The 57,357-nt window shown below is 72.1% G+C and carries 45 protein-coding genes, 1 tRNA gene and 2 pseudogenes (1 of these 48 only partly in view); 15 read left to right on the top strand and 33 right to left on the bottom strand.

Annotated features, from left to right (window positions below):
• The first annotated feature begins 877 nt into the window (after positions 1-877).
• Positions 878-1,990: a DUF262 domain-containing protein gene (locus ACFYMP_RS13185; protein ID WP_388855313.1), complete on the top strand. Its 1,113-nt coding sequence runs from the start codon at positions 878-880 to the stop codon at positions 1,988-1,990.
• The gene (locus ACFYMP_RS13190; protein WP_388855316.1) at positions 1,991-2,638 is read left to right on the top strand and encodes an MAE_28990/MAE_18760 family HEPN-like nuclease; all 648 of its coding nucleotides are present in this window, start codon (positions 1,991-1,993) and stop codon (positions 2,636-2,638) included.
• Between the two features lie 16 nt (positions 2,639-2,654).
• Here the strand turns inward: ACFYMP_RS13190 and ACFYMP_RS13195 are convergent.
• Both ACFYMP_RS13195 and ACFYMP_RS13200 read right to left on the bottom strand, forming a co-directional pair.
• Positions 2,655-3,311, bottom strand: a pseudogene (locus ACFYMP_RS13195) (YdcF family protein).
• Positions 3,308-3,803 (bottom strand): annotated as a pseudogene (locus tag ACFYMP_RS13200) (UTRA domain-containing protein); the annotation flags it as partial. The pseudogenes ACFYMP_RS13200 and ACFYMP_RS13195, both read right to left, overlap by 4 nt.
• A gap of 160 nt (positions 3,804-3,963) precedes the next feature.
• Here ACFYMP_RS13200 and ACFYMP_RS13205 point away from each other — a divergent pair.
• Positions 3,964-4,098, top strand: a complete 135-nt coding sequence (locus ACFYMP_RS13205; RefSeq protein ID WP_388855320.1) for a hypothetical protein — start codon at positions 3,964-3,966, stop codon at positions 4,096-4,098.
• Between the two features lie 186 nt (positions 4,099-4,284).
• Here the strand turns inward: ACFYMP_RS13205 and ACFYMP_RS13210 are convergent.
• A tRNA-Tyr gene (locus ACFYMP_RS13210) sits at positions 4,285-4,366 on the bottom strand.
• Positions 4,367-4,555: 189 nt separating this feature from the next.
• Here ACFYMP_RS13210 and ACFYMP_RS13215 point away from each other — a divergent pair.
• Positions 4,556-5,044 carry a YajQ family cyclic di-GMP-binding protein gene (locus tag ACFYMP_RS13215; protein ID WP_388855323.1) on the top strand — a complete coding sequence of 163 codons (489 nt, stop codon included), beginning with the start codon at positions 4,556-4,558 and terminating at the stop codon, positions 5,042-5,044.
• Between the two features lie 161 nt (positions 5,045-5,205).
• Here the strand turns inward: ACFYMP_RS13215 and ACFYMP_RS13220 are convergent, their stop codons facing one another.
• The 13 genes from ACFYMP_RS13220 to ACFYMP_RS13280 form a co-directional block, all read right to left on the bottom strand.
• Positions 5,206-5,472 (bottom strand): GlsB/YeaQ/YmgE family stress response membrane protein, encoded by a 267-nt coding sequence (locus ACFYMP_RS13220; RefSeq protein ID WP_388855326.1) that lies wholly within the window; start codon positions 5,470-5,472, stop codon positions 5,206-5,208.
• A gap of 251 nt (positions 5,473-5,723) precedes the next feature.
• Positions 5,724-6,125, bottom strand: coding sequence for a YccF domain-containing protein (locus tag ACFYMP_RS13225; RefSeq protein WP_388855329.1), 402 nt, complete (start codon positions 6,123-6,125; stop codon positions 5,724-5,726).
• On the bottom strand, positions 6,122-6,985 hold the full coding sequence (gene htpX / locus ACFYMP_RS13230) for a zinc metalloprotease HtpX (RefSeq protein ID WP_388855332.1): 864 nt from the start codon (positions 6,983-6,985) through the stop codon (positions 6,122-6,124). Before htpX ends, ACFYMP_RS13225 begins: the two co-directional genes overlap by 4 nt.
• Positions 6,986-7,263: 278 nt before the next feature.
• A complete protein-coding gene (locus ACFYMP_RS13235; RefSeq protein WP_388855335.1) occupies positions 7,264-8,832 on the bottom strand; it encodes an NADH-quinone oxidoreductase subunit N in 1,569 nt (522 codons plus the stop codon).
• A complete protein-coding gene (locus tag ACFYMP_RS13240; protein ID WP_388856004.1) occupies positions 8,829-10,538 on the bottom strand; it encodes a NuoM family protein in 1,710 nt (569 codons plus the stop codon). The genes ACFYMP_RS13235 and ACFYMP_RS13240 overlap by 4 nt, the downstream gene beginning before the upstream one ends.
• A gap of 36 nt (positions 10,539-10,574) precedes the next feature.
• The gene (locus tag ACFYMP_RS13245; protein WP_388855338.1) at positions 10,575-12,602 is read right to left on the bottom strand and encodes an NADH-quinone oxidoreductase subunit L; all 2,028 of its coding nucleotides are present in this window, start codon (positions 12,600-12,602) and stop codon (positions 10,575-10,577) included.
• Positions 12,599-13,039, bottom strand: a complete 441-nt coding sequence (nuoK, locus tag ACFYMP_RS13250) for an NADH-quinone oxidoreductase subunit NuoK (protein ID WP_388855341.1) — start codon at positions 13,037-13,039, stop codon at positions 12,599-12,601. The genes ACFYMP_RS13245 and nuoK (ACFYMP_RS13250) overlap by 4 nt, the downstream gene beginning before the upstream one ends.
• The gene (locus tag ACFYMP_RS13255; protein WP_388855344.1) at positions 13,039-13,803 is read right to left on the bottom strand and encodes an NADH-quinone oxidoreductase subunit J; all 765 of its coding nucleotides are present in this window, start codon (positions 13,801-13,803) and stop codon (positions 13,039-13,041) included. Before ACFYMP_RS13255 ends, nuoK (ACFYMP_RS13250) begins: the two co-directional genes overlap by 1 nt.
• The gene (locus ACFYMP_RS13260; protein ID WP_388855347.1) at positions 13,800-14,555 is read right to left on the bottom strand and encodes a NuoI/complex I 23 kDa subunit family protein; all 756 of its coding nucleotides are present in this window, start codon (positions 14,553-14,555) and stop codon (positions 13,800-13,802) included. The genes ACFYMP_RS13255 and ACFYMP_RS13260 overlap by 4 nt, the downstream gene beginning before the upstream one ends.
• On the bottom strand, positions 14,556-15,524 hold the full coding sequence (locus ACFYMP_RS13265) for an NADH-quinone oxidoreductase subunit H (RefSeq protein WP_388855350.1): 969 nt from the start codon (positions 15,522-15,524) through the stop codon (positions 14,556-14,558).
• Complete coding sequence (locus ACFYMP_RS13270) at positions 15,521-16,786, bottom strand: NADH-quinone oxidoreductase subunit C (RefSeq protein WP_388855353.1); 1,266 nt, start codon at positions 16,784-16,786, stop codon at positions 15,521-15,523. Before ACFYMP_RS13270 ends, ACFYMP_RS13265 begins: the two co-directional genes overlap by 4 nt.
• Positions 16,783-17,442 carry an NADH-quinone oxidoreductase subunit B gene (locus ACFYMP_RS13275; protein WP_388855356.1) on the bottom strand — a complete coding sequence of 220 codons (660 nt, stop codon included), beginning with the start codon at positions 17,440-17,442 and terminating at the stop codon, positions 16,783-16,785. Before ACFYMP_RS13275 ends, ACFYMP_RS13270 begins: the two co-directional genes overlap by 4 nt.
• Positions 17,433-17,867 (bottom strand): NADH-quinone oxidoreductase subunit A, encoded by a 435-nt coding sequence (locus tag ACFYMP_RS13280; protein ID WP_388856007.1) that lies wholly within the window; start codon positions 17,865-17,867, stop codon positions 17,433-17,435. The genes ACFYMP_RS13275 and ACFYMP_RS13280 overlap by 10 nt, the downstream gene beginning before the upstream one ends.
• 1,018 nt (positions 17,868-18,885) lie before the next feature.
• On the opposite strand from ACFYMP_RS13280, the gene ACFYMP_RS13285 reads away from it, so the two are divergent.
• The 5 genes from ACFYMP_RS13285 (at position 18,886) to ACFYMP_RS13305 (ending at position 26,453) form a co-directional block, all read left to right on the top strand.
• Positions 18,886-20,097 (top strand): sensor histidine kinase, encoded by a 1,212-nt coding sequence (locus ACFYMP_RS13285; protein ID WP_388855360.1) that lies wholly within the window; start codon positions 18,886-18,888, stop codon positions 20,095-20,097.
• Between the two features lie 223 nt (positions 20,098-20,320).
• A complete protein-coding gene (locus tag ACFYMP_RS13290; protein WP_388855363.1) occupies positions 20,321-21,754 on the top strand; it encodes a sensor histidine kinase in 1,434 nt (477 codons plus the stop codon).
• A gap of 392 nt (positions 21,755-22,146) precedes the next feature.
• Complete coding sequence (locus ACFYMP_RS13295; protein ID WP_388856010.1) at positions 22,147-22,806, top strand: LuxR C-terminal-related transcriptional regulator; 660 nt, start codon at positions 22,147-22,149, stop codon at positions 22,804-22,806.
• A 691-nt stretch (positions 22,807-23,497) separates the two neighbouring features.
• Entirely contained in the window at positions 23,498-25,411 is a 1,914-nt protein-coding gene (locus ACFYMP_RS13300) for a 2-oxoacid:acceptor oxidoreductase subunit alpha (RefSeq protein WP_388856013.1), read from the top strand.
• Positions 25,404-26,453: a 2-oxoacid:ferredoxin oxidoreductase subunit beta gene (locus tag ACFYMP_RS13305; RefSeq protein WP_388855366.1), complete on the top strand. Its 1,050-nt coding sequence runs from the start codon at positions 25,404-25,406 to the stop codon at positions 26,451-26,453. The genes ACFYMP_RS13300 and ACFYMP_RS13305 overlap by 8 nt, the downstream gene beginning before the upstream one ends.
• A 334-nt stretch (positions 26,454-26,787) precedes the next feature.
• Here the strand turns inward: ACFYMP_RS13305 and ACFYMP_RS13310 are convergent, their stop codons facing one another.
• Complete coding sequence (locus tag ACFYMP_RS13310; protein ID WP_388856016.1) at positions 26,788-27,132, bottom strand: winged helix-turn-helix transcriptional regulator; 345 nt, start codon at positions 27,130-27,132, stop codon at positions 26,788-26,790.
• Positions 27,133-27,415: 283 nt separating this feature from the next.
• Between ACFYMP_RS13310 and ACFYMP_RS13315 the strand changes: the two genes are divergently transcribed.
• From ACFYMP_RS13315 to ACFYMP_RS13325, 3 genes are all read left to right on the top strand, one after another.
• Complete coding sequence (locus ACFYMP_RS13315; protein WP_388855369.1) at positions 27,416-28,282, top strand: SDR family oxidoreductase; 867 nt, start codon at positions 27,416-27,418, stop codon at positions 28,280-28,282.
• A gap of 209 nt (positions 28,283-28,491) precedes the next feature.
• On the top strand, positions 28,492-29,577 hold the full coding sequence (gene rarD / locus ACFYMP_RS13320; protein WP_388855372.1) for an EamA family transporter RarD: 1,086 nt from the start codon (positions 28,492-28,494) through the stop codon (positions 29,575-29,577).
• Positions 29,578-29,718: 141 nt separating this feature from the next.
• Positions 29,719-30,216, top strand: coding sequence for a VOC family protein (locus ACFYMP_RS13325; protein ID WP_388855375.1), 498 nt, complete (start codon positions 29,719-29,721; stop codon positions 30,214-30,216).
• A 159-nt stretch (positions 30,217-30,375) separates the two neighbouring features.
• Here the strand turns inward: ACFYMP_RS13325 and ACFYMP_RS13330 are convergent, their stop codons facing one another.
• The 4 genes from ACFYMP_RS13330 to ACFYMP_RS13345 form a co-directional block, all read right to left on the bottom strand.
• Complete coding sequence (locus ACFYMP_RS13330) at positions 30,376-31,356, bottom strand: ABC transporter permease (protein WP_388855378.1); 981 nt, start codon at positions 31,354-31,356, stop codon at positions 30,376-30,378.
• The gene (locus tag ACFYMP_RS13335; RefSeq protein WP_388855381.1) at positions 31,343-32,407 is read right to left on the bottom strand and encodes an ATP-binding cassette domain-containing protein; all 1,065 of its coding nucleotides are present in this window, start codon (positions 32,405-32,407) and stop codon (positions 31,343-31,345) included. Before ACFYMP_RS13335 ends, ACFYMP_RS13330 begins: the two co-directional genes overlap by 14 nt.
• Before the next feature lie 137 nt (positions 32,408-32,544).
• Positions 32,545-33,828 carry an outer membrane lipoprotein carrier protein LolA gene (locus ACFYMP_RS13340; protein WP_388855385.1) on the bottom strand — a complete coding sequence of 428 codons (1,284 nt, stop codon included), beginning with the start codon at positions 33,826-33,828 and terminating at the stop codon, positions 32,545-32,547.
• Between the two features lie 238 nt (positions 33,829-34,066).
• Complete coding sequence (locus tag ACFYMP_RS13345; RefSeq protein ID WP_388855388.1) at positions 34,067-35,077, bottom strand: polyprenyl synthetase family protein; 1,011 nt, start codon at positions 35,075-35,077, stop codon at positions 34,067-34,069.
• A gap of 206 nt (positions 35,078-35,283) precedes the next feature.
• Between ACFYMP_RS13345 and ACFYMP_RS13350 the strand changes: the two genes are divergently transcribed.
• Together ACFYMP_RS13350 and ACFYMP_RS13355 are read left to right on the top strand one after the other, a co-directional pair.
• A complete protein-coding gene (locus tag ACFYMP_RS13350) occupies positions 35,284-36,801 on the top strand; it encodes a peptide MFS transporter (RefSeq protein WP_388855391.1) in 1,518 nt (505 codons plus the stop codon).
• Between the two features lie 88 nt (positions 36,802-36,889).
• The gene (locus ACFYMP_RS13355) at positions 36,890-38,893 is read left to right on the top strand and encodes a CocE/NonD family hydrolase (RefSeq protein ID WP_388855394.1); all 2,004 of its coding nucleotides are present in this window, start codon (positions 36,890-36,892) and stop codon (positions 38,891-38,893) included.
• A gap of 83 nt (positions 38,894-38,976) precedes the next feature.
• Here the strand turns inward: ACFYMP_RS13355 and ACFYMP_RS13360 are convergent, their stop codons facing one another.
• Entirely contained in the window at positions 38,977-39,786 is an 810-nt protein-coding gene (locus ACFYMP_RS13360; RefSeq protein ID WP_388855397.1) for an HAD family hydrolase, read from the bottom strand.
• A gap of 140 nt (positions 39,787-39,926) precedes the next feature.
• Here ACFYMP_RS13360 and ACFYMP_RS13365 point away from each other — a divergent pair, with 140 nt between their 5' ends.
• The gene (locus tag ACFYMP_RS13365; RefSeq protein ID WP_388855400.1) at positions 39,927-41,858 is read left to right on the top strand and encodes a hypothetical protein; all 1,932 of its coding nucleotides are present in this window, start codon (positions 39,927-39,929) and stop codon (positions 41,856-41,858) included.
• 202 nt (positions 41,859-42,060) lie between these two features.
• Here ACFYMP_RS13365 and ACFYMP_RS13370 read toward each other — a convergent pair whose 3' ends face one another.
• The 11 genes from ACFYMP_RS13370 to nuoF form a co-directional block, all read right to left on the bottom strand.
• Positions 42,061-42,528, bottom strand: coding sequence for a hypothetical protein (locus ACFYMP_RS13370; protein WP_388856019.1), 468 nt, complete (start codon positions 42,526-42,528; stop codon positions 42,061-42,063).
• Between the two features lie 114 nt (positions 42,529-42,642).
• Positions 42,643-44,757 (bottom strand): DNA helicase RecQ, encoded by a 2,115-nt coding sequence (recQ, locus tag ACFYMP_RS13375; protein WP_388855403.1) that lies wholly within the window; start codon positions 44,755-44,757, stop codon positions 42,643-42,645.
• Positions 44,758-44,941: 184 nt separating this feature from the next.
• A complete protein-coding gene (nuoN, locus tag ACFYMP_RS13380) occupies positions 44,942-46,591 on the bottom strand; it encodes an NADH-quinone oxidoreductase subunit NuoN (protein ID WP_388855406.1) in 1,650 nt (549 codons plus the stop codon).
• A complete protein-coding gene (locus tag ACFYMP_RS13385; RefSeq protein WP_388855410.1) occupies positions 46,588-48,159 on the bottom strand; it encodes an NADH-quinone oxidoreductase subunit M in 1,572 nt (523 codons plus the stop codon). Before ACFYMP_RS13385 ends, nuoN begins: the two co-directional genes overlap by 4 nt.
• Before the next feature lies 1 nt (position 48,160).
• Complete coding sequence (gene nuoL / locus ACFYMP_RS13390; RefSeq protein ID WP_388855413.1) at positions 48,161-50,056, bottom strand: NADH-quinone oxidoreductase subunit L; 1,896 nt, start codon at positions 50,054-50,056, stop codon at positions 48,161-48,163.
• A gap of 14 nt (positions 50,057-50,070) precedes the next feature.
• Complete coding sequence (gene nuoK / locus ACFYMP_RS13395; protein WP_388855416.1) at positions 50,071-50,370, bottom strand: NADH-quinone oxidoreductase subunit NuoK; 300 nt, start codon at positions 50,368-50,370, stop codon at positions 50,071-50,073.
• Complete coding sequence (locus ACFYMP_RS13400; protein ID WP_388855419.1) at positions 50,367-51,254, bottom strand: NADH-quinone oxidoreductase subunit J; 888 nt, start codon at positions 51,252-51,254, stop codon at positions 50,367-50,369. Before ACFYMP_RS13400 ends, nuoK (ACFYMP_RS13395) begins: the two co-directional genes overlap by 4 nt.
• Positions 51,251-51,943: an NADH-quinone oxidoreductase subunit NuoI gene (nuoI, locus tag ACFYMP_RS13405; protein WP_388855422.1), complete on the bottom strand. Its 693-nt coding sequence runs from the start codon at positions 51,941-51,943 to the stop codon at positions 51,251-51,253. Before nuoI ends, ACFYMP_RS13400 begins: the two co-directional genes overlap by 4 nt.
• Positions 51,936-53,336: an NADH-quinone oxidoreductase subunit NuoH gene (nuoH, locus tag ACFYMP_RS13410; protein ID WP_388855425.1), complete on the bottom strand. Its 1,401-nt coding sequence runs from the start codon at positions 53,334-53,336 to the stop codon at positions 51,936-51,938. Before nuoH ends, nuoI begins: the two co-directional genes overlap by 8 nt.
• Before the next feature lie 106 nt (positions 53,337-53,442).
• Positions 53,443-55,992 carry an NADH-quinone oxidoreductase subunit G gene (locus tag ACFYMP_RS13415; RefSeq protein WP_388855428.1) on the bottom strand — a complete coding sequence of 850 codons (2,550 nt, stop codon included), beginning with the start codon at positions 55,990-55,992 and terminating at the stop codon, positions 53,443-53,445.
• Positions 55,989-57,357: the 3' portion of an NADH-quinone oxidoreductase subunit NuoF gene (gene nuoF / locus ACFYMP_RS13420; RefSeq protein ID WP_388855431.1), read on the bottom strand. Its footprint extends 11 nt past the window's final position; the window shows 1,369 of its 1,380 coding nt (coding positions 12-1,380); its start codon lies beyond the right edge, outside the window; its stop codon occupies positions 55,989-55,991. Before nuoF ends, ACFYMP_RS13415 begins: the two co-directional genes overlap by 4 nt.

Here is a 57,357-nt window from a genome sequence, read left to right on the forward strand (position 1 = left end):
CCGGGCGGCCCCCCCCCCCGGGGGGGGCCGCCCCCCCCCCGGGGCGCCCCCCCGCGGGGGGCCCCCCCCCCCCCACCCCCCCCGCGTGGCGCCCACTCCGGCGCCTTGCGACGCACCACATCTGACGCCGCGCGCTGATCCACCAGGGATTACGGGACAGCCCTTAGCCGCGCCCGCACGCGCACCTCCTTGAGCCCGGAGCCCCGGCCCCGGCCCCGGCCCCGGAAGAACAGCACCGGCGATCAGCGACCGTCACGGCCAGGCCGTCGACGACCCCCTGCACGTCCCAGCCGCCCCCGCCGTCGGCCCGAACGAGGTGTGCACGCGATGCGGGAGGAAGCGAGACAGGGCGCTCGAACACGGGACAGCGTCGAGACAACACGCCACGCCGTACTGGCCGCACAAACGACGAGGGGCCCGGTCACCAGCCTTTACGGCTGATCACCGGGCCCCTCGTTCCCGTGTGGCGGCGCCAGGATTCGAACCTGGGAAGGCTGAGCCGGCAGATTACAGCGGGCTCCTCTCGACTACTCTCACCTGCAGTTTCTCCGACACTGGAGTCACCTGGGGCACACCTGGGAGAAGGTTGGAGGACACCGCACTGGGTTGGCGTCATCCTCGTCGCTGATGTCAGTTCCGGACAAAAGACGCCGCTCGTCCGCGGCAGACGTCGATAGATCGAAGGGTTGACGCCTTGCTCCGGCTCTCTACAGAAGAGACGGATTCCCCGGTGTCCACGACTTCACGAGCGAGCAAGCGATGGGGAGATCCGGCCCTCTCTCGACAACGGGTGGTCATACCTCCGTTCTACCCCCTGCAACGCCAAAGGGGGGTACCGTTACGACGCTGTACAAGCGCCGATGAGGGGTGGTTGCCAATGGGTATCCTTGAGGAAGTGGAAAGTAGTCGCCAGAACATTCGCTCGGACGGCTACACCATGTCGATTGGTGAAGTAATAAACCTTTACCGCGACAAAGAAATTCAAATTCGGCCAGAATACCAACGCCTCTTCCGTTGGCCCATCGAAAAGCAATCTCGCCTCATCGAGTCAATTTTGCTGGATATTCCACTCCCTACTATCTTCGTTGCGCAGCGCGAGGATGGCGTCTGGGAGGTGGTTGATGGCCTTCAGCGACTCTCAACGATCTTGTCTTTCATGGGGGAACTTCGCGACGAAAGTACTGGGGATGTCAAGCCCCCAAGTAAACTTACGAAAACCAAGTATTTGCCCTCTCTGGAGGGAATGAGTTATTCGACCGAGGCGCCGAACTTCTCCCCTCAGTTGAAAATTCATTTCAAGCGAGCGCGCCTCGACTTCAGGATTCTTTTGCGTGAATCTGATGATCGCGTGAAGTACGAACTCTTCGACAGACTGAACAGCGGGGGTGTCCCCACCTCACCTCAGGAAGTCAGGACAGCTCAGTTGCTCATGACCAATGCAAGTTTCTTCGTCTGGCTGGATCGCCTACGCACCGAAGGTCCTTTTGCGGATTGCGTACCATTGACCGGAAGGCAGATTTCCGAACAGTACGATTTGGAGCTTGCCACTCGATTCTTCGTTCTGCGAAACGCTTCGCAGGCAGAGTTGAAGGGGTTCGCCGACATGGATACCTTCTTGTCGGACCAGATTTTGGAGATGGCCACCTCTGGAGATTTCGACTGGGCAAAACAACAGCTTGTCTTCGAGGGCGTGTTCAACGTACTGTCGTCACTCGGCCCCGATATTTTTCGCCGGTACGACGTTCGCAAAGACCGTCCATCGGGAGCTTTTAGCGTCTCCGCCTTCGAGGCAGTAACACTCGGCGTGGCCCAACATCTCGGAAGCTGGAAATCTATGGACCAACGCGAGCAGGAATCTCAGCTCCGGGTGAAAGTTTCTGAGCTCTGGAACGATGACACGTTCCGCAAGTATTCGGGAGCAGGAGTGCGCGCTACGTCACGAGTCCCGATGATGGGTCCAGTAGGCGGTCGAATCTTCACGGCGGCCTAGGTGGCTGCGATTCGGACAATTGATCATCTTGAATCATCGCTGACTGAAGACCTGAAGTGGCGGACCCACGAAATGCAGCTTTGGGAGCAAGTCGCGGCGTCTTGTCGGACTCACGAAGTGGCTGGGATACTCCGCGGCGGTTTGGCTCTTGTCTACGCTCACTGGGAGGGTTACATAAAGGAGGGAGCACGAGCCTATCTGGAGTACATAAGTCGGAAGGGTCTCAAAGTAGGCGAATTGCGGTCCGAAATTGCAGCCGTTTCCCTTCGGTCAAAACTGGGGCAAGGGGAGACCTCGAAGCACTCTGCCTCACACACCGAGATAGTAGATTTACTGCGGGGCGCGGATAGTTTGCCAGCAGATCTTCCGTACACCTCGGCAACAATTCGAACTCGATCCAATCTGAAATTCGATGTTTTCGCGGACATCATGCACTCAATCGGCTGCGATGCAAGCCGGCATGAAATCTATCAGTCGACGATAGATAAGCGACTTCTGAAGTACCGAAACGACATCGCTCACGGGCGCGAGGAGTATGTGAGGCTCGCCGACTGGATCGACATTAGAGATCGTGTCCTCCTGATATTGAAAGACGTCCGAAATCAAATTTCTAACGCTGCGGCGAATGAAGATTATCGGCGAAGATAGCTAGGGACAGCTGGACTCAAAATTTCTTTTCTGCACCGCCCAGTGCGAGTCGACTCGTGAAACCTGCGTCGCACTGTTGCCCATACACTGCTGCCGCTTGTTCTGGCGCCGACTGGCTGATCATGAAGCCTTGAGCTGGATGTAGCAGGAGCCGCTACAGTGCACCAACAAGCATGTTGAGCACTACCTGAGCATCACTGATCGAGTCGCCCTCGAACGTCATAGACGTGGAAGCGCTTACGAGCTGTACCCCCGGCCACAGTTTGCGGGGTGTGGCGTAAGCGCACCGCTCCTCATACGGCTTGCTGACCAGCAGAACCGATGCAACGTCCATTCCCGCCCCGGCGAGCAGGGCGGTGCAAGCCGCATGTTCTCTCCGATGTTTCGCGCCTTGGGTTTTTATGAGCATGGCGGAATCGGGACTTCAAGCTCTAGTGCGCGCTCGCGGTAGTGCACCGCTCCTCCGCAGGGCATGTGTTCTCGCGTCGTCGCTCTCGTGGCCCCATGAAGACGACAAGGGAGCCATGCTGCTGTACAGGTCGGCCTCGGCGTTGGCCGTGCCCAAGTCGTGGCTGCCCAGGCCGATCGCCTACGAACACGGCCGCAGCTCATGGTGCATCTGGTGGTAGTCCCACAACACCCGGGCGTCGGCCCAGGACTGCTCCGAGATCACTGCTTCGCCTCTCCGTCCTGCGCCGAGTCAGGCGCCTTGGAGCGAGGCGGGAAGCCGCGTGGACGCCGACCGCGAACTCGACCACGGTGCCGTCCGCCGTGAACGTGGTGCGGTGCAGCTCGACTAACCATTCTCCGACAGGCAGCTACAGGAGCTTTTCTCGTCCGACGTAGGGACGCGCGCGAAGAGCTGCTCCTGCATGTGGTCGGTTTCGTACCCGCGTCGTACAGGACGCGGAAACCACCGCCGCGGCCTGCGGAGCCGGGTGTGGGGTCCACGATGCGCGTGCCCCTCGACGTGTTCGGGCCTGTAGTCGCTGGTCAAGGCGTGCGTGGGCTGGTGGTCCTCCTTCACCAACCGGGCTCGTACATAGACGTCTGGACCAACCGGCAGACCGTGTGCTTCCGCTGCGGCCGGCGGCACTTCGACTAGAGAGACCGTTTGCGTCTGATCTCCCCGGCGGTAGGCCCGGCCCGTGCCAACCCGGTCAGAGCCGCGACGGGCTACTCCACGAGACCGGGTACGGCGAGGTCTGGGATCGGGCGCGGAAGGAGGCTGTGAGCAAGCGCGAGCACGCGCGCTCCTCGCCCGCCACCCATACGACCTACGTTATGCCGGAGTTTCCTTCTGGCTCAGCTCCGGAGTGGACCCCATGGAATGCGCGCGGCGGGCCGGCCACACCATCGCGGGCCTCTTCCGCGTCTACGCGAAGGTGCTCGCACAGACCCAGCAGCGGGCCAACGACCGGATCGACGCGGCGCTGCGGGAGTGGAACGCGCCGGAGTGAGCCTGCCCCCCCCCCCCCCCCCCCCCGAGGGACGGCTGGGGGAGACACCCTGATCAGCGGTGGGATTCGGGTGAGACAACGTGGGATTCGGAGGCCGATCGGCGCCGTCCGCGGCCCCACTTGCACACACGAAGAAACCCCGTCCGACCTGCGGTTGAAGCAGGTCGGACGGGGTTTCCCGTCCTGTGGCGGCGCCAGGATTCGAACCTGGGAAGGCTGAGCCGGCAGATTTACAGTCTGCTCCCTTTGGCCGCTCGGGCACACCGCCTGGGATGCTGCTGGGGGACTCCGCCGGAGCGGGTGTTCCCTGGCAACGACGTAAACAATACCTGATCGGTGGGGGTGGTCCGCCACCCGATAGAGCGGCTCCCGGGGGCGGGGCGGTGGCTAGGCTTTGGGGGTGCGGCCCGTTGGGGGTCGCAGCCCCTACGCATCCCGATCCAAGGAGCCACAGCACATGGCCGACTCCAGTTTCGACATCGTCTCGAAGGTCGAGCGGCAGGAGGTCGACAACGCCCTCAACCAGGCCGCCAAGGAGATCTCGCAGCGCTACGACTTCAAGGGCGTCGGCGCTTCGATCGCGTGGTCCGGCGAGAAGATCCTCATGGAGGCGAACTCCGAGGAGCGCGTGAAGGCGATCCTCGACGTGTTCCAGTCCAAGCTCGTCAAGCGCGGGATCTCGCTGAAGTCCCTGGACGCGGGCGAGCCGCAGGTCTCCGGCAAGGAGTACAAGCTGTTCGCCTCCGTCGAGGAGGGCATCTCGCAGGAGAACGCCAAGAAGGTCGCCAAGATCATCCGCGACGAGGGCCCCAAGGGCGTCAAGGCCCAGGTCCAGGGCGACGAGCTGCGGGTGTCCTCGAAGAGCCGGGACGATCTGCAGCAGGTCATCGCCCTGCTCAAGGGGCGCGACTTCGACTTCGCGCTGCAGTTCGTGAACTACCGGTGATCCGGTCCCGGTAGAGCCTCGGTGGGCGGCGGGCACCGTCGCGGGGGCGCCGGGTGGAGCGGGCGGGGGCGGGCACTGGTCATCGGTGCCCGCCCCCGCCCGCTCCACGCCACGTCCGCTCCACGTCAATCCCGCTCCGCGTCACGAGCCACCCCAGCGCCTCAGTCGCGGGAGTTGCCGAAGACGAGGCGGTAGGCGATGAGCAGGACCAGGGAGCCGCCGATCGCGGCCGCCCAGGTGGCGCCGTCGTAGAAGTCCTTGCTGATGGGGTGGTCGAGGAAGCGGGCCGAGATCCAGCCGCCGAGGAAGGCGCCGAGCACGCCGATCAGTGTGGTGCCGACGAGCCCGCCCGGGTCCCTGCCCGGCAGCAGGATCTTGGCGACCACGCCGGCCAGCAGCCCGAGGATGATCCAGCTGACGATGCCCATGCCTGTGTCCTGCCCTTCGTGAGTACTCCGGTCCGTCCGCGCGGCCGCCGCACCCCGTGGGGCCGGTGCCGGCCCGCTCCGCGCGGCTCTGGGCGACCGCTACCCCGAAGGACGCCGAAGGTCACTTGCCGGGTTGCCCAGGGCGTGTCACAACCCCGTCACCGCAGTCACCCGCTGCCTTCCGGGCCGGAGCCCGTGGACCAGGCCCCAGGCCCCAGGCCCCAGGGCCCAGGGCCCGGGGTCCTCGGGGCTCACGTCCCGGGGGTCGCCGCGAACCGTTCCCCGGTACGGACGATCTCGCGGCCCAGGGGCATGAGCGAGACCGGGATGAGCTTGAAGTTGGCGATGCCCAGCGGGATGCCGATGATCGTGACGCACAGGGCGATGCCGGTGGCGATGTGCCCCAGGGCGAGCCACCAGCCCGCGAGGACGAGCCACAGCACGTTGCCCACGCAGGACGCGGGGCCCGCGTCGCGGCGTTCGACGGCGGAGTAGCCGAAAGGCCAGAGGGCGTACACGCCGATGCGGAACGACGCTATGCCGAAGGGGATGCCGATGATCGTGACGCAGAGGATCGCCCCGGCGAGCAGATAGGCCAAGAACAGCCAGAATCCGCTCAGCACGAGCCAGATGATGTTGAGGAGTGTCTTCACGGGCGGCGACCTGCCATCTGTTCGAGCCGGGCGATGCGCTCCGCCATGGGCGGATGCGTGGAGAACATTCTGGAGAGTCCCTGGCCGGGCCGGAAGGGGTTCGCGATCATCATGTGGCTCGCCGTCTCGATGCGCGGCTCGGGCGGCAGCGGGAGCTGCTTGGTGCCCGTCTCCAGCTTGCGCAGCGCCGAGGCGAGGGCCAGGGGGTCGCCGGTGAGCTGGGCGCCCGAGGCGTCGGCCTGGTACTCGCGGGAGCGGCTGATCGCGAGCTGGATCACGGAGGCCGCGATCGGGCCCAGCAGCATGACCAGGAGCATGCCGAGGATTCCGGGGCCCTCGTCGTCGTCGGAGCGGCCGACCGGGATCAGCCACGCGAAGTTGACCAGGAACATGATCACGGAGGCGAGGGCGCCCGCGACCGAGGAGATCAGGATGTCGCGGTTGTAGACGTGGCTGAGTTCGTGGCCGATGACGCCGCGCAGTTCGCGTTCGTCGAGCAGGCGCAGGATGCCGTCGGTGCAGCACACGGCGGCGTTGCGCGGGTTGCGGCCGGTCGCGAAGGCGTTGGGGGCCTCGGTCGGCGAGATGTAGAGGCGCGGCATGGGCTGGCGGGCCTCGGTGGAGAGCTCGCGGACCATGCGGTACAGGCCGGGGGCCTCGAACTCGCTCACGGGGCGGGCCCGCATCGCGCGCAGGGCCAGCTTGTCGCTGTTCCAGTAGGCGTAGGCGTTGGTGCCGAGGGCGATGACCAGCGCCACGACCAGGCCGGTGGTGCCGAAGAAGCTGCCGATGACGAGGATGAGGGCGGAGAGCCCTCCGAGGAGTACGGCGGTTTTCAAGCCATTGTGCCGGCGGTGCACGGTACGCCCTCCAAGTGGTGCGGCAGGGGGACCCTCTACTGCTGTCTCTGCGGGTGTTCCACGGTGTCGGTACCGCGGGGGTGCTGCTGTCACGCTGCTGTCTCTGCGGGTGCCTCGGAGCGGTGCCTTCACTCTCCAGTGGACCCTCCCGTACTGGTCAACGCCAGGCGGAGGGCTCAGGTTCCCCGGCGCGCGTCGGCTCCGGCCGTCGTCCGTACGAGTGACGACCGCCGGTGTTTGGGACGCGTTCCCGTCAGAAGAGGAGGGGCACGCCCTTCTCAGAAGAGGGCGGTCGTGGTGAAGCGGAGGATGAGCTGCGGGGCGCCCGAGAGGGCCAGGGCGAGGAGACCGGTCAGGGCCAGGGCGGCCGTGAGGGGGAACGGTACGGGGATCGTGGGGCCGCCGGACGCGAGCGCGGGGGCCGCCGTCGTCGGGTCGGCCGGGGGCCGCGCCGGGCCGGCGGCCGGGGTCGTCTGGGGTGCGGTGGCGGGACGGAAGAGTTCGGCGGTCCAGCGCAGGTAGTAGACGAGGGCGACGGCGACGTTGAGGGCCATGAGGACGGCGAGCCAGCCGAGGCCCGCGTCGACGGCCGCGGAGAACACGGTGACCTTGGCGAACAGGCCGACGAGGCCCGGCGGGAGTCCGGCCAGGCACAGCAGGAAGAAGGCGAGCAGGAGCGCGAGCGCGGGGCGCTCGGCGTACAGGCCCCGGTAGTCGCTCAGGCGGCCCCCGGGGCGTACGCGGGCGACGGCGGCGACGACCGCGAAGGCGCCCAGGTTCACGACGCCGTACATGAGGGCGTAGGCCACGGTCGAGCCGAGGGCGTGCTCGGGGTGGTCGGTGTACGCGGCGGCGGCGAGCGGTACGAGGAGGTAGCCGGCCTGGCCGACGGAGGACCACGCGAGGAGGCGTACCGCCGAGGTGAGGCGGTCGGCGCGCTGGCGCAGGGCCGCGGCGTTGCCCGCGGTCATGGTGAGGGCGGCGAGCACGGCGAGGGCGGGCCCCCACACGTCGGCGTAGGAGGGGAAGCCGAGGACGGTGATCAGGGCGAGGCCGGTGAAGCCGACGGCCTTGCCGACGACGGAGAGGTAGGCCGCGACGGGCAGGGGCGCGCCGGCGTAGGTGTCGGGGACCCAGAAGTGGAAGGGGACGGCGGCCGTCTTGAACGCGAAGCCGACGAGGGTGAGGGCGACTCCGGCGCGGGCGAGGGTCTGGAACTGGCCGTCGACGTGCTGGAGGCCCTCGGCGAGGTCGGTGAGGTGGAGGGTGCCGGTCGTCGCGTAGACGAAGCTCACGCCGAGGAGGGTGACGGCGGTCGCGGCGACGGAGGACAGGAAGAACTTGAGGGCGGCCTCGGAGGAGCGCCGGTCGCCGTGTCTGAGGCCGACGAGGGCGAAGCCGGGCAGGGAGGCGACCTCCAGGGCGACGACGAGGGTCGCGAGGTCGCGGGAGGCGGGCAGCAGGGCGGCGCCGGACGCGGAGGCGAGCAGCAGGAACCAGTACTCGCCGGCGGGCAGCGCGAGGTCCTCGACGGCTGTCAGGGACAGCAGGGTCGTGACGAGGGCGCCGCCGAGGACGAGCAGCTGGATGACGAGGGTGAAGTGGTCGGCGCTGTAGGCGCACGCGCGGGAGCCGTCGTTCAGGCAGAACGTGGTGCGGTCGCCGTCCAGGAGCGGCAGCAGGGACAGCAGGGCGAGGGTGAGTCCGGCGGCGGCGAGCCAGCCGAGGAGGCCCTTGCGGTGCTCGGGCAGGAAGAGGTCCGTGACCAGCAGCGCGAGGGCGGACAGCGCGGTGAGGACGGGGGGTGCGAGGGCGAGCCAGTCGACGGACTGCACGAGGGTGGTCATGCCGCGCCTCCCGCGAGGAGCTGGTGGACGGCCGGGTCGGTGAGGCCGAGCAGCAGCGCGGGCCAGAGTCCGGCGAGGACGGTGAGGGCGACCAGCGGCAGCCAGGTGGCCGCCTCGTGGCCGCGCAGGTCGGCGAAGGGCCGCTGGGCGGGTTCCGGCGAGGTGTAGGGCTCGTCGGGGGCGTCGAGCAGGAGGGGCGCGGGCGTGGCGCGCGGCGCGTCGAGCGAGGCCGGGGACGCCCCGTCGGGGGACGCCGGTACGGAAGCGGGGTGCTCGCTCGTACCGGTGGCCGGGGCGGGTTCGGACTGGAGCGGCAGGGGGCCCATGCAGACGCGCCGTACGACCATGAGGAGGTAGGCGGCGGTGAGCAGGGTGCCGAGTCCGGCGACGGCCATGTACGTGAGGAACGCGGGGCGGCTGAGTCCGGCGGCGGGGTCGAAGGCGCCGAACATGGTGAGCATCTCGCCCCAGAACCCGGCGAGTCCGGGCAGGCCGAGGGAGGCGACGGCGGTGAACGCGAGGAGGACGGCGAAGCGCGGGGCGCGGCCGTAGAGCGCGGCGCCGGCCGATCCGGCGAGGGTGTCGAGGTCGGCGGTGCCCGCGCGGTCCTTGAGGGCGCCGACGAGGAAGAAGAGCAGCCCGGTGACGAGTCCGTGGGCGATGTTGGCGAAGAGGGCGCCGTTGACGCCGGTGGGCGTCATGGAGGCGATGCCGAGCAGGACGAAGCCCATGTGGCCGACGGAGGAGTAGGCGACGAGGCGTTTGAGGTCGCCGTGCGCTCCGCGCCGTACGAGGGCGAGGCAGGCGAGGGAGCCGTAGACGATGCCGGCGGCGGCGAGGGCCCCGAGGTAGGGCGCGAAGGTGTGCATGCCGTCGGGGGCGATGGGCAGGGCGACGCGTACGAACCCGTAGGTGCCCATCTTGAGCAGGACCCCGGCGAGCATGACGGAGCCGACGGTGGGGGCGGCGGTGTGGGCGTCCGGCAGCCAGCTGTGCAGGGGCCACACGGGGGCCTTGACGGCGAGTCCGATCCCGATCGCGAGAACGGCGGTGACCTGCACGGACTTCGTCAGACCTGAGCCGTTGTCAGTGGCGAGTGCCACCATGTCGAAGGTGCCCGCCTTGAGCCCGATCAGGAGGAGTCCGAGCAGCATGACGGCGGAGCCGACCAGCGTGAACAGGATGAACTTCCAGGCGGCCGCCTCCCGCTTCGCGCCGCCCCAGCGGGCGATGAGGAAGTACATCGGGACGAGGACCATCTCGAAGGCCAGGAAGAACAGCACGAGGTCGAGGACGGCGAAGGTCGCGAGGCAGCCGGACTCCAGGAGGAGCAGCAGGGCGACGAACGCCCGGGGGGACGGGCCCGCGGGCATCTTGAAGTAGCTGTAGAGCGCGCACAGGAAGGTCAGGAGCGCGGTCAGGACGAGGAGGGGGAGCGAGATGCCGTCGATACCGAGGTGGACGCGCACGTCGAGCGCGGCGATCCAGCTGATGTCGGTGGTGGCCTGCATGTTCGCCGCGTGGTCGCGGTCGAAGCCGAGGGCGAGCGCGATGCTCGCGGCGAGGATCACGCCGGTGACGAGGACGCCGTGGCGCAGGACGGCCTGGCCGGGGTCTCTGCCCTTGAGGCCGGGCGGTGCCGGGAGCAGGGCGGTGGCCGCGCCGACGAGCGGGCCGACGACGACCACGGCGAGCAGGATACGCATCGCCGACTCGTTGATATCCACGATCTGGGCCACGGTTCAGGCTCCTGCCGCTGCGTAGAGGACGGCCGCGACGGCCAGGACGACGGAGCCGGCGAGGAGCGCCCCGAGATAGGTCTGCGTGTTGCCGGTCTGGGCGCGGCGTACGGCGGCGCCCAGGAGTTTCGGTCCGGCGGCGGCCCCGCGTACGTAGGTGTCGACGACGGCCGCGTCGAGGAAGCGTACGAGGACGGCGGCGGCGCGTACGGGCCGCTCGAAGAGGGCGGCGTACACGGCGTCGAGGTGGAATCCGGCGGCGGCGTGGCGGTGCAGGGGGCCGAGCAGGAGCCGGCCGGGGTCGGCCGGGTCGGCGGCGCCCGAGATGTCGCCGTAGACGGCGGCGTGGCTCGCGATGGCCTCGGCCTCGGTGCGGCCGGAGTCGGCTCCGGGGTCGGCGGTGACGGCGCCGAGGGGGTACTGCGCGGCGAGGGCGACGGTGTGCCGCCAGGCCCCGTAGGTGAGGACGACGCCGACGAGGGCGACGCCGGTGCCCAGGACGGAGGTGGTGAGGGTCGGGGTGAGGGAGCGGCTGTCGAACCAGTCGGGCAGGACGCCGGCGGTCAGCCCGAAGAGGAGGGAGGGCACGGCGAGGACCCACAGGATGACGTTCATGACGACGGGGGTGGGGTGGTGCGTCTCGGTGGTCGCGGGCTCGGCCTTCGCCGGGTCGGGGCCGGTCCTCCTGCCGGGGGCGCCGACGAGGAGCCAGAGGCGGGTCGCGTAGGCGCCGGTGAGCACGGCGGTGACGAGTCCGGCGACCAGGACGATCCAGCCCGCCGCGCCGGGGACGCCGGCGGCGTCGCCGGTCGCGGCGTGCTCGGCGGCGCCCAGCACGGCCTCCTTGGAGAAGAAGCCGCTGAACGGGGGGATCGCGGCGAGCGCGAGGAGGGCGACGGTCATCGTCCAGAAGGCGTCGGGGATGCGGGCGCGCAGCCCCGGCATGCGGGACATGGCGGCGAGGGAGTTGGTGCCGGCGGCGTGGATGACGACTCCGGCGGCGAGGAACAGCAGCGCCTTGAAGGCGCCGTGGGACAGGAGGTGGAAGACGGCGGCGCCGCGGTCGCCGACGGCGAGGGCGCCGGTCATGTAGCCGAGCTGGCCGACTGTGGAGTAGGCGAGGACGCGTTTGATGTCGTCCTGGGCGAGGGCGGCGAGCGCGGAGCCGGTCATGGTGAGGGCGGCCATGACGGCGAGCACGACCAGCGCGGCGGCGGAGGCGGTGAAGACGGGCAGCAGCCGGGCCACGAAGTAGACGCCGGCGGCGACCATGGTGGCGGCGTGGATCAGCGCGGACACCGGGGTGGGGCCGGCCATGGCGTCGGGCAGCCAGGTGTGCAGCGGGAACTGCGCGGACTTCCCGGCGACCCCGGCGAGCAGGAGCAGCGCGATGAGCGTCGGGTGGTCGAGTCCGCCGTGGGAGACGGCCCGGAGGATCTCGGTGACGCGGAAGGAACCGGTGTCGGCCGCGAGCGCGAACAGGCCGAACAGGAAGGGGACGTCGCCGAGTTTGGTGACGAGGAACGCCTTGAGGGAGGCGGCGCGGGCCTCGGGGGTCTCCCAGTAGTGGCCGATGAGGAAGTACGAGCAGATGCCCATGACCTCCCAGCCGACGAGCAGCACCATGAGATCGCCGGAGTAGACGACGAGCAGCATCGCGGAGGTGAAGAGGGAGACGAGCGCCGCGTACGAGGGGTAGCGCGGGTCGTCGCGGAGGTAGCCGGTCGAGTAGAGCTGCACGCAGAGCGACACGACGGTGACCAGGACGGCGACGAGGACCGCGAACCCGTCGAGGTGCAGGGCGAGGTCGACGGGCACGGAGCCGGTGGGGGTGAGCCGGGTCGAGGCGTCGACGGCCGCTCCCCCGCCCTGGCGGACGGCGAGGAGGACGGCGAGGACGGCGGCGGCCAGGACGGGGAGGACGGCGAGCGGCCGGACGAAGGCGGGCGCGGTGCGGCCGAGCAGGAGTCCCGCGAGCGCGCCGAGGAACGGCAGGAGGGGGACGAGGACGGCGAGGGTGGTCGTGTTCACGCTGCGGCTCCGCGGGGCCGGGTGCCGCCGGTACGGCCGGAGGGGAGGGTTCCGGTGGGGTCGGGCCGGCCGTCGGGGAGTCCTCCGGGGCCGTCGTACGGTCCGTCCGGTCCGTCGTCGGGGCCGTCGGGGTGTTCTGCGGTGTCGCGGAGGCGGTCGAGGTCGGAGCTGCCCCGGTTGCGGTACACGGCGAGCACGATGGCGAGGCCGATGCCGATCTCGGCGGCGGCGACGGCGACGGTGAACAGCGTGAGCGCCTGCCCGGCGTGCAGGCGGTCGCGCAGCCACACGTCGAAGGCGACGAGGTTGAGGTTGACGGCGTTGAGCATCAGCTCGACGGCCATGAGCACGAGGATCGCGTTGCGGCGGGCCAGGATGCCGTAGAGGCCGGTGCCGAACAGGAGCGCCGAGAGGACGGCGGGATAGGCGAGGTGCATCAGCGCGCGTCCTTCGGGGGCTCGGGCTCGGCGGGCCGCGCGCCGGGCGACGACGGGGCGGCGGGGGTGCCGGTCGCGGTGGCGCGGGCCGTGGGACCACCCGGCGTACGGCCGGGGCGCGGGGCGCGGGGCGGTGACACGCGGCGGGGCGGAGGGGTACGGCGCGGCGGGGGCGTGTTCCTGGCGTTGCGCCGTGACAGCACGATCGCGCCGACGAGCGCGGCGAGCAGGAGCACGGAGAGCGCTTCGAAGGGCAGTACCCAGTGCCGGAAGAGGAAGGAGCCGGTGACGGCGGTACTGCCCTGGGGGTGGGCGCCGTCGAGGTCGATCCAGGTGGTGCGGAAGGCGTCCGTGACGACCCAGACGAGCGCTCCGGCCGCGAGGACGGCGACGCCGAGGGCGACCGGGCGGTTCGCGGAGTCGGCGTCCGGGGAGCGGCCGATGGGCGCCCGGGTGAGCATGAGCCCGAACAGGAGGAGGACGACGACGGAACCGACGTAGACGAGGACCTGCACCCACGCGATGAACTCGGCGGTGAGCAGGAGGTACTCGACGGCGAGGCCGCCGAGGGTGACGACGAGCCACAGCGCGGCGTGCACGAGCTGCTTCGTGGTCACCGTGACGATCGCGGCGCCGAAGGTGACGAGCCCGAAGAGGAGGAAGGCGATCTCGACGCCGGTCGGCGAGAGGAACCCCTGCGGGGCCTGGTCGGGGGCCGGGGCGGCGGCGAGCGCGGCGGAGGCGAGGGCGGCGGTCGGACTCACTCCTGCCCCGCTTCCGGACGGTCGCCGGGGGCGGGCTGGTCGCCCGGGGCCGCCTGGTCGCCGCGGGCCGCCTCGTCGTCCCGGGCCGCCTGGTCGCCGCGGGCCGCCTGGTCGCCGGGGACGGCTTTCGCGCCCGGTGCCGGGCCGGCCGGGGCCGGGGCCGGGGCGGTGGGGGCGGCCGGTGCCGGGCCGGGCGCGGCCTCCGCGGCGGCCGCGGCCTCCGCCTCCTGGGCGGCGGCGAGTTTGTCGGCGGCCTTGCGGGCGGCGGCGAGTTCCTTGGGTTCCTCGGCGCCCGGGTCGAGCGCGGGCGGTTCGGGAACGGTCCACATCCACTCGCGCAGCTTGTCGCGCTCGTGGGTCAGGTCGCGGATGTCGGTCTCGGCGTACTCGAACTCCGGGGACCAGAACAGCGCGTCGAAGGGGCACACCTCGATGCAGATGCCGCAGTACATACAGAGCGAGAAGTCGATGGCGAAGCGGTCGAGGACGTTGCGGCTGCGCTCGCGTCCGCCGGGCGCGGCGGGCGGCACCGTCTCCTTGTGGGAGTCGATGTAGATGCACCAGTCGGGGCATTCGCGGGCGCACAGCATGCAGACCGTGCAGTTCTCCTCGAACAGCCCGATGACCCCGCGGCTGCGCGGCGGCAGCGCGGGCAGCGTCTCGGGGTACTGGGCGGTGACGCTCTTCCGCGTCATGGTGCGCAGGGTCACGGCGAGGCCCTTGGCCAGCCCCGTACCAGGGATCGGAGACATCTAGGAGATCACCACTTTGACGACGCCGGTGAGGGCGATCTGGGCGAGGGCGAGGGGGATCAGCACGGTCCAGGACAGCTTCTGGAGCTGGTCCTCGCGCAGGCGGGGGTAGGTGACGCGTAGCCAGATCACGACGAAGGCGAGGACCGCGGTCTTGAGCAGGGTCCACACCCAGCCGAGGCCGTCCGCGCCCCAGGGCCCGTGCCAGCCGCCCAGGAACAGGACGGTGGTCAGTCCGCAGAGGATGACGATCCCGGCGTACTCGGCGAGCAGGAACAGCGCGAACCGCAGACCGGTGTACTCGGTGTACGCGCCGAAGATGATCTCCGAGTCGGCCACCGGCATGTCGAAGGGCGGTCGTTGCAGTTCGGCGAGCCCGGCGACGAAGAAGACGAGGGCGCCGACGATCTGCCAGGGCAGCCACCACCACGCGAAGGCGTCGAGGATGCCGGGCAGGGAGACCGTTCCGGCGGCCATCGCGACGGAGGCGGCGGCCAGCAGCATCGGCAGTTCGTACGCGAGCAGCTGGGCGGCGGTGCGCAGACCGCCGAGCAGCGAGAACTTGTTGGCCGAGGCCCACCCGGCCATGAGCGAGCCGAGCACGCCGACCCCGAGGACGGCGAGCGCGAAGAACAGCCCGGCGTCGACCACCTGCCCGACGGCCCCCTCGCCGGGGCCGACCGGGATGACCAGCAGGACCAGGAGGTACGGGAGCAGGGCGACGGCGGGCGCGAGCCGGAAGATCCTCGCGTCGGCCTCGGCCGGGACGACGTCCTCCTTCTGCGCGAACTTCACGCCGTCGGCCATGAGCTGGGCCCAGCCGTGGAACCCGCCCGCGTACATGGGGCCGAGCCGGCCCTGCATATGGGCCATGACCTTGTGCTCGGCCTGTCCGACGATCAGCGGCAGGGCGAGGAAGCCGACGAAGACGATGACGAGTCGCAGGGCGACGCTGAGGACGTCGTTCACGCGGGGTCGCCTCCGGCGGGGGGCTCGGGGGGCCGGTCGTCTTCTTGGGGGGCGGTTCCGGGGGCGGGCCCGGGGGCCGTCTCGGGACCTGCCTCGGGGGCGGTCCCGCCGTCCGGGCCGGGGTCCTCGGAAGCGGGCGGCCCGGGGGCGGGGCGTTCCCGCTTCCCGTCCGGCCGCTCACCGGGCTTCCGCGCGGGCTCCTCCCCGGACTTCGCCTCGGCCTCCTCCCCCGGCTCCTCGAAGGCGGGGCGCGCGTGGTGCCAGGGGGCGTCCGCGCTGCCCTTGGCGGGCGGCGCGGCGGTCGCGGCGGGTCCTTCGGGCGAAGGCGCGGTCGCGTCCTCACGGTGGCCGGGCGCCGGAGCCGTCTCGCCGCCGCCCTTGCCCACCTCGTCGGGTGTCGTAGCGGCGCGCTGCGAGGCGGAGCCGGCCGAGGCGCTGCGCGCGCGGCGCGGACCGGCCGGGCGGGCGGGTGCCGTGGGCGCCTGCCCGGCGGGGTCCTGGGGCCCGGGGGCGCCGTCCGCCTTCTGTCCGGGCTCCAGCGACTCTCCGGGCTGTGCGGACTTCCCCGCGGTCGCCGGGGTGGCGGCCGCCTCCCCGCGCTGGGCGGCCGAGCCGCCGGCCGCGGTACGGGTACGGCGGGCGGGCCGCTCCCCCGCCGCGGCGCGGGCGCCGCGCGCGGGACGGGCCGGGGCGTCCGGCAGTTGCCCCTTGAGGGGGCCCCACTCGTTCGGGTCGGGTACGCCCGGCGGCAGCATCTGGCGTCGTTTCGGCGCGCCGTGGCCGGACTCGCCGGGCTCCTTCGCGCCGGGCCACGCCTTCGCGACGCGGGCGGCGAGCACGAAGTCCTTGCGCAGGGGGTGGCCCTCGAAGTTCTCGGGGAGCAGCAGCGGGGTGAGCCCGGGGTGGTCCTCGAAGCGGACGCCGAACATCTCGTGGGTCTCGCGTTCGTGCCAGGCGGCCCCGGCGTACACGCCCACGGCGGAGGCGAGGACGGGCGCCTCGTGCGGCACCGTCGTCCGCAGCAGGAGACGGCGTACGGGGGCGAGCGCGACGACGTGCGCGCAGACCCGGAAGCCGGTGCCGGGCTCGTCGACGGCGCTGAGCCAGTCGAAGTAGGTGCAGCCGAGGGTGCGGCGGGCGGTTTCGAGCGCCGTGGTCCACGTGCCGGCGGGCACGTCGACGGTCAGGAGGCCGTACGCCTCCTCGGCCGCGGCCTCGGGGCCGAAGAGTTCGGTGGGTTCCTGGGGCAGCCAGCCGGTCACCGCGATCCCTCCCCGGGGGCGGGCGGCGGGGTGACGAGTCCGCTGCGCAGGGCCGCGACGGGGGTGCGGCGGCCGTGGGCGTAGCGCTCGCCGAGGGATTCGCGGGCGATCTTCTCCTGGAGCTTGAGGATGCCCTGGAGCAGCGCCTCGGGCCGGGGCGGGCAGCCGGGCACGTAGACGTCGACGGGGATGATCTGGTCGACGCCCTTGGTCACGGAGTACGAGTCCCAGTAGGGGCCGCCGCAGTTGGAGCAGGCGCCGAAGGAGATGACGTACTTCGGCTCGGGCATCTGCTCGTAGAGGCGTTTGACGGCGGGCGCCATCTTGTCGGTGACGGTCCCGGAGACGACCATCAGGTCCGCCTGGCGGGGGCCGGGCGCGAAGGGGATGACCCCGAGCCGGATGAAGTCGTGGCGGGACATGGAGGCCGCGATGAACTCGATGGCGCAGCACGCGAGGCCGAAGTTGAAGACCCAGAGGCTGTAGCGGCGTCCCCAGTTGAGGACGACCTTCATGGGCTGCGGGGCCAGCCGCGAGAGCACGCCCAGCCGGCCGCCCGGCGCCGGCGCGGGATCGGGGAGGTCGACGGGGCCGGCCGTGGCGGCGGCGAGCGGGTCGGCGTGCGCGGCCGGGGCCGCGGGGGGTGTCACGTCCATTCCAGGACGCCCTTCTTCCAGGCGTACAGCAGTCCGATGGCGAGGAACCCGAGGAAGACGAACATCTCCACGAGGGTCGTCGCGCCGTAACCGGGGCCGGCGAACACGGTCGCCCAGGGGAACAGGAAGATCGAGTCGACGGCGAAGATCACGTAGAGGAAGGCGTACACGTAGTAGCGGACCTGGGTGTGGGCCCAGCCCTCGCCGACGGGGTCGACGCCGCATTCGTAGGTGAGGAGTTTCTCGGGGGTGGGGACGACGGGGCGCAGCAGCCGGCCCGCGCCGAAGGCGAAGGCCACGAAGAGCACGCCGACGGCGGCGAGGACGCCGACCACCGAGTAGGCGTGGAAGTAGTCCGCCGCGAGGGCCACGGAGTGCGCGCCGCCGGTGCCCGGGGCGCCCGGCGCTCCGGGGGCGCCCGGCAGTCCGGGTACGGCGATCCCGCCCGGGTCGGTCGGATCGATCGGTCCCGGCACGTCCGCCCCTCCGCTCCGTCACATCGTGGTTGCGCCCCCGTTTCCCGGCCTGTCGCTGCCGGGTCCCTCAGGGCTCCTCGCGTCCGGTGCCGTCCGGTGAGAGGGCTCCGGTGGGTGCCCCGGCGAGATTCCCGGAGTCCACTGGAGCGCCCCGCGCGACGGCGGCACACACGCACGGGAGTCTAGGGCCTGCTAAAGGGGAGGTAAGCAGCGAGTCTGCTCCTGGACGGCCACGGGACGGGAAATCGGGGGCGGGGAGAGGGGGCAGAGGGGGGCGGGACGGGGCGGTGAGGGGGCGGCGGAGGGGCGGGGACGGGGGCGGCGAGGGGGGCAGGGACGGGGCTGACGGCTGGGTCGGGCCGGGGGGCATGGGCTTGTGGGCCGGGGGCCACGAGCTTGCGGGCCGGAACGTGAGCGCGACCACCGGGCGGCTCGCCACGGGGTGAGCGGCCGGACGCGGGAGGGGAGCCGGGGCGAGCGCGGGACGGGGTCCGGGGGTGGGGGCGGGACGGGAACCGGGGCTGGGGGCGGGGCTGGGGGGGGTGGGACGCCGGGCGGCCTGGGCCGGGGACCGGGCGTGGGTTAGGGGCCGGGGCGGGCCGGCCCGGGAGACGAGGCCCGAGCTAGCTACCGCGCCGGGGCGACGGGCCGGGCCTTGGGCCGGGACGCCGGGCCTGGCCGGCGCATGTGGCCTCGGCCGCGCGCCGGACTCGCCTCCCAGGTTCGGGCCCGTACCCGCGCCCGAGACGCGGCGTCCGCCCCCCCAAGGCCCGGGGCACCCCACACCCCCGAGCCTCGCGCCGCGCTCCGGGCCTCGTCCACACCCGAGAAGCCCCCTCCGCACGCGGACAAGCGGTCGCGCTCGGGCCCGTCCCGGCCTCACTCTTCCGAGGGTGGGGTTTTCCTCAGTTCGGCTTGGCGGTGGACCTCATGGCGCGGGGGCTCGCGGACCGGCAGGCTGGGTGTCATGACCGCAGAAGACGCCCGTGGACCGGGCTCCGACCAACTGCCACCGGCGCGTTACGCCTTTCCCCGGCACACGTGGAAGGAGATCGTGCAGCTCCTGGTGAACCTGCCGATGACCCTGGTCGGCTTCGTGTACGTCGTGGTCTTCGTCTCGGTCGGACTCAGCCTCGCGGTGACGGTCGTGGGGCTCCCGGTGCTCGCCATCGGGCTGCGCGGGGCGCGTCTGCTCGGCCGCGCGGAGCGGGCCCGAGCCAGGAAGCTGCTGGGGCTGCGCGTCGAGGAGCCCTCGCGCCTGCCGTGGCGGACGGGGGAGGGTTTCCTCAGCCGTCTGTGGACGGAGCTGCGGGACCCGGTGGCCTGGCGTACGACGCTCTACTCGTTCATACGGCTGCCGTGGGGCATCGCCTCGTTCGTGGTGTCCCTCACCGGGCTGTTCACCTTCTGGCCGGTCCTGCCCTTCGTGGCCCGGGGTCTGGCCAACGGGGACCGGGCGATGGTGCGCGGCTTCCTCTCCCCCTCCGACACGCTGGAGCGACGGATAGCCGAACTGGAGTCGGACCGGGGCGTCGTGGTGGACACGGCGGCCGCCGACCTGCGCCGCATCGAACGCGACCTGCACGACGGCGCCCAGGCCAGGCTCGTCGCCCTCGCCATGGGACTGGGGCTCGCGAAGGAGAAGCTGCTGGAGGACCCGGAGACCGCCGCGCGCATGGTCGACGAGGCGCACGGCGAGGTGAAGCTCGCCCTTCAGGAGCTGCGGGACCTGGCCCGGGGCATCCACCCCGCCGTCCTCACCGACCGGGGCCTGGACGCCGCCCTGTCCTCCGTCGCCTCCCGTTGCACCGTGCCGGTCAAGGTGACGGCGGACCTCCCGGCGCGGCCCGCCGAGGCGATCGAGGGCATCGCGTACTTCACCGTCTCCGAACTCCTCCAGAACGTCAGCAAGCACAGCGGGGCCTCCTCCGCCTCGGTGGACGTGTGGCGGGCCGGCGATCGGCTGCTCATCCAGGTCGCGGACGACGGCCGGGGCGGGGCATCGCTCGACGGGGGTTCCGGCATGGCGGGGCTCGCGGACCGGCTGGGGGCCGTGGACGGCCTGTTCGTCATCGAGTCACCGGTCGGCGGCCCGACGACGATCACCGCCGAACTGCCCTGGCGCGACCGCGAACCGGCGGCGGCGCGCAACCGCGCGGGCAGAGCGGTCGGACGCTGAGCCGCGCACCGGTGGGTGAGAAGACCCCCGCACACCGGTGGATGGGGAAAACCCCCGGCCGGGGACGCCGACACGCTCCATGGTCCGCGCCGAGGAACCGGAGCAGTCTGAGAGGCGAGAACCCCGCGGTGCGGGTGAACACGCGCACGGCCCGCACACCGCGCGGCCGGACCGGGCGGACGTACGGCCCACACGACACGACACGAGCAGAAGGACGAGACCGATGGCCACGGATTACGGGCAGGGAATGAGCTTCCGGTCCCCCGCGGAGGCCGGACGGGGCGCGGCGGGTGCGCCGGGCGGCCCCGGCCGTCCCGGAGAGCACCGGCCCTCCGGGCTCGGTTCGGCGCTCCGCGCGCCGCTGGGGGCGCGCATGTGGCGGGAGTTCGGGTATCTGCTCCTGAGCCTGCCGATCAGCATCGGCACCTTCACCCTCGCGGTGACGATGCTGTCACTCGGAGCGGGTCTGCTCGTCACCTTCCTCGGCATCCCGGTACTCGCGGGTGGGCTGGCGGCCTGCCGCGGCATCGGCGCGCTGGAGCGGGCACGGGCTCGGGCGCTGCTCGGCCTGAAGATCGACTCCCCGCGCCCGGTGCGGCCGAAGAAAGCCTCGCCGCTGTCGTGGGTGGGGGCGACGCTGCGCAGCGGGGTGTCCTGGCGGCATCTGCTGTACAGCCTCCTGCACTTCCCGTGGGCCGTGTTCGCCTTCTGCCTGTCGGTGACGCTGTGGGCCACGGGCTGGGCGCTGTTCACCTACCCGCTGTGGCACTGGGCGGTCCCCTCCAGCGTGGGCCACGACGGTCTCCAGTACTACGGCGACATGCGGCACGGCGAGTACCTGGACAGCGTCTGGGAGATCGCGTACACCTGCGTGGTCGGCCTCGGTCTGACGCTGCTGACGCCGTGGGTGGTGCGGGGTCTGACCTCCGTGGACCGGCTGCTGGTCCTCGGGCTGCTGAGCCCCTCACGGCTCGCGAACCGGGTGGACGAACTGGAGTCGGACCGGGGCGTCGTGGTGGACACGGCGGCCGCCGACCTGCGCCGCATCGAACGCGACCTGCACGACGGCGCCCAGGCCAGGCTCGTCGCCCTCGCCATGGATCTGGGGCTCGCGAAGGAGAAGCTGCTGGAGGACCCGGAGACCGCCGCGCGCATGGTCGACGAGGCGCACGGCGAGGTGAAGACGGCGCTTCAGGAGCTGCGGGACCTGGCCCGGGGCATCCACCCCGCCGTCCTCACCGACCGGGGCCTGGACGCCGCCCTGTCCTCGGTCGCCTCCCGCTGCGCCGTGCCGGTCGAGGTGGAGGTGGACCTGCCGCACCGGCCCGCCCCGGCGATCGAGGGCATCGCGTACTTCACCGTCTCCGAACTCCTCCAGAACATCAGCAAGCACGCCCGCGCGACGCGCGCCTCGGTGGACGTGTGGCGAGTGGAGGGCCGACTGCTCCTCCAGGTCACCGACGACGGGCAGGGCGGGGCCGAGGCCGAGCCCGGCTCGGGCCTCGCGGGTCTCGCCGAGCGGCTGGGGGCGGTGGACGGACTGCTCGCCATCGACTCCCCCGCGGGCGGCCCCACCACGGTCGTCGCGGAGCTGCCGTGGCGGCCCCGGGAGGACGGCGGCACCGCGATACGCCGTCCGGCGCGGGGCCGCTTCTGAGAGGAAGGGCTCCCTTCGCCGTGTGTGCCCCGGCTGCCGGCCGGGGCACACACGGCGGCACCCCGCCTTCCGCCGAGTCCTCCGGCCGGTCCGGGCCACGGCCCCGCCGGCCCCGGGCCCGCCCCGTCGGGTCTCCCACTGCCTCGCGCCTCCCCCGGCGTGGCGGTGGGCCCTGATCCCCCGATGCCCCGATCCCCCGATCCCCCGATCTCCCGATCCCCCGATCCCCCGATACAGGGAAACGAGGAAGAGGCGGGGTTGTGCCGGGGAGTGCTGGGATGCTGGTGGCGTCGGCGCCCACCGTCGCGGCCTCCCGGGAACGGAGCGGCCCCGCCGGGAGGGCGGGAGCGGTGAGCAGTGAACTGGGGGAAGCAAGAGTCGTGGAGGACAGGGTGCGGGTGGTCATCGCCGAGGATTCAGTGCTGCTGCGGGAGGGGCTGACCCGGTTGCTGACCGACCGGGGCCACGACGTGGTGGCGGGCGTCGGTGACGGCGAGGCACTGGTGAAGACGGTGCGGGACCTGAGCGAGCAGGGGGAGCTGCCGGATGTCGTGGTCGCGGACGTACGGATGCCGCCGACCCACACCGACGAGGGGGTGCGGGCGGCGGTGGCCCTGCGCAAGGCGTTCCCGGACGTCGGCGTGCTCGTGCTCTCGCAGTACGTGGAGGAGCAGTACGCGACCGAGCTGCTCGCGGGGTCGAGCCGCGGGGTGGGCTATCTGCTGAAGGACCGGGTCGCCGACGTCCGGGAGTTCGTGGACGCCGTGGTACGGGTCGCGGGGGGCGGCACGGCCCTGGACCCCGAGGTGGTGGCGCAGTTGCTGGGCCGCAGCCGCAAGCAGGACGTCCTCGCCCACCTCACCCCCAGGGAACGGGAGGTCCTGGGTCTGATGGCGGAGGGCCGGACCAACTCGGCGGTCGCGAAAGCCCTCGTGGTGAGCGACGGCGCGGTCGAGAAGCACGTGAGCAACATCTTCATGAAGCTCGGCCTCTCCCCCAGCGAGGGCGACCACCGCCGGGTCCTCGCGGTACTGACGTATCTCAGGTCCTGAGACCCGATGGACCGGGGGACGGGCCGTGGACGCGACAGGCCGGGGACGGGGACGAGGGTAAGGGGGAAGGGGGAAGGGGGAGAAGGCGGCCAGGACTGGTGGGCCGACGGACGGGCTCACGGGCCTACGCAGCGCTTGCCGGCCCCGGCCCCCTCGCGGGTCCCGGCCCCCTCGCCGGCCCCGGCCTCCTCCGTCTCTCCCACCCCGTCCCCGTCCCATCCGGAAAAGGCCGGTTCTGTTCCACGGAAGGCCGGTTTCCCTCCCCCGAAAGGCACCCGTCCTCCGACCTAAGCCAAAAGGACGAGTGCCAGTTTTCGGCAATCAGGTCAATTGCGGGGAAAAGCGGAGGTAAAGCGAGAAAATGACCGGGAATCGGGGGAGGGTCAGCGGGTCCTCACGGGCAGACGGGCGGCGAAACGTGACGTTCGACAGATCTCTGTCCCCTTACCGACATCTCCACATGAGGTCCACGATATGACCTGTCCCGGGAAGGGCACCCTTACCGACGTAGGGTGTCTCTGGGACAACCGGTCCGCCGGCCCACCTATGCACCTGCCCTCGCCTCGGCGGGGAGACACACTGCCTCGACGGGAGGTCCAGTTCAGTGACCAGCCAGGTCAGTAGCCCAGCCGAGCAGTCCGACGGAGCAGTCGTCGAACCGCGGCACACCGTGCGGGACGCGGAGGGCACCGTGTCCGAGGACAACGCCGCAGCCCCCACCGGGGCCGTCGAAAGCGCCGGGGCCGCCGAGGGCAAGGAGGTCCGCAAGCTCGACCGGGTGATCATCCGGTTCGCGGGCGACTCCGGGGACGGCATGCAGCTCACCGGGGACCGTTTCACGTCGGAGACGGCTTCCTTCGGGAACGACCTGTCGACGCTGCCGAACTTCCCGGCCGAGATCCGCGCTCCCGCGGGAACCCTGCCCGGGGTCTCCTCGTTCCAGCTGCATTTCGCGGACCACGACATTCTCACTCCCGGGGACGCGCCGAATGTGCTGGTCGCGATGAACCCGGCGGCGCTGAAGGCGAATATCGCCGATGTGCCGCGCGGTGCGGAGATCATCGTGAACACCGACGAGTTCTCGAAGCGCGCGATGCAGAAGGTCGGCTACGCCGTCTCTCCGCTGGAGGACGGTTCCCTCGACGGCTACAGCGTCCACCCGGTGCCGTTGACGACGCTGACGGTGGAGGCGCTCAAGGACTTCGACCTGTCGCGCAAGGACGCGGGCCGCAGCAAGAACATGTTCGCGCTGGGGCTGCTGTCGTGGATGTACCACCGGCCGACCGAGGGCACCGAGAAGTTCCTGCGCGCGAAGTTCGCTAAGCGCCCGCAGATCGCCGAGGCGAACCTGGCGGCGTTCCGGGCGGGCTGGAACTTCGGGGAGACCACCGAGGACTTCGCCGTCTCCTACGAGGTCGATCCGGCCTCGGCCGCGTTCCCGACCGGCACCTACCGCAACATCTCCGGCAACCTGGCGCTGGCCTACGGCCTGATCGCGGCCTCGCACCAGGCGGACCTGCCGCTGTACCTGGGCTCGTACCCGATCACCCCGGCCTCCGACATCCTGCACGAGCTGTCGAAGCACAAGAACTTCGGCGTACGCACCTTCCAGGCCGAGGACGAGATCGCCGGTATCGGCGCCGCGCTCGGCGCGGCCTTCGGCGGGGCGCTCGCGGTGACGACGACCTCCGGTCCGGGCGTGGCGCTGAAGTCGGAGACGATCGGCCTCGCGGTGTCGCTGGAGCTGCCGCTGCTGATCGTGGACATCCAGCGCGGCGGCCCCTCCACCGGCCTGCCGACCAAGACCGAGCAGGCCGACCTGCTCCAGGCGATGTACGGCCGCAACGGCGAGGCGCCGGTCCCGGTCGTCGCGCCGCGCACCCCGGCGGACTGCTTCGACGCGGCGATCGACGCGGCCCGTATCGCGCTGGCCTACCGCACCCCGGTGTTCCTGCTGTCGGACGGCTACCTGGCCAACGGCTCCGAGCCGTGGCGCGTCCCGGAGACGGCGGAGCTGCCGGATCTGACGACCCCGTTCGCGACGACCCCGAACCACGAACTGGCGGACGGCACCGAGGTCTTCTGGCCCTACAAGCGGGACCCGAGGACGCTGGCGCGCCCGTGGGCGGTCCCCGGCACCCCGGGCCTTGAGCACCGTATCGGCGGCATCGAGAAGCAGGACGGCACGGGGAACATCTCGTACGACCCGGCCAACCACGAGTTCATGGTGCGCACCCGGCAGGCGAAGATCGACGGTGTCGAGGTCCCCGCCCTGGAGGTCGACGACCCGACCGGCGCGAGCACGCTCGTCCTGGGCTGGGGCTCGACGTACGGGCCGATCACGGCGGCGGTGCGCCGGCTGCGGGCGGACGGGGCGAAGATCGCGCAGGCCCATCTGCGCCACCTCAACCCGTTCCCCCGGAACCTGGGGCAGGTGCTGAAGGCGTACGACAAGGTCGTGGTGCCGGAGATGAACCTCGGTCAGCTCGCGCGGCTGCTGCGTGCGGAGTTCCTGGTCGACGCGTTGTCCTACACGCAGGTCAACGGAATGCCGTTCAAGGCGGAGCAGCTCGCCACCGTGCTGAAGGAGGTCATCGATGACTGAGGCGCTGTCCCTCGTGCCCAAGGCCGAGGCCACGCAGACGATGAAGGACTTCAAGTCCGACCAGGAGGTGCGCTGGTGTCCGGGCTGCGGGGACTACGCGGTCCTGGCCGCCGTGCAGGGCTTCATGCCCTCGCTCGGGCTGGCGAAGGAGAACATCGTCTTCGTCTCCGGCATCGGCTGCTCCTCCCGCTTCCCGTACTACATGAACACCTACGGGATGCACTCCATCCACGGCCGGGCGCCCGCCATCGCCACCGGCCTGGCGACCTCGCGCCGCGACCTGTCCGTCTGGGTCGTGACGGGTGACGGCGACGCGCTGTCGATCGGCGGCAATCACCTCATCCACGCGCTGCGCCGCAACGTGAACCTGAAGATCCTGCTGTTCAACAACCGGATCTACGGGCTGACCAAGGGGCAGTACTCGCCGACCTCCGAGGTCGGCAAGATCACCAAGTCGACGCCCATGGGCTCGCTGGACGCGCCGTTCAACCCGGTCTCCCTCGCGATCGGCGCCGAGGCGAGTTTCGTGGCGCGCACGGTGGACTCCGACCGTCAGCACCTGACGAGCGTGCTGAAGGCGGCGGCCGAGCACCCCGGGACCGCGCTGGTGGAGATCTACCAGAACTGCAACATCTTCAACGACGGCGCCTTCGAGGTCCTCAAGGACAAGCAGCAGGCCCAGGAGGCCGTGATCCGCCTGGAGCACGGGGAACAGATCCGCTTCGGCACCGACGGGGCGAAGGGCGTCGTACGCGACCGGGCCACCGGTGACCTGCGGGTCGTCGAGGTCACGGCGGAGAACGAGGCGGACCTGCTGGTGCACGACGCGCACCAGTCCTCGCCGACCACCGCCTTCGCGCTCTCCCGGCTCGCCGACCCCGACACCCTGCACCACACGCCCATCGGCGTCTTCCGCGACGTCGAGCGCCCGGTCTACGACACGCTCATGGCCGACCAGCTCGACGCCGCCGTCGAGCGGCACGGCAAGGGCGACCTCGGCCAGCTCCTCGCCGGCAACGACACCTGGACCGTCGCCGGCTGACCAGCGAGGCCGGACAGGTGTCGTGACAGGTGTCCGGCAGGCGACCGGACAGGTGACCGGACAGGGGGGAGGGGGCGCGCGGGGGGGGGCGGGGGCCCCGCGGCCCGGGCCCCGCCCCCCCCCGGGGGGGGGGGCGCCGGGGGGGGCCCCCCCCCCCCCCCCCCCGCGGCCCCCCCCCGGGCGGGGGCCCCCCGGGGGCCCCGCCCCCCCCCCGCGGCCCCCTTCCCGCTGCCCACGGTGGGCTCTTCGCCCGTGTTCCCCGCCCGCCGCCCCGTCCCGTGCTCCCCGCCCCCGGCCCCGTGGTCCCCGTGGCCCGTCGCGGGCGGGCGCCCGGTCAGACGCGGGCGCCGCGGGCCGCGTCGTACGTCCGGCGCGCGTCGAGTACGGTCCCGGTCCGCTGCTCCGTCCAGCGCGCGAGGCCCCACACCTGCTCGGCGGCCTCCCGGCCGAGGGGCGTGAGCGAGTACTCGACGTGCGGCGGGATGACGGGCTTGGCGTCGCGCAGGACGAAGCCGTCCCGCTCCAGGGCCTGAAGGGTCTGCGCGAGCATCTTCTCGCTGACGCCGCCGACCGTCCGGCGCAGCGCGCTGAAACGGTGGGTGCGGTCGAGGAGCGCGGCCAGGATCAGTACACCCCAGCGGCTCGTGACGTGCTCCAGGATTCCGCGCGAGGGGCACATGGCGCGGTTGACGTCGGGCCCGTCCGCGGCGACCCGGCCCAGGAAGCCCGCGATCTCGTCCCTCCCGGTCCGGGCGTCCCCGGCGTCCCCGGCGCGCCCGGCGTCCTCGTGCGCGCTTCCGGCTGCCTCGTACATCCCGGTCACCCCGCTCACCTCGTTACTTACCGCCATCCCAGTACCTTACTTCAAAGTGGGTACTTTCTTCTGGTTAGTGTGCTGGTTAGGCTGTCCCAGCGGAATCAATGGGACAAAACACCAAGCGAACGCCAGGAGAGAAGCACTCATGAGCATCGTCGTCACCGGCGCCACCGGTAATCTCGGCCGTCACGTCGTCGCCGGGCTGCTGGAGAAGGTCCCGGCCTCGCAGGTCGCCGCCGTCGTCCGTGACGAGGGCAAGGCCGCCGGCCTCGCCGAGCGGGGCGTCGAGCTGCGCGTCGCGGACTACAACCGCCCCGAGAGCCTCAAGGGCGTCTTCCACGCGGGCGACAAGGTCCTGCTGATCTCCGGCAGCGAGGTCGGCCGGCGGGCCGCGCAGCACCAGGCCGTGATCGACGCGGCGAAGGAGGCCGGGGTCGCGCTCCTCGCCTACACCGGAGTCCTCGGCGGCCCGGAGGCCGACCTGAAGCTCGCCGAGGAGCACAAGTACACCGAGCGGGCGATCCTCGACTCGGGTCTGCCGTACGTGTTCCTGCGCAACGGCTGGTACTCGGACGTCTACACGGACAACCTCGCGCGTCCGCTCGCCACCGGGAGCCTCGTCGGCAGCGCCGGTGAGGGCCGGGTCGCCTCCGCCTCCCGCAAGGACTACGCGGACGCCGCCGTCGCCGTACTGACCGGCACGGGCCACGAGAACAAGGCGTACGAGCTGCGCGGGGACGTGGCCTGGAGCCTGCCCGAGTACGCGGCGGAGGTCTCCCGCCAGTCGGGCAAGACGGTCACCTACTCCGACGTACCGCCCGAGCAGCTCGTCGACATCCTCAAGGGCGCCGGCCTGCCCGCTGAGCTGGCGGAGATCCTCGCCGACGCGGACGTCGCCCTGTCCCGGGGCGTCCTGGCGCGCGAGGGGGACGACCTGCGCCGCCTCATCGGCCGGCCGAGCACCCCGATCGCCGACTCCATCGCGGCCGCCCTCGCCGAGCTGGAGAAGTAGCCGGCAGGCCGGCCGCACACCCCGCCCCCGCCTCCCGCCGCGCCCCCGCGGCGGGAGGCGGGGGCGTCACAAGGGCCGGCCGCTCGCCGGGGACGGGCTGTCACGACCGTATGGCGATACGCGCATGACAGGCGGGCGCGGCGCCGCTACCTTCGGCGGGAGGGGGCCGGCCACGGCGGACCGTCCCCGCGAGCGAAGGAGGGGGCCCCGTGAGCGGGACGGCACCGGAGGCATCAGGGGAATCCAGGACGGGGCTGCTGTCCGGCGTCGCGGCCTACGTGATCTGGGGTCTGGTCCCGCTGTTCTGGCCGCTGCTGAAGCCGGCCGGGGCCGGGGAGATCCTGGCCCACCGCATGGTGTGGTCGCTCGCCGTGGTGGGCGTGGCCCTGCTCCTCGTACGGCGCTGGGCCTGGGCCGGGGAGCTGATACGGCAGCCGCGCAGGCTGGGCCTGGTGACGATCGCGGCGGCCGTGATCACGGTCAACTGGGGCGTCTACATCTGGGCGGTCAACGCGGGCCACGTCGTGGAGGCGTCCCTCGGATACTTCATCAACCCGCTGGTCAGCATCGCGCTGGGCGTCCTGCTGCTGAAGGAGCGGCTGCGCCCCGCGCAGTGGGTGGCGGTCGGGGTGGGGCTCGCGGCCGTCCTGGTGCTCGCGGTCGGGTACGGGCAGCCGCCGTGGATCTCGCTGGTGCTCGCGTTCTCCTTCGGCGCGTACGGGCTGGTGAAGAAGAAGGTCAATCTCGGCGGCGTCGAGTCGCTGGCGGCCGAGACGGCCGTCCAGTTCCTGCCCGCTCTCGGCTTTCTGCTGTGGCTGGGCGCGCGCGGCGAATCGACCTTCGGCGGGCACGGGGCGGGGCACGCGACGCTGCTGGCGGCGACCGGTGTCGTCACGGCGGTCCCGCTCGTGCTCTTCGGGGCGGCCGCGATCCGGGTCCCGCTGTCCGTGCTGGGGCTGCTCCAGTACCTCGCGCCGGTCTTCCAGTTCGCCCTGGGCATCCTCTACTTCCACGAGGAGATGCCCGCCGAGCGCTGGGCGGGCTTCGGCCTGGTCTGGGTCGCGCTGGCCCTGCTCACCTGGGACGCCCTGCGCACCGCGCGCCGGGGCCGCGTCCAGCTCCAGCGCCTCGCGGCCGCGGCCGCCCAGTCGCTCGACACGCCGGTCCCGCCCACGGCCGGGAAGAGGGCCGGGAAGACGACGGGGAAGAGGGCCGGGAAGGCGGTCCCGCCCGCGGAGGGCCCCGAGTCGCCCGCGGAGAGGACGGCTCCGCGCGCGGGCGGGCCCACGGCCTGAGACCCACCGGACGCCGGGCCCTCTCCCGGCCCGGGGCACCGCCGGGAACGGCCCGCTCCACTTGTGTGGAGGGCGAAAGCGGTGGCCGGGCCCCGCGCGGCTTCTTGCCCGTCTCCCCCGCACCCCGTACAACCGGCAGGCATGACGACACCTCGGACGGACAGCCAGGACCACGCGCGGCAGGCCGCGGCACCGGTGCACTGGAAGGTCGTGATCGACGCCGCCGATCCGCTCGCCCAGGCGGAGTTCTGGGGGGCGGCCCTCGGCTACGTGGTCGAGGACCACAGCACGCTGGTCGAGGGCCTGCTCGCCGCGGGCGCCCTGCCCGAGGAGCAGACGGTACGCGTACGCGGCCGCGCCGCCTTCCGGGACCTCGCCGCCGTACGCCACCCCGAGGACCCGGTCCAGGAGGGGACAGGGACGGGTCTCGGGCGCCGGCTGCTGTTCCAGCGGGTGCCCGAGCCGAAGCAGGGCAAGAACCGCCTCCACCTCGACCTGCACCCGGGGCCCGAGAAGCGCGAGGCGGAGGTCGTGCGGCTGACGGAGCTGGGCGCGGCCTTCGTACGCCGGGTCGAGGAGCCGCAGGGCACCCACGTCGTACTGCGGGACCCGGAGGGCAACGAGCTGTGCGTGGCCTGAGCCCGCCCCTCCCGGCCGGACCGTCCCCCCGGCCCGGCCGGGAGGTCCCGCCTTGCCGGCGACGTACCCCCCAGGTGGGCACGCCCCGCCCAGGTGGGCATGTACTCCCCAGGTGGGCCACGCCCCGCCCGGCGTCCCGCCCGGACGAGGGCGCCTCGCTCAGACGGTGACGTCCTTCGTCGTGAACCTCGCCCAGGCGGCCGAGCCGAGTACGGCCGCGTACAGGGCCTGGAGCCCGAGGTCGCGTCCGACGCCGTCCCACAGGACGGGTTCCCGCATGAGGTCGGCGAAGGACAGCCAGTAGTGCGAGAAGAAGTACGGCTGGAAGGCGGAGAGCTGCGGGATCGCGTCGAGGATCTGCACCGTGATCACGAGCCCCACGGTGGTGGCCATCGCCGCGATCCCGCTGTCGGTGAGCGTCGAGACGAACAGGCCCAGCGCCGCGACCCCCACCAGGGAGAGCGCCACGACGCACGCGATCAGCAGCGCGCGCCACAGCCCCTCGCCGAAGCCGATCCGGGTCCCGGAGATCGTGGTCAGCTCGCCCAGCGGGAACAGCGCGGCGCCGGTCGCGAGCGCGGAGACCGCCACGACCAGGGTCGCGACCAGGCAGAACGTGAGCACGGTCGCGTACTTGGTGAGCAGCAGCCGGGTCCGCCCGGCCGGGGCGACCAGCAGATAGCGCAGGGTCCCGGCGGACGCCTCCCCCGCGATCGCGTCCCCGGCGACGACCCCGACCGCCATCGGCAGGAACACGGGCAGGGTCGCGGCGAGCGCGGTGAAGACCAGGAACAGCCCGTTGTTGGTGATCTGCGCCATGAACGCGGGCCCGGCGCCCGCGGCCCGGCCGGCGTCGCCGGTCTCGACGCGCACCGCGACGCCGACGAGGACCGGGACGGCCGCCAGGACCGCGAGCAGCGCGAGGGTGCGCCGCCGCCGGAACGTCGTCCGCACCTCGTCGGCGAACAGCCCGAGGGTCCGCGACGGGTGCCGGGGCAACGGCCCGGGGGTCGCGGCGGACCCCACGGCAGCCGGGGCGGCCGGGGTGCCCGGAGGTTCCGAGGCCCCCGGGGAGGGAAGCGGGGGGCCCGCCGCGCCGCCCCCGCGCGGGGGGCGCGCCGCCGGCTCAGCCCGCGACATCGAAGCCCTCCCCGGTCAGCGCCACGAAGGTCTCCTCCAGGGAGACACGGGACTCACCGAAGCCCCTCACCCGTACCCCGGCGGCGACGAGGGCCGCGTTGAGGTCGGCGGGTTCGGCTCCGGCGGGCGGTTCGCCGGACACCCGGTCGCCCTCGGCCCGTACGTCCCTGACGCCCCGTGCGGTCAGGACGCGGACCGCGTCGGCCGCGTCGGGGGTGGTCACGGTGAGCCGGCCGCGGGCGGCGCCGAGCAGGTCCGCGACGGCGCCCTGGGCGAGCAGGCGGCCCCGGGACATGACGGCGACGTGCCCGCAGAGCTGCTCGATCTCGTCCAGCAGGTGCGAGGAGAGGAACACCGTCGTGCCGTCGGAGGCGAGTTCGCGTACGAGGCCGCGGATCTCGCGCATCCCCTGCGGGTCGAGTCCGTTGGTCGGCTCGTCGAGGACGAGGAGCGCCCGGGGCCGCAGCAGCGCGGACGCGAGCCCGAGCCGCTGCTTCATGCCGAGGGAGTACGCCCGTGCCCTGCGGCCGGCGACGGCGCCGAGCCCGACCCGGTCGAGCGCCGCGACCACCCGTTCCTCGCGGGTGCGGGGATCGGTGGTGGGATCGGCCGCGTCGAAGCGCCGCAGGTTGTCGCGGCCGGACAGGAAGCCGTACAGCGCGGGCCCCTCGATGAGCGCGCCGACGCGCGGCAGGACGGAACGGGCCGCGCCCGGCATCTCCTCGCCGAGGACACGGGCCGTGCCCGCGGTCGGCTCGACAAGGCCCAGGAGCATCCGGATGGTCGTGGTCTTGCCCGAGCCGTTGGGCCCGAGGAAGCCGAAGACGGTGCCGGCCGGGACCCGCAGGTCGAGCCCGTCGACGGCGAGCCGCCCGTCCCGGAACCGCTTGGTGAGCCCGGCCGTCTCGATGACCGGGCCGGACCTCGCGCCGGCCCCGGCCCCGGCGGCCGGACCGGCGGCCCCGGACGGGTCCGGGGCACCGGTCCGGGACGGGAGACGTGCTCCCGCGGCCCGCGCCGCCCGCCCGGCCGTCTCCCAGGTGCGCACCACCAGATACCCGCTCCCGTCCCGTCCGCTTCCGCGCGTTCCGCGTGTCCTGCGTGTCCTGCGCGTTCCGCGCCTCGTCCTTCTGTGCGCGCTTCTGTGCGCGTTCCGCGCGTCGTCCTTCTGGCTGGGGCCGGCCTCGCCTACTTGGCCGACTCGGCCGCCCTGACCAGCGCGTCCTTGTCGACCGCTCCGGCGTAGACCTTGCCGTCGTCCGTGATCAGGGCGTTCACGAGGCGCGTCGAGAAGACCGTGCCGGTGCCGAAGGAGCCCTTGACCTGCTTGCCGAGGCTGTCGAGGAGCTGTCCGGCCTCGGGCGGCACCTCTCCGGAGCCGGAATCCGGCAGTCCCTGACCGCCGGGGAGCGAGAGTTCGGCGATCGCTCCCCAGCCCTTGCCGATCACCTTGACGCCCTCGGGCCCGGCCTCGTTCCCCGGCGCGCGCTTCCCGGGCGCGGGGGCGCCGAGGCTGTCGCCCTCGGTGACCTTGGCGCCCTTGGGCGGGCTGAAGTCGAAGGCCGAGGCGGCGGGCTTCGCGAAGTCCACCTTCGTGAAACCGGCGTTGACGACGGGCTTGCCGCCGCCGACCGCGTTGAGCGTGAACCTCAGCGGCGTCCCGGTCTTCGCGTCGACCGCGATCCGCGCGGACTCGATCGTGGAACCGGACTGCCTGGGCCGTACCAGGAGCTGGTAGGTGTCCCGGCCGGCGACGCGCGCCGTACCGTCCACGCTCACCGAGGTCGTGTCGTCGACGGCCTTCAGGGTCTGCTCGGCCAGCTCCTCCGGCGTGGTCGGCAGCCCCTTGGGCAGGCCCCCGGCGTGCTCGTCGGCGCTCCCGCCGCGCTGACCGGCACCATGCTCCGGTACGGCGAGGCGCACGGCCTGGTTGCTGCCGCTGTCGTAGGCCCACGCCTCGTCACCGTTGTGCACGAGGCTGTACTCGGCGGCGTCCTCCAGGAGGGAGAGCTTCTGCCGCTCGGGGCCGTCCACCGCGATCCGCAGCGTGTGCGTGCCGCTCGCCAGCCCGGCCAGCTTCGCCCGCGGATCGGCCGGGGACGATCCGCTCCCGGAGCCGCCGGGGACGACCGGGGCGCCGCCGCCCAGCCCGCCCAGGCCGGGCAGTCCGAGGTCGGTGCTGATCTTGAAGGTTCCCGAGAGCTGGTCGGTGTCGGCGGACGCGATCTTCTCGACCAGCTCCCGCGCGGTGACGGCGGGAAGGTCGGGGTCGCCGCTGTCGGCGAGCGCCGGGACCAGTCCGACGGTGAGCGCCGCGACCCCGGCGACCGCCGCGGGAACGGCGTACCGGGCGGCCTTGCGGCGCCTCACCGGCCTGGTCCGGTCACCGGACCCGGGGCCCGCGCCGGTCCGGGTGGTGGACTCGTTCTCCGGGCCGGACGTCGAGCCGGAATCGGATGCGTACGGTTCCATGTGTGCCTACCTCCGTGGTCGGCGGCGGTTCGTGCGCTCTCACCCACTCCTCGCCGCCATTCTCACCCGAACTGGTCAGGAGTGGTGGTATCCATACGACCAAATCGAAGCCGTCGAATCGTCAGCCCCGGGGAGCACACGCGCGTACTGCGCGGGGATGACCCGGGCCCGTCCTCAGGTCGCGTACCCCGGCACGGCGCCGCGCGCACCCCGTAGGGGGTGTCCGCGCGGCGCGGGGTCAGCCGGCGCGGTGCACCACGGCGTCGCACAGTTCGAGCAGGGCCGTCTTGGCGTGGCCCTCGGGCAGCGGGAGCAGGCTGGCGCGCGCGTCCTCGGCGTAGCGGACGGTGTCCTTGCGGGCCTGTTCGAGCGCGGGGTGCGCGCGCAGGCGGGTCAGCGCCTCGGTGAGCCGGGCGTCCTCGCTGAGGTCGGAGTCGAGCAGCGCGCACAGCTCGACGTCCTCGGGCAGGCCGAGCCGCGCGGCCCGCTCCCGCAGCCGCAGCACGGGGAGGGTGGCGATGCCCTCGCGCAGGTCGGTGCCGGGGGTCTTGCCGGACTCGTGGCTGTCGGAGGCGATGTCGAGGACGTCGTCGGCGAGCTGGAAGGCGACGCCGAGCCGCTCCCCGTACTGGGCGAGGACCTGGACGGTGGCCTCCTCGGCGCCCGACATGAGGGCGCCGAAGTGGGTGGCGGCGGCGACCAGCGAACCGGTCTTGCCGCCGAGCACGTCGAGGTAGTGGTCGACCGGGTCCCGGCCGTCGCGCGGCCCGGCGGTCTCCAGGATCTGCCCGGTGACGAGCCGTTCGAACGCCTCGGCCTGGATACGGACCGCCTCGGGGCCGAGGTCGGCGAGGATCTGGGAGGCCCGGGAGAAGAGGAAGTCGCCGGTGAGGACGGCGACGGAGTTGCCCCAGCGGGTGTTGGCGCTGTCCACGCCGCGCCGCACCTCGGCCTCGTCCATCACGTCGTCGTGGTAGAGCGTCGCGAGATGGGTCAGCTCCACGACCACGGCGGAGGGCACGACGCCGGGAGCCTCCGGGTCCCCGAACTGCGCCGCGAGCATCACCAGCAACGGGCGGAACCGTTTACCCCCGGCCCGCACCAGATGCTGGGCGGCCTCGGTGATGAAGGACACACCACTTTTGGTGGCCTCCAGGAGGCCCTCCTCGACAGCCGTCAACCCGGCCTGGACATCGGCTTCGAGAGCCTGGTCCCGCACGCTCAGCCCGAACGGCCCGACGACGGTCACGAGGGGTTCTCCTGTCTGCTGACGATCACACGGTGTGTCGATGTGTCGCTCCTGCCACTCATGGCAGCGTATCCGGTCCCCTTTCGATCACAGAGAGCGCCTGCCCGACCAGGGCGGGCGGTATGCGATCGGCGCCGGTATGTTCGGGATCAGCTCATACGAGCGGAAAGAGTCCCGAACAGCACCGAAGCATTGGGAGTGCCAGTTTGCCCCCCGTACCGTCGGAAAGCGGTGCCGCGCCCGCCTCGCCCGACCCCTCGCCGCCGCCCGGCGACGACCGGGCGTTCTTCGGGCAGCCACGCGGCCTGCTGACCCTGTCCGGCCTGGAGGTCTGGGAACGGTTCTCGTTCCTCGGCATGCAGGCCATCCTCGTCCTCTACTTCGCGGACACCGCGGGCAACGGCGGCCTGGGGCTGAGCGAGGGGTCGGCCGCCTCCGTGTCGGCCGCCTACGGGACGATGGTCTACCTCGTCTCCGTGGCGGGCGGCTGGCTCGCCGACCGCATCCTCGGCTCGTACCGGGCCGTGCTGTGGGGCGGCGTCCTCATCGCGCTCGGCCACTACGCCATGTCGGTCCCCTCGGCCGCGACGACCTGGACGGGGCTCGGGCTGATCAGCGCGGGCACCGGGCTGCTCAAGCCCAACGTCGCCACGATGGTCGGCAAGCTGTACAGCACCCGGGACGAGCGCAGGGACGCCGGTTTCGCCCTGTACTACATGGGCATCAACATCGGCGCGTTCCTCGGGCCGCTGATCACCGCGTGGCTCGGCGACCACGAGGGCTGGCACTGGGGTTTCTCGGCGGCGGCCGTCGGGATGACGCTCGGCCTCCTCCAGTACGTACTGGGCCGCGGGCACCTCGCCGGGCGCAAGGCGCGCGCCGAGTACGAGCTGCCGCCGCCCGCGATGCGCCGGGCGGTCCTGCTGATCGTGGTGGGCCTGGTCGTGGTCGCGGCGCTCGCCGTGGGCCTCGCGCTCGCGGGCTGGCTGACCCTGGACCGCTTCGTGGACGCGCTCACGCTGATCTCGGTGCTCGCCCCCGTCGCCTACTTCGCCGTCATGTTCCGCAGCCCCCGGGTGAGCGCGGAGGAACGCGGCCGGCTGCGCCCGTACATCGTGCTGTTCCTCGCCTCGGTCTTCTTCAACTTCATCCTGTTCCAGGCGTACACGACGATGATCCTGCTGGCCTCGACCAACGCCCGCACGGAGATCCTCGGCTTCCACTTCCCCGCGGGCTGGTACACCTCGGCCCTGGGCGCCTTCGAGGTCGCGCTCGCGCCCGTGGTCGCGGCGGCCTGGACGCGGATGGGCACGCGGCAGCCGCACGCCTCCAACAAGATCGCCCTCGGGGTGGTCCTCGGCGGGCTCTCCTTCCTCCTGATGGTCCTGCCCACCTCGGGGCACAGCGGCGACGACTACCTGATGGGCGCCTGGTGGATCGTCGGCTCCTACCTGCTGCTGGGGCTCGGCGACATCCTGCTGGAGACCTCGGGACTGTCGGCGAGCAGCAAGCTCGCCCCGAGGGCCTTCGCGAGCCAGACCATGGCCCTGTGGTTCCTCTCGCTGGCGATGGCCAACGGCATCCAGGCGCAGACCGTGAAGCTCTACGAAACCGTCTCCCACCCCGCCTACTTCGGCCTCAACGGCGCGATCGCCGTCGCCGCCGGCCTCGCCGTCCTCGCCGCCGCCCCCTGGCTGCGCCGCACCATGCACCCCGTGCACTGACCCGCCCCGTGCGCGGCGCCCCCCGCCGCCCCGCACGCCGGCCGACCGACCGACCCAGCACCCCCCCCACAGTTCATCGAGGCCCCCCATGCACACCCCGAGAATCCGCACGGAATACCCCTACGGGACGAACCGCGAGGACGTGCGCATCCCGCTGCCCGACGGGACCCTCCTGTACGCCCGGATCTGGCGGCCGGTCACCGACCGGCCCGTACCCGCCCTGCTGGAGTACCTGCCCTACCGGCTCTCCGACTGGACCGCGCCCCGCGACTGGCAGCGCCACCCCTGGTACGCGGGCCACGGCTACGCCTCCGTACGGGTCGACGTGCGCGGCCACGGCAACAGCCAGGGGCTGCCCGGCGACGAGTACGACGCGCAGGAGCTGGCCGACGGGGTCGCGGTCGTCGAATGGCTCGCCGCCCAGCCCTGGTGCACCGGCAAGGTCGGCATGTTCGGGATCTCCTGGGGCGGCTTCAACTCGCTCCAGATCGCGGCGCTCGCCCCCGAGGCGCTCAAGGCGGTCGTGACCGTCTGCTCGGCCGACGACCGCTACGACAACGACGTGCACTACATGGGCGGCTCGGTACTCGCCGTCGACATGCACGCGTGGGCCGCGACCATGCTCGCGTTCGTCTCCCGGCCCCCGGACCCCGAGTACGTCGGCGAGGACTGGCGGCGGATGTGGCGCACCCGGATGGAGGGCGTCGAGCCCTTCATCCACACCTGGCTCGACCACCAGACCCGCGACGACTACTGGCGCCACGGCAGCGTGTGCGAGGACTACTCGGCGATCGGCGCCGCCGTCCTCGCGGTGGGCGGCTGGCACGACCCGTACCGGGACACCGTGCTGCGCCTGGTCGAGCACCTGCCGGACGACCGGGTGCGCGGCATCATCGGCCCGTGGTCCCACCAGTACCCGGACCGCGGTCTGCCGCCCGGCCCCGCGATCGGCTTCCTCCAGGAGACCCTGCGCTGGTGGGACCACCACCTCAAGGGCGAGGACACCGGGGTGATGGAGGAACCGCTGCTGCGCTCCTGGATCAGCGACTCGCATCCGCCCGCCACCGTGTACGAGGAGATGCCGGGCCGCTGGGTCGGCGACCCCGCCTGGCCCTCCCCCCACGTCACGCCGGTGGCCTACGGCTTCCAGGGCGCGCCGGTGACCATCCGTTCGGCCCAGCACACCGGGGTCGACGCGGGCCGCTTCTTCCCCTTCGGCAACGACGGCGACCTGCCGCCCGACCAGCGCGCGGAGGACGCCCAGTCCGGCTGCTTCGACTTCGAGGTGCGCCAGGGCTTCCAGATCCTCGGCCGCCCCCGGGTACGGCTGCGGATCACCTGCCCGGTGCCGCGCGGACAGGTCGTGGCGCGGCTGTGCGACGTCGCGCCCGACGGCGCCTCGACCCTCGTGACGCGCGGCGTGCTCAACCTGAGCGCGCGGGGCGGCCGGGACCACGTCGAGGAGTGGCCGGCCGGGTCCACGGGCGACGTCGAGTTCGAGCTGAACGGCATCGGGCACGCCTTCCGGCCCGGCCACCGCGTACGGCTGTCGGTCTCCTCCGCGTACTGGCCGTGGATCTGGCCGCAGCCGGGCTCCGAGGCCGGGTTCACGCTCGACCCCGAGGGCAGCTCGCTGGAGCTCCCGGTGCGCGCCGCCACGCGGGACGGCGTCGCCTTCGAGGCCCCGGAGCAGTCCGCGCCGCTGGACGTCGTGTACCCGGCGACCCTCGACGAGGAGCCGCGGCCCGAACGTCTCGTCGTACGGGACGTCGCGGCCGGCACCTGGCGGCTGGAGGTCGACCCGCGCTACGGCGGCACGCGCGTCTACCCGGACGGCCTGGAGTTCACGGAGGACGCGCGGGAGACGTACACGATCACCGACGGCGACCCGCTGAGCGCGCGTACCCGCTCCGACTGGACGATCCGCCTGCGCCGCCCCGACCGGGAGTGGGACGTGAGCGTGCGGACCCGCTCGGAGATCCGCTGCGAGGCCGACGACTTCCTCACCACCGACGAGGTCGTGTGCGAGGACACCGAGGGGATCGTCTTCCACCGCACATGGGAGCGGAGGATTCCGCGTACGGCGGGCTGAGCCGCGCCTCGCCCGATCGGGTGAGGCGGGGTGACGCGCGCGTGTGACGCGGGGGCCGGGCCGGACGGGCCCGGCCCCTCCTCCTACGGGAACAGCCGCTCCAGGACGGCGGCGACCCCGTCCTCCTCGTTGGACAGCGTGATCTCGTCGGCGACGGCGAGCAGTTCGGGGTGCGCGTTCGCCATCGCCACGCCTCGGCCGGCCCAGCCGAACATGGGGACGTCGTTCGGCATGTCCCCGAAGGCGAGGGTGTCGGCGCCGCCCAGCCCGAGCCGGTCGGCGACCCGCTCCAGGCCGTACGCCTTGGACAGTCCCGTCGGTTGCAGCTCGACCGCCCCGGGGCCCGCCATGACCACGTTGACAAGGTCTCCGAGGACGGAACGGGCGAGGGTCGCGAGTTCGTCCTCGGTCGTTCCCGGGTGCATGAGCAGCACCTTGCTGATGGGCCGTACCCACAGCGCCGAGCGCTCCCGCACCCGTACGGAGGGCAGCGTCGGGGGCGGGGTGACGAAGCCGGGCTCCATGAGCATGAGGCCGTCGACGCCGTCCTGGTTCACACCCGCGAACACCTGGCCCAGCTCGGCCTCGATCTTGCCGAGGGCGACTTCGGCGAGCGAGCGGTCCATCCGCACGGAGTGCAGCAGGCTGCCGGTCCGCGCGTCGTAGACCTGGGCGCCCTGCGCGCACACCGCGAGCCCGCGGTAGCCGAGGCCGTGCAGCACGGGCCGCACCTGCGGGGCGGGTCTACCGGTCACGACGACGTGGTGCGCCCCGGCTGCGGCGACCCGCCTCAGGGCGGACCGGGTGCGCTCCGTCACGGTGTCCCGCTGATCCCGCAGGAGGGTGCCGTCCAGATCGGTGGCGACGAGGGAGTAAGGGGACGGTGCGGCCATGTCGCACAGGATAAGGAGGCGGGAGCCGGGGCGGGAGAGCCGTGCGCGAATAGGCCCCTGGCATGACCGCCTCAAAGTGGAGGGAGATGTTCCGTTCGCTCCCCGAACGCGTTGTCGGTGGCGCCTGTCACTATCTGTGCATGACGACGCATCACGGGGGACACACGCGGGGCGGACTCGCCCCGGGCGGCCTGGGCTGGCGGGGGTTCCTGGAGCGCTGGAACGCCGAATGGCTGGCCGTGACCGCCCCGGAGGACCGGGAGCGGGCCCTGCCAGGGGGCGGGACCTGGCTGGGGTACGCCCCGGCCGGCGCGGAGCGGATCGCCGCGCTGGAGCGGCGGATCGGGCTGCCGCTGCCCGCCTCCCTGCGCGGTTACCTGGAGGTGTCGGACGGCTGGCGCGAGGCGGGCGTCTTCGTCTCGCGGCTGAGCGGGGCCGACGGGGTGGAGTGGTACGGCGACCCGTACGACCAGGTCGGGGGCTGGGCGGACCTGCTGCCCGAGGAGCCGTCCGAGCGGGAGCTGCTGGAGCACGGGATGTGGGGCCGTTCCTGGCAACTGGCCCTGGAGTCCGACGCGACGGAGGTGCTGCTCGACCCGGGCGACCCGGGGCCGGACGGCGAATGGCCGGTGTACGTGTGGGCGAGCTGGCAGGACGGCCCGGAGCGCCACGCCTCCTTCGGGCGGTTCATGGAGGAGATGTACCGCGAGTTCCACCGGATGCGGGTCGCGAAGAGCGGGGTCGAAACGGAGACGACGCGCCGCCTGGACGCCTCGGTGGCCGAGGCCGTGCGCCTGGCCCGCGCGGGCGAGGTGGACGGGCCGCTCGCGAGGCTGCGGGAGGCCGCCGCGTTCGGGCGTCCGGGGGCGCCGCAGGCGTGTGCGCAGATGGAGGGCCTGCTGTCCGGCCGGCCGGGCCCCGGCGTCCACTCCGCCGCGCCGGGCGTGCGGGAGTTCGCCCTCACGGCCGCCTCCTACTTCGAGGGGCGGCCCGGCGCCTCGGCACAGGACGCCGCGTTCCTGACGAGCCGGTTGCCGGAGTCCGGGCGGGAGCAGGGCCTGGCCGTGCTCGCCTCCGTCGCCGAGGGCGTCTACGCGTACGAGGAGCCGGGCGCCTTCGGTGCCGCCCTGGAGGAGGCGCGGGCGCTCGCCGCGCGGGGCCGTACGCGGCAGGCGTGGCGGGCGCTGCTCGCGGCGGTGCCCGCGTGGGTCCCGGCCGAGCCGTACGATGTCGCGCCCTCGGGTCTGCTCGCGGACTCGCTGCTGTGCCCGCTGCTCGGCGGGGAGCGGGGCCGCGCCCTGCTGGCCACGCCCAGGGGCGGTCTGCCGGTCCGCCCCGGCCCGGACACGGAGCGGGACGATCTCGACTGGCTCGGGAGGCGCGGCGACCAGAGTGTCCGCTTCGTGCTCGTGGAGGGGCTTCCGGTGGAGGAGCTGGGCCGCCGGCTCCTGGAGCCGGGCCCGCCCGGGGCGCCGCGCACGGAGGGGTACGACGAGGACGACGTCCCGCCCGCCCCGCGCGCACCGGGCCCGCCCACGACGCTGCGGGACACGTGGGCTCTGCGCCACACCTACCAGAGCCCGGTGTTCCGGCTCGGCGAGTGCGCGAACGGCTGGAGCTTCGCCTACGAGGAGAACCCCACCGGCTCCCCGCTCACCGGCCCCGAGGACTACGGGGACCTCCCGGCCGCGCTCTCGGCCGGCGCCCGCGCCCTCGTGGTCTGGTCGCAGGGGCAGCGGCGCGGGTACGTCGTCCGCCACTTCGTGGACGGGAGGGAGACGTACGCGCTCGGTTCACGGCCCCTGCCCGGCGAGGGCCCCGCGACGCTGGACGTGCGGGGCGGGATACCGGAGGGACTGGCGGCGGACCCGGACCTGCCCGCCGTCCTCGCGGCGCTCTCCCGGCTGTACGGGGTGGGCCTGCCGGAGGACGCCCTGGTCCGCGGCCGGCTGCCGGTCGTGGTCTCCCGTTCCTGGCGCAGGCCACCGAGAGCGGGCGAGCACCGGGCCGTGCTCCGGTTCGTACCCGCCCGTTCCCCGCGGGGCCATCCGGCTGGGGAGGAGGGCGGGTGAGAGCGGGGACGCGGGGCGCTGGGGACGCGCGGGGACGCGGGACGGTGGGGACGCGGGGCGGTGAGGACGCGCGGGCCGGTGGGGACGCGCGGGGACGCGGGACGCGGGGGCCGGTGGTGCGCTGGGGCGGTGGGCGAGCCGTGCGGACCGGTCCCGCGCGCCTCGGGCGCTCGGCGCGACGTGGACCTCGACCTCAGCTCGATCACCCGCTCCCCGGGCCGCCAGGGCTGAGGTCCGGCGCCTGGGGCGGCTCCGCGAGGAGAACGACGCGGTCGGCCTCGACGTCGAAGCCGAGCACGGGACGGCCCGGGTCGCCCTCAGGGCCCATCAGCACCGGCCGGCCCACGTGCCGCCCGATGTCCCGCAGGAAGCCGCAGAACAGGTCGAACCGCTTCTGTCCCCGCACCTCCCGCAGGTCGACGTCGAAGTCGATCTCGTCCTCGGAGTGGAAGCGGAAGATCGCCAGCATCCCGGCGGCCGGCCGGACCCGCAGGGTCGCGGGCTCCCCGTCCGCCGGGGGCGACAGGGCCACCTCCGCCCGGGGCACCGGCAGCACGGTCTCGCCCTCCTGGTACCGGCAGGCCCAGCCCTTCGCCCGGACGAGGTCGAGGAGAGCCTGCCAGTCCGCCACCGAGGCGCCGGGGACACGGACGTCCGGCAGCGTCCCCATCAGGTCCGGATCGAAGAAGGGGCTCACGTCGTCCCACAGGAGGGCAGGCGCACCGCCTTCTGCCGCCGGGTCCACCGCCCCTGCCTCCCGCCGGTCCGGCCGCCGCCCGCTCCCTCAGCCTTCCCCTTCTCCCTCTCCCGGGGCGGCCCCCGCCGCCACCGCCTCCGTCAGCGCCTCGATCACTCCCTCGCCGTAGGTCGCGCGCTTCTTCTCGCCGACTCCGGTGATGCCCGCGAGGTCGGCCACGGAGGCCGGGCGGCTCTGGACGATCTCGCGCAGGGTCGCGTCGTGGAAGACGACGTACGCGGGGACGCCCTGTTCCTTCGCCTGGGCCGCGCGCCAGGTGCGCAGCGCCTCGAACAGGGGGAGGTCGGCCTCGGGCAGGTCCACCGGGGGCTTCTTCGCCGTGCGGCCCTCGCCCCGGCTGCCCGAACGGGACGCTCCGGCCGGTTTCTCAGGTTCCTTGCGCAGCGGCACCTCGCGCTCGCGGCGCAGGACGGCACCGCCCTCCCCGGTCATCGCGAGGGTGCTGTACTCGCCCTCGACCGTCAGGAGCCGCTGGGCCAGCAACTGCCGCAGTACGCCGCGCCACTCGGCCTCGGTGAGGTCGTCTCCGATGCCGAAGACGGAGAGCTGGTCGTGGTCGAAGCGGATGACCTTCGCGGTCCTGCGGCCGAGCAGGATGTCGATGACCTGTCCGCTGCCGAAGCTCTGGTTGCGCTCCCGCTTGAGGCGGACGACGGTCGACAGGACCTTCTGCGCGGCCACCGTGCCGTCCCAGGTGTCGGGCTCGGTCAGGCAGTTGTCGCAGTTGCCGCACTTCTCACCGGTCGGCTCCTGGCCGAAGTAGGCCAGCAGCTGGGCGCGCCGGCACTGCACCGTCTCGCACAGCGCGAGCATCGCGTCGAGGTGGGCGCCGGCCCGCCTGCGGTGCGCCTCGTCGCCCTCGCCGCCCTGGAGCATCTTGCGCTGCTGGACGACGTCCTGGAGGCCGTAGGCGAGCCAGGCCGTGGAGGGCCGGCCGTCGCGTCCGGCGCGGCCCGTCTCCTGGTAGTAGCCCTCGACGGACTTCGGGAGGTCGAGGTGGGCGACGAAGCGCACGTCGGGCTTGTCGATGCCCATGCCGAAGGCGATCGTGGCGCACACCACGAGGCCCTCCTCGCGCAGGAACCTGGCCTGGTTACGGGCGCGCGTGGCCCCGTCGAGACCCGCGTGGTACGGGACGGCCTCGATGCCGTGCGAGCTGAGGAACTCGGCGGTCTTCTCGACGCCGTTGCGCGAGAGGCAGTACACGATGCCCGCGTCGCCCTGGTGCTCCTCCTTGAGGAAGGCGAGGAGCTGTTTGCGGGGGTCGTTCTTCGGGACGATGCGGTACTGGATGTTGGGGCGGTCGAAGCTGGCCTCGAAGTGCTTGGCCCGCGGCATGCCGAGCCGCTCGGTGATCTCGCGGTGCGTGGCGCGGGTCGCGGTCGCGGTGAGCGCGACGCGGGGCACCTCGGGCCAGCGCTCGCCGAGGACGGACAGGGCGAGGTAGTCGGGCCGGAAGTCGTGGCCCCACTGGGAGACGCAGTGGGCCTCGTCGATCGCGAACAGCGAGATCGTGCCGCGCGCGAGCAGGTCCGTGGTCGCGGGCACCCGCAGCCGCTCGGGGGCGAGGTAGAGCAGGTCGAGTTCCCCGGCGAGGAACTCGGCCTCGACGGTCCTGCGCTCGTCGAGGTCGAGCGTGGAGTTGATGAAGCCCGCGCGGACGCCGAGCGCGCGCAGGGCGTCCACCTGATCCTGCATGAGGGCGATGAGCGGGGAGATCACGACGCCGGTGCCAGGGCGGACGAGGGCCGGGATCTGGTAGCACAGGGACTTGCCGCCGCCGGTCGGCATGAGGACGAGCGCGTCCCCGCCGCCGACGAGCGTGTCGATGATCGCCTCCTGCTCGCCGCGGAAGGAGTCGTAGCCGAAGACGCGGTGCAGCGTCTCGGCCGCGCCGCCCTGCGAGGGGCGCACCCCGCCGACGACGCGGCGGCGCGCCGCGGGCAGGGCCGCGGGATCGGCCGCGCCGCCGGACGGCGCGACACCCGGCCCGGCCGGCGCGATCCCGGCCTCGGCGTCCTCCTCGAAGGCCTCGGGCACGCTGTCCCAGCCGCCCCACAGATCGGGGGACTCCTCTTCGGGGGCGGCCGTGTGCGTCCCGGCGGCCTCGTCGCTCTCGGTCAAACCAGTGGCCTCGTTCATCGCTCTGTCCCCCGGTGCCTTCATGTCCTGTCCCCCGCAACGATAGGGCGCGGCGGCGACAGGACGTCGAGTTGTCCACAGGCCCGGGGGAAACCGCAGGTCAGGGTGGGCGCACACAGGAGTGTGGCCCGTCAGCCCCACAGGTAGGGGAGGGTGACGGGCCACACGGCACGGCGGCCGGGGATCAGCGCGCGAACACGCCCGCCTGTCCCGCGAGGTCGAGGAAGTACTGCGGCGCGACGCCCAGCACGACCGTCACGGCCACCCCGAGCCCGATGGCGGTCATGGTCAGCGGCGAGGGGACCGCGACGGTCGGCCCGTCCGGCTGCGGCTCGCTGAAGAACATGAGCACGATGACCCGGATGTAGAAGAAGGCCGCGACCGCGGAGGACAGCACGCCGACCACGACGAGCGGGGCCGCCCCGCCGTCCGCCGCGGCCTTGAACACCGCGAACTTCCCGGAGAACCCGCTGGTCAGCGGGATACCGGCGAAGGCCAGCAGGAAGACCGCGAAGACGGCGGCGACCAGCGGGGAGCGCCTCCCGAGCCCCGCCCACTTCGACAGGTGGGTGGCCTCGCCGCCCGCGTCGCGCACCAGCGTGACGACGGCGAAGGCGCCGATGGTCACGAAGGAGTAGCCGCCGAGGTAGAAGAGGACGGAGGAGACACCGTCCGGGGTGGTCGCGATGACACCGGCCAGGATGAACCCGGCGTGCGCGATCGAGGAGTACGCGAGGAGCCGCTTGATGTCGGTCTGGGTGATCGCGACGATCGCCCCGCCGAGCATCGTGATGATCGCGACGCCCCACATGACCGGCCGCCAGTCCCAGCGCAGCCCCGGCAGCACGACGTACAGCAGCCGCAGCAGCGCGCCGAACGCGGCGACCTTCGTGGCGGCGGCCATGAAGCCCGTCACCGGGGTGGGGGCGCCCTGGTACACGTCGGGCGTCCACATGTGGAAGGGGACGGCGCCCACCTTGAACAGCAGGCCCATGACGACGAGGGCGCCGCCGACCAGGAGCAGCGCGTCGTTGCCCATGGTGTCGGCGAGGGCCGGGTCGATGGTCGTGACGTCGCCCTCCACGACCCGGGCGATCTGCGCGTAGGACATGGAGCCCGCGTAGCCGTAGATCAGGGCGATGCCGAACAGCAGGAAGGCCGAGGAGAACGCGCCGAGCAGGAAGTACTTGACGGCGGCCTCCTGCGACAGGAGCCGCTTGCGGCGCGCGAGCGCGCACAGCAGGTACAGCGGGAGGGAGAGCACCTCCAGGGCGACGAACAGGGTCAGCAGGTCGTTGGCCGCGGGGAAGACGAGCATCCCGGCGATCGCGAACATCACCAGCGGGAAGACCTCGGTGGTGGTGAACCCGGCCTTCACGGCGTTCTGTTCGGCCTCCGAGCCGGGTACGGCGCTGCCCTGCGCGGCGAAGGAGTCGACGCGCTTGCCGTGGGCGACGGGGTCGAGGCGCCGCTCGGCGAAGGTGAACACCCCGACCAGTCCGGCGAGGACGATGGTGCCCTGGAGGAACAGGGCCGGACCGTCGACGGCGACCGCGCCCATCGCGGCGATGTGCGCCTTCGTCGTGCCGTAACCGTTCGCGGCGAGCAGGACGACGGAGACGAAGGCCGCGACCAGGCCCGCGGCGGCGAGCACCACCTGCGTGAGGTAGCGGCCCCGGCGGGGCACGAACGCCTCGGCGAGAACGCCGAGGATCGCGACGCCGAGGACGATCAGGACCGGGGAGATCTGCGCGTACTCGATGTGCGGCGCGTCGATCCTGCCGATCGGCTCGGCCGCGGTTGTCCACAGGCTGTGGACGGCTGTTGCGCTCACTTGGCCGCCTCCACCTCGGGTCGGGGGTCCTTCTTGTGTACGTCGGACATGGTCTGCTTGACCGCGGGATTGACGACGTCGGTCAGCGGCTTCGGGTAGACGCCCAGGAAGACGAGCAGCGCGATCAGCGGGACGACGACGGCCAGTTCACGCACCCTGAGGTCGGGCATCGCGGAGACCTCGGGCTTGACCGGGCCGGTCATGGTGCGCTGGTAGAGCACCAGGACGTAGAGCGCGGCGAGCACGATGCCGAGGGTGGCGACGATGCCGAGCGCCGGGTAGCGGCTGAAGGTGCCGACCAGGACCAGGAACTCGCTGACGAACGGGGCGAGTCCGGGCAGCGACAGGGTCGCGAGGCCGCCGATCAGGAAGGTCCCGGCGAGGACCGGGGCGACTTTCTGCACCCCGCCGTAGTCGGCGATGAGCCGCGAGCCGCGCCGCGAGATCAGGAAGCCGGCCACGAGCATCAGCGCGGCCGTCGAGATCCCGTGGTTGACCATGTAGAGGGTCGCCCCCGACTGGCCCTGCGAGGTCATCGCGAAGATGCCCAGGACGATGAAGCCGAAGTGGGAGATCGAGGCGTAGGCGACGAGGCGTTTGATGTCGCGCTGGCCGACGGCGAGCAGCGCCCCGTACAGGATGCTGATGACGGCGAGCACCAGGACGACCGGGGTCGCCCACTTGCTGGCCTCCGGGAAGAGCTGGAGGCAGTAGCGCAGCATCGCGAAGGTGCCGACCTTGTCGACCACGGCGGTGATCAGGACGGCGACCGGGGTGGTCGCCTCGCCCATCGCGTTGGGCAGCCAGGTGTGCAGCGGCCACAGCGGGGCCTTGACGGCGAAGGCGAGGAAGAAGCCGAGGAAGAGCCAGCGTTCCGTCGAACTCGCCATGTCCAGCGTGCCGTTCGCGCGGGCCCGCGCGATCTCGTCGAGCGAGAAACTGCCCGCGACGACGTACAGCCCGATCACCGCGGCGAGCATGATCAGCCCGCCCGCGAGGTTGTAGAGCAGGAACTTGACGGCCGCGTAGGAGCGCTGGGTCGCGGCCTCCTTCTCGCCGTGGGCGCCCGCCCGGTCCCCGAAGCCGCCGATGAGGAAGTACATCGGGATGAGCATGGCTTCGAAGAACAGGTAGAAGAGGAAGACGTCGGTGGCCTCGAAGGACAGCACGACCATCGCCTCGACCAGGAGGATCAGCGCGAAGAAGCCCTGGGTGGGGCGCCACCGGCTGCTGTTGGTCTCCAGGGGGTCCGCGTCGTGCCAGCCGGCGAGGATCACGAAGGGCACGAGCAGCGCGGTGAGCGCGATGAGGGCGACACCGATCCCGTCGACGCCCAGTTCGTAGCGCACCCCGAAGTCGGCGATCCACGCGTGGGACTCGGTGAGCTGGTACCGGTCGCCGCCCGGTTCGAAGCGGGCCAGGACCACCATGGCCAGCACGAGGGTGGCGGCCGAGAAGGCCAGGGCGAGCCATTTGGCCGCCGTGCGCCGGGCGGCGGGGACCGCCGCGGTGAGCACGGCGCCCACCGCGGGCAGGGCCGCCGTCACGGTCAGCAGAGGGAAGGACATGTCACACCGCCCTCATGAGTAGGGTCGCGGCGATCAGCACCGCCGTACCTCCGAACATCGAGACCGCGTAGCTGCGGACCATGCCGTTCTGCGCCTTGCGCAGCCGGCCGGACAGGCCGCCGACCGAGGCGGCGGTGCCGTTGACGACCCCGTCGACCAGGGAGTGGTCGACGTAGACGAGGGAGCGGGTGAGGTGCTCCCCGCCCCGGACCAGGACGACGTGGTTGAAGTCGTCCTGGAGCAGGTCCCGGCGGGCCGCCCGGGTCAGCAGGGAGCCGCGCGGGGCCACGGCCGGGACCGGGCGCCTGCCGTACTGGAGGTAGGCGAGCCCGGCGCCGAGGACGAGGACGACCATCGTGGAGAGGGTCACCGTCAGGGCGCTGACCGGGGAGTGGCCGTGGCTGTGCCCGGTGACGGGCTCCAGCCAGTGCAGGAAGCGGTCCCCGATCGCGAAGACGCCGCCCGCGAAGACCGAGCCGAAGGCGAGCACGATCATCGGGATCGTCATGGACTTCGGGGACTCGTGCGGATGCGGCTCGTGCCCCTCGGCGTCGGGCTGCCAGCGCTTCTCCCCGAAGAAGGTCATGAGCATCACGCGGGTCATGTAGTACGCGGTGAGGGCCGCGCCCAGCAGGGCCGCGCCGCCGAGGAGCCAGCCCTCGGTGCCGCCCTTCGCGAAGGCCGCCTCGATGATCTTGTCCTTGGAGAAGAAGCCGGACAGTCCCGGGAAGCCGATGATCGCGAGGTAGCCGAGGCCGAAGGTGACGAAGGTGACGGGCATCTTCCGCCACAGCCCGCCGTAGTGGCGCATGTCGACCTCGTCGTTCATGCCGTGCATGACGGAGCCGGCGCCGAGGAACAGCCCGGCCTTGAAGAAGCCGTGCGTCACGAGGTGCATGATCGCGAAGACGTAGCCGATCGGGCCGAGCCCGGCCGCGAGGACCATGTAGCCGATCTGCGACATCGTGGAGCCCGCGAGCGCCTTCTTGATGTCGTCCTTCGCGCAACCGACGATCGCACCGAACAGCAGCGTGACCGCGCCGACGATGGTGACGACGAGCTGCGCGTCGGGCGCCGCGTTGAAGATCGCCCCCGAGCGGACGATGAGGTAGACCCCGGCGGTGACCATGGTCGCCGCGTGGATGAGGGCGGAGACCGGGGTCGGGCCCTCCATCGCGTCGCCCAGCCAGGACTGGAGCGGGACCTGCGCGGACTTCCCGCACGCGGCCAGCAGCAGCATGAGGCCGATCGCGGTGAGTCTGCCCTCCCCGGTGTCCCCGACCGCCCCGAGGACCGGCCCGAAGGCGAAGGTCCCGAAGGTCGTGAACATCAGCATGATGGCGATGGACAGGCCCACGTCACCGACGCGGTTGACGAGGAAGGCCTTCTTCGCGGCGGTGGCCGCGCTCGGCTTGTGCTGCCAGAAGCCGATCAGCAGGTACGAGGCGAGGCCCACGCCCTCCCAGCCCACGTACAGCAGCAGGTAGTTGTCGGCGAGGACCAGCAGGAGCATCGCCGCGAGGAACAGGTTGAGGTAGCCGAAGAAGCGCCGACGGCGTCCGTCGTGCTCCATGTAGCCGATCGAGTAGACGTGGATGAGCGTGCCCACGCCGGTGATCAGCAGGACGAAGGTCATCGACAGCTGGTCGAGCTGGAAGGCGATGTCGGCCTGGAAGCCCTCCACCGGAATCCAGCTGAACAGGTGCTGGTGGACGCCGCGTTCCTCGGCCCCCCTGCCGAGCATGCCGGCGAAGAGCACCACGCCGGTCACGAAGGAGACGAGCGCGAGGAGCGTGCCGATCCAGTGCCCGGAGCGGTCCAGCCGGCGGCCGCCGCACAGCAGTACGGCCGCTCCGAGCAGGGGCGCCGCCACCAGCAGCGCGATCATGTTTTCCACTGTTCAACGACCCCTTACAGCTTCATCAGGTCGGCGTCGTCGACCGAGGCGGAGTGGCGGGCGCGGAAGAGCGACACGATGATCGCGAGACCGACCACGACCTCGGCGGCGGCGACGACCATCGTGAAGAAGGCGATGACCTGCCCGTCGAGGTTGCCGTGCATCCGGGAGAACACGACGAACGCCAGGTTGCAGGCGTTCAGCATGAGTTCGACGCACATGAAGACGACGATCGCGTTGCGGCGGATCAGGACCCCGGTGGCCCCGATGGTGAACAGGATCGCCGCGAGATACAGGTAGTAGACCGGGTTCACTGCGTCCTCTCCTCCTCGCGGTCACGGCCGGGACGCGCCTCGAAGTCGCGGCCGAGGCGTTCCTCACGGTCAGGGCCGAGGCGTTCCTCACGGTCGCGGCCGAGGCGTTCCTCCGAGCGCTGCTCCAGGGCGCGCAGGTGCTCCATGGCCTCGGTGGAGACGTCACGGATCTGGCCGCGCCGGCGCAGCGTCGGGTTGACGGTCAGCTCGGACGGGGTGCCGTCGGGCAGCAGACCCGCGATGTCCACCGCGTTGTGCCGCGCGTACACGCCGGGGGCCGGCAGCGGCGGCAGGTGGCGGCCCTCGCGCACCCGCTGCTCGGACAGCTCGCGCTGGGTCCTGGCCCGTTCGACGCGTTCGCGGTGGGTGAGGACCATCGCGCCGATCGTCGCCGTGATGAGCAGCGCCCCGGTGATCTCGAAGGCGAAGACGTACTTCGTGAAGATCAGGGAGGCGAGGCCCTCGACGTTGCCCGAGGCGTTGGCCCGGCCGGTGCCCTGGAACTCGCTGATCGAGGCGTTGCCGATGCCGCCGACGAGCAGCGCGCCGAAGCCGAGGAAGCACAGGGCGGCGAGCCAGCGCTGCCCCTTGATGGTCTCCTTCAGCGAGTCGGCGGCGGTGACGCCGACGAGCATCACGACGAACAGGAACAGCATCATGATCGCGCCGGTGTAGACCACGATCTGCACGATGCCCAGGAAGTAGGCGCCGTTGGCGAGGTAGAACACGGCGAGGACGATCATCGTCCCGGCCAGGCACAGGGCGCTGTGCACGGCCCGGCGCATCAGGACGGTGCACAGGGCGCCGATGACCGCGACGATCCCGAGGAGCCAGAACTGCACGGCCTCCCCGGTCGACGTCTGGTAGGCGGCGAGGCCGTTCATGTCGTCGCCCCCCGGTCCATCGGGCTCGCCTCGTGCGGGGCGCCGCTGGAGACGGCGGCCGCGGTGTGCTCCACGGTCACCGGTTCCTCGTCGGTCTTCTCGCCCTTGGAGACGGCGACCTGCCGGACGGTGCCGGGCGCGGCCCCGGTGACCGCGCCCCGGTAGTAGTCGCCCTCGTCCATGCCCGGGAAGATCGCGTGCGGGCTGTCCACCATGGACTCGGTGAGGCCCGCGAGCAGCTGGTCCTTGGTGTAGATGAGGTTCTCGCGGCTGCTGTCGGCGAGTTCGAACTCGTTGGTCATCGTGAGCGCCCTGGTCGGGCACGCCTCGATGCACAGGCCGCACAGGATGCAGCGCGCGTAGTTGATCTGGTAGACGCGGCCATAGCGCTCGCCCGGGGAGTAGCGCTCCTCCTCGGTGTTGTCCGCGCCCTCCACGTAGATCGCGTCGGCCGGACAGGCCCACGCGCACAGTTCGCAGCCGACGCACTTCTCCAGCCCGTCCGGGTGGCGGTTGAGCTGGTGGCGGCCGTGGAAGCGGGGGGCCGTGGTCTTCTTCTGTTCCGGGTACTGCTCGGTCAGGCGCTTCTTGAACATGGCCTTGAAGGTCACGCCGAAGCCCGCGACCGGGTTCTGGAACCCGCTCGGCGCCGCCGGTGTCCGGTCCTGGGACTCCTTGTCCTCAGCCATCGGACCCCTCCTTTCCGTCACGCTCGGTAGTCACAGGGTCGCCTCCAGTGTGCGGGGCGCCACTGACAATCAGCTCCCGGTCCTGGCGCGAGGGCCGCCTCGGCACCGGTGGCAGGGTCTGCCCCGGCAGGGGCGGCACCGGGTAGCCACCGGCCATCGGGTCGAACGCGGGCTCCGGCCGCGCCGGTGCGCCGTCCGCTCCGCCCTCTCCTCCGCCGTCCTGGTCGCCCTTGTCGCGGAAGATGTCGGCGACGAAGGACAGCAGGAGGATCACGACGATCGCGGCCACGACCCACAGCAGGATCTGGGCGAAGTCGTAGTTCTCGTTCCGCAGGACCCGGACGGTGGCGACGAGCATGAGCCACACCACGGACACCGGGATCAGGACCTTCCAGCCGAGCTTCATCAGCTGGTCGTAGCGCACGCGCGGCAGCGAGCCGCGCAGCCAGATGAAGAAGAACAGCAGCAACTGCACCTTGACGACGAACCACAGGAGCGGCCACCAGCCGTGGTTGGCGCCCTCCCAGAAGGTGGAGATCGGCCAGGGCGCCCGCCAGCCCCCGAGGAAGAGGGTCGCGGCGACCGAGGAGACCGTCACCATGTTCACGTACTCGGCGAGCATGAACATCGCGAACTTGATGGAGCTGTACTCGGTGTTGAAGCCGCCCACGAGGTCGCCCTCGGACTCCGGCATGTCGAAGGGGGCGCGGTTGGTCTCGCCGACCATCGTCACGATGTAGAGGAGGAAGGAGACCGGCAGCAGCACGATGTACCAGCGGTCGTTCTGCTGCTCGACGATCGCCGAGGTCGACATCGAGCCGGAGTACAGGAACACCGAGGCGAAGGCCGCGCCCATCGCGATCTCGTACGAGATCATCTGGGCGCACGAGCGCAGCCCGCCGAGCAGCGGGTACGTAGAGCCCGAGGACCAGCCGGCCAGCACGATGCCGTAGATCCCGATGGAGGCGGTCGCGAGGATGTAGAGCAGCGCGATCGGCAGGTCGGTGAGCTGCATCGCCGTACGGTGGCCGAAGATCGAGATCTCGTTGCCGGCCGGGCCGAAGGGGATGACCGCGATCGCCATGAACGCGGGGATCGCGGCGACCACCGGAGCGAGGACGTAGACGACCTTGTCGGCCTTCTTGACCACGAGGTCTTCCTTCAGCATCAGTTTGATGCCGTCGGCCAGCGACTGGAGCATCCCCCAGGGGCCGTTGCGGTTGGGCCCGATGCGCAACTGCATCCAGGCCACGACCTTGCGTTCCCACACGATGGCGAACAGCACGGTCACCATCAGGAAGGCGAAGCAGAAGACCGCTTTGAGGAGGACCAGCCACCAGGGGTCGGTGCCGAACATCGACAGGTCCTCCGCCGCGCGGAGCTGGGGGTTCACGCGCCCACCTCCGCGTCGGGGCGGACGGGTACCTGGCTCACGACTGCACCTCCGGTGTGCTCTCGGCTTCGCCGCCGGGGCGTGGGCCCCGCGGCGGGGGCGCTGCTCATGCCTCCACCCCCGCTTCCGTCTCCTGGGCGGCGACGGTGGTGGCAGCGGTCGCGGTGGCGGGCCCGATGCGGACGAGCCCGCCGGGCCGCGCCCCCGTGTCGGAGGCGACGCCGCCGCCCGTGGAGTTCAGCGGCAGCCACACGACGCGGTCGGGCATGGCGGCGGTGACCTGGAGCGGCAGCGCGGTGCTGCCGCCGGGGCCGCCGATCTCCAGGACCTCCCCGTCGCGTACGCCGGCCTCGGCGGCGGTCGCGGCGGACAGCCGGGCGACGGCGGCGTGCCGGGTCCCGGCCAGCGCCTCGTCCCCGTCCTGGAGCCGCCCCTGGTCCAGCAGCAGCCGGTGCCCGGCGAGTACGGCCTCCCCGGCGGCGGGCCGGGGCTCGGGCGCGGTGCGCGGCAGGGGGGTGGCGCGGGCCGTGTCCGTCTCCGTACGCCGTTCCCGGCCGCCGAGCGCGTCGAGTTCGCGGCGGGCGGCGCGCAGGTCGGGCAGTCCGAGGTGGGCGTCCATGGCGTCCGCGAGCATGTGCAGGACGCGCAGGTCGCCGGGCGGGAGCCTGCGGGTCATCTGGTCCGGCTTGAGCGCGGCCTCGAACATCCGCGCCCTGCCCTCCCAGTTGAGGAAGGTCCCGTCCTTCTCGGCGACCGCGGCGACCGGCAGGACGACGTCGGCGAGCGCGGTCACCTCGCTGGGCCGCTGCTCCAGGCTCACGACGAAGCCGGCCCGGCCGAGCGCCTGCCGGGCCCGTCCGGGTTCGGGCAGGTCGGCGAGTTCGACGCCCGCGACGAGCAGCGCGTCCAGTTCCCCCTCGGCGGCGGCGGCGAGGATCTGCCCCGTGTCGCGGCCGTGCTGCGGGGGCAGTCCGGCCAGTCCCCAGGCGGCGGCGACCTCGGAGCGGGCGCCCGGGTCGGTCGCGGGCCGGCCGCCGGGCAGCAGCGTGGGCAGCGCCCCGGCCTCGATCGCCCCGCGCTCCCCGGCCCGGCGCGGAATCCACACGAGCCGCGCGCCGGTCGCGGCGGCGGTGCGTACGGCGGCGCTCAGCGCGCCCGGCACCCCGGCGAGTCGTTCCCCGACGACGATCACGGAGCCCTCGGCGCGCAGCGCCTCAAGCGCCTCGCGGCCCAGCTCCTCCAGTCCGACGCCGCCCGCGAGCGCGTCCAGCCACTCGGGTTCGGTGCCGGGCGCGGCGGGCAGCAGGGTGCCGCCGGCCTTCGTCAGCCCCCGGGTGGCGTGCGTGGCGAGGGAGTAGGTGCGCTGCCCGTGCTTGCGCCACGCCTTGCGCAGCCGCAGGAAGACACCGGGCGCCTCCTCCTCGGCCTCGATCCCGGCGAGCAGGACGGTGGGCGCCTGCTCCAGCGTGGTGTACGTGACACCGGTGCCGTCGAGGTCGCGTCCGCGTCCGGCGACGTGCGCGGCGAGGAAGTCGGCCTCCTCACCGCTGTGCGTACGGGCCCGGAAGTCGATGTCGTTGGTGGCGAGGGCGACCCGCGCGAACTTGCTGTACGCGTAGGCGTCCTCGACGGTCAGCCGGCCCCCGGTGAGCACCCCGGCCCGGCCGCGCGCGGCGGCGAGTCCGGCGGCGGCGGCCTCCAGCGCCTCGGGCCAGGCGGCGAGCCGCAGTTCGCCGCTCTCCTTGTCGCGGACCAGCGGGTTGGTGAGGCGGTCGGCCTGCTGGGCGTAGCGGAAGCCGAAGCGCCCCTTGTCGCAGAGCCACTCCTCGTTGACCTCGGGGTCCTCGGCGGCCAGGCGCCGCATGACCTTTCCGCGCCGGTGGTCGGTGCGGGTCGCGCAGCCGCCCGCGCAGTGCTCGCACACGCTCGGCGAGGAGGTCAGGTCGAAGGGCCGGGACCGGAAGCGGTAGGCCGCCGAGGTGAGCGCGCCGACCGGGCAGATCTGGATGGTGTTCCCGGAGAAGTACGACTCGAAGGGGTCGCCCTCGCCGGTGCCGACCTGCTGGAGCGCGCCGCGTTCGATCAGCTCGATCATCGGGTCGCCGGCGATCTGGTTCGAGAAGCGGGTGCAGCGCGCGCACAGCACGCAGCGTTCGCGGTCCAGGAGCACCTGCGTGGAGATCGGTACCGGCTTCTCGTACGTGCGCTTCTTGCCCTCGAAGCGGGAGTCGGACTGCCCGTGGGACATCGCCTGGTTCTGCAAGGGGCACTCGCCGCCCTTGTCGCACACCGGGCAGTCCAGCGGGTGGTTGATGAGCAGCAGCTCCATCACGCCGTGCTGCGCCTTGGTGGCGACCGGCGAGGTGAGCTGGGTCTTGACGACCATCCCCTCGGTGCAGGTGATGGTGCACGAGGCCATCGGCTTGCGCTGGCCCTCCACCTCGACGATGCACTGGCGGCAGGCCCCGGCCGGGTCGAGCAGCGGGTGGTCGCAGAACCGGGGGATCTCGATGCCGAGGAGTTCGGCCGCGCGGATCACCAGGGTCCCCTTGGGTACGGAGATCCCGGCGCCGTCGATGGTCAGCGCGACCAAGTCCTCCTTGGGCGGCACGGCCGCCGCGCCGCCCCCGGTGGGGGCGCCGGTGGTCACGGTCATGCGGTCACCTCCACGTGCTTGTCCGCCCAGAGCGTGGACTTGGCGGGGTCGAAGGGGCAGCCCTTGCCGGTGATGTGCTCCTCGTACTCCTCGCGGAAGTACTTCAGGGAGGAGAAGATCGGTGAGGCGGCGCCGTCACCGAGGGCGCAGAAGGACTTGCCGTTGATGTTGTCGGCGATGTCGTTCAGCTTGTCGAGGTCGGAGAGCTGTCCCTTGCCGGCCTCGATGTCGCGCAGCAACTGGACGAGCCAGTACGTGCCCTCGCGGCAGGGGGTGCACTTACCGCAGGACTCGTGGGCGTAGAACTCGGTCCACCGGGTGACGGCGCGCACGACGCAGGTGGTCTCGTCGAAGCACTGGAGCGCCTTGGTGCCGAGCATCGACCCGGCGGCGCCGACCCCTTCGTAGTCGAGGGGCACGTCGAGGTGCTCCTCGGTGAACATGGGGGTCGAGGAGCCGCCGGGGGTCCAGAACTTGAGGCGGTGCCCGGCGCGCATCCCGCCGCTCATGTCGAGCAGCTGGCGCAGTGTGATGCCGAGCGGGGCCTCGTACTGGCCGGGGCTGGTGACGTGCCCGCTGAGCGAGTAGAGCGTGAAGCCCGGGGACTTCTCGCTGCCCATCGAGCGGAACCACTCCTTGCCGCGGTGCAGGATCGCGGGCACCGAGGCGATGGACTCGACGTTGTTGACCACGGTGGGGCAGGCGTAGAGACCGGCGACCGCGGGGAAGGGGGGCCGCAGCCGGGGCTGTCCGCGCCGCCCTTCGAGGGAGTCGAGCAGCGCGGTCTCCTCCCCGCAGATGTAGGCGCCGGCGCCCGCGTGCACGGTGAGTTCGAGGTCGGTGCCGCTGCCGAGGATGTTCTCGCCGAGGTAGCCGGCCGCGTACGCCTCGCGCACCGCCTCGTGCAGCCTGCGCAGGACGGGGACGACCTCGCCGCGCAGGTAGACGAAGGCGTGCGAGGAGCGGATCGCGTAGCAGGCGATGACGATGCCCTCGATGAGGGCGTGCGGGTTGGCGAACAGCAGCGGGATGTCCTTGCAGGTCCCCGGCTCCGACTCGTCGGCGTTGACGACGAGGTAGTGGGGTTTGCCGTCGCCCTGCGGGATGAACTGCCACTTCATCCCGGTCGGGAAGCCGGCGCCGCCGCGTCCGCGCAGTCCGGCGTCCTTGACGTAGGCGATGAGGTCGTCGGGCGCCATGGCGAGCGCCTTCTTCAGTCCCTCGTAGCCGTCGTGCCTGCGGTAGGTGTCGAGCGTCCAGGAGCCCGGCTGGTCCCAGAAGGAGGAGAGCACGGGCGTCAGGACGTCCTCGGGGCCCTTGCCTCCGTGTCCGTCCCCGTGACGGGCGGCGTCCGGGTTCTCGGCG

The sequence above is a fragment of the Streptomyces sp. NPDC007088 genome (assembly GCF_042869355.1).
GTDB lineage: Bacteria > Actinomycetota > Actinomycetes > Streptomycetales > Streptomycetaceae > Streptomyces.

What these genes read in the sequence shown, in the direction of transcription:
- ACFYMP_RS13260 (WP_388855347.1), bottom strand. Translation starts at nt 14,555, where the DNA reads ATGTCTCCGATCCCTGGTACGGGGCTGGCCAAGGGCCTCGCCGTGACC.
- ACFYMP_RS13235 (WP_388855335.1), bottom strand. Translation starts at nt 8,832, where the DNA reads ATGACCACCCTCGTGCAGTCCGTCGACTGGCTCGCCCTCGCACCCCCC.
- ACFYMP_RS13305 (WP_388855366.1), top strand. Translation starts at nt 25,404, where the DNA reads ATGACTGAGGCGCTGTCCCTCGTGCCCAAGGCCGAGGCCACGCAGACG.
- ACFYMP_RS13400 (WP_388855419.1), bottom strand. Translation starts at nt 51,254, where the DNA reads ATGAACGGCCTCGCCGCCTACCAGACGTCGACCGGGGAGGCCGTGCAG.
- ACFYMP_RS13285 (WP_388855360.1), top strand. Translation starts at nt 18,886, where the DNA reads ATGACCGCAGAAGACGCCCGTGGACCGGGCTCCGACCAACTGCCACCG.
- ACFYMP_RS13240 (WP_388856004.1), bottom strand. Translation starts at nt 10,538, where the DNA reads ATGCGTATCCTGCTCGCCGTGGTCGTCGTCGGCCCGCTCGTCGGCGCG.
- ACFYMP_RS13315 (WP_388855369.1), top strand. Translation starts at nt 27,416, where the DNA reads ATGAGCATCGTCGTCACCGGCGCCACCGGTAATCTCGGCCGTCACGTC.
- ACFYMP_RS13310 (WP_388856016.1), bottom strand. Translation starts at nt 27,132, where the DNA reads ATGTGCCCCTCGCGCGGAATCCTGGAGCACGTCACGAGCCGCTGGGGT.
- ACFYMP_RS13340 (WP_388855385.1), bottom strand. Translation starts at nt 33,828, where the DNA reads ATGGAACCGTACGCATCCGATTCCGGCTCGACGTCCGGCCCGGAGAAC.
- ACFYMP_RS13415 (WP_388855428.1), bottom strand. Translation starts at nt 55,992, where the DNA reads ATGACCGTGACCACCGGCGCCCCCACCGGGGGCGGCGCGGCGGCCGTG.
- ACFYMP_RS13275 (WP_388855356.1), bottom strand. Translation starts at nt 17,442, where the DNA reads ATGGACGTGACACCCCCCGCGGCCCCGGCCGCGCACGCCGACCCGCTC.
- ACFYMP_RS13330 (WP_388855378.1), bottom strand. Translation starts at nt 31,356, where the DNA reads ATGTCGCGGGCTGAGCCGGCGGCGCGCCCCCCGCGCGGGGGCGGCGCG.
- ACFYMP_RS13360 (WP_388855397.1), bottom strand. Translation starts at nt 39,786, where the DNA reads ATGGCCGCACCGTCCCCTTACTCCCTCGTCGCCACCGATCTGGACGGC.
- recQ (WP_388855403.1), bottom strand. Translation starts at nt 44,757, where the DNA reads ATGAACGAGGCCACTGGTTTGACCGAGAGCGACGAGGCCGCCGGGACG.
- ACFYMP_RS13385 (WP_388855410.1), bottom strand. Translation starts at nt 48,159, where the DNA reads ATGTCCTTCCCTCTGCTGACCGTGACGGCGGCCCTGCCCGCGGTGGGC.
- ACFYMP_RS13370 (WP_388856019.1), bottom strand. Translation starts at nt 42,528, where the DNA reads ATGGGGACGCTGCCGGACGTCCGTGTCCCCGGCGCCTCGGTGGCGGAC.
- nuoI (WP_388855422.1), bottom strand. Translation starts at nt 51,943, where the DNA reads ATGGCTGAGGACAAGGAGTCCCAGGACCGGACACCGGCGGCGCCGAGC.
- ACFYMP_RS13325 (WP_388855375.1), top strand. Translation starts at nt 29,719, where the DNA reads ATGACGACACCTCGGACGGACAGCCAGGACCACGCGCGGCAGGCCGCG.
- ACFYMP_RS13355 (WP_388855394.1), top strand. Translation starts at nt 36,890, where the DNA reads ATGCACACCCCGAGAATCCGCACGGAATACCCCTACGGGACGAACCGC.
- ACFYMP_RS13290 (WP_388855363.1), top strand. Translation starts at nt 20,321, where the DNA reads ATGGCCACGGATTACGGGCAGGGAATGAGCTTCCGGTCCCCCGCGGAG.
- ACFYMP_RS13365 (WP_388855400.1), top strand. Translation starts at nt 39,927, where the DNA reads ATGACGACGCATCACGGGGGACACACGCGGGGCGGACTCGCCCCGGGC.
- ACFYMP_RS13220 (WP_388855326.1), bottom strand. Translation starts at nt 5,472, where the DNA reads ATGGGCATCGTCAGCTGGATCATCCTCGGGCTGCTGGCCGGCGTGGTC.
- ACFYMP_RS13205 (WP_388855320.1), top strand. Translation starts at nt 3,964, where the DNA reads ATGGAATGCGCGCGGCGGGCCGGCCACACCATCGCGGGCCTCTTCCGC.
- nuoK (WP_388855341.1), bottom strand. Translation starts at nt 13,039, where the DNA reads ATGCACCTCGCCTATCCCGCCGTCCTCTCGGCGCTCCTGTTCGGCACC.
- ACFYMP_RS13185 (WP_388855313.1), top strand. Translation starts at nt 878, where the DNA reads ATGGGTATCCTTGAGGAAGTGGAAAGTAGTCGCCAGAACATTCGCTCG.
- ACFYMP_RS13215 (WP_388855323.1), top strand. Translation starts at nt 4,556, where the DNA reads ATGGCCGACTCCAGTTTCGACATCGTCTCGAAGGTCGAGCGGCAGGAG.